Below are 55,402 nucleotides of genomic sequence, written 5' to 3' on the forward strand. Positions count from 1 at the left end.
GTGGGCCGTGCGTGAGCCGTCGGCCGACCGGATGGTCCAGCCGTCGGCGTCATAGACGATCTGGTCGGTCGTGCGGGCCAACCAGGGTTCGAGCGCGAGGGTCAGGCCCGGCCGGAGCTTCAGGCCGCGCCCTGCCCGGCCCGTGTTGGAAACGTGGGGGTCCTCGTGCATGGTGCGGCCGATGCCGTGACCACCGAACTCGGTGTTGACCGGGTAGCCGTAGTCGCGGGCTACCGCGCAGATCGCCGCGGAGATGTCACCCAGGCGGTTGCCCGGACGCGCCACCTCGATCGCCGCCTCCAACGCTTCCTCGGTGGCGCGGATTAGCCGCAGGTCCTCCTCGGCGGCAGAGCCGACGACGACCGTGCGCGCCGAGTCGGCGACCCAGCCGTCGATGCTGACTGCGAGGTCCGCGCTGAGTACGTCGCCGTCGCGCAGTGTGTAGTCGTGGGGTAGGCCGTGCAGGACGGCGTCGTTGAGTCTCGGTGCCTTGCTGCGCCAGGCGCGAGCGGGACGTGACCTTGCGGAGGTCGCGCGTGCGGCTGGCATCTCGCCGGAGACCCTACGCAAGATCGAGACCGGACGACTGCCCTCTCCCGGATTCGGCACGATCATCTGCCTAGGTGAGGCGTTCAACCTGCCGGTGCAGGAGTTGGCAGCCACCTGGCGCGGCAGCGACCTGGCGCTGGAAGCCGTCTTGTAGCCGCTGCTCCACCGTCCGAGCAAACCCTGCCGTCCAGCACCCCGCAGACGGCGCGGCCCGTCCTCGGCGACGGTGAGTGCGCAGCGCGGTGAGCGGTGAACGCGAGCACGCCGATGCCGTCGAAGTGCGGGGGCGACCTCAGGGAACTGTTTGGGTGGGCGGCACCGGAGCGGGCCTGCCAGTCCGTCGGGTTGACCCCGGACACAGCGACCCGGACGCGAACGTTGCCGGGGCCAGACGCGGGCACGCCAGCAGTTCGTCGGGGTTGGGCGGCGTGTCGCTCGCGGCCCACTTGTGACCGGCTCCGCGCCTCTACGGTGCTGAGTGTCAGCAGACGCACTCGAAGGACAAACCGCTACTCGCTGGGGTCGCGATCCAGACTGCCCGGACAGGGGCTCGCCGCTGCGCCGTCGCCCAGATATCCGCCAGTGCTGCGGCGCGCAGCGGTCCGGTGGGCGCGAACTTGAACCCCGTGTCGTGGAGGTCGAGCCTGTCAAGGCCGAACAAATCGACCTCGTTGTCGAAGGTCATCTCCAAGTCGAGCTGCCATAGTTCGGGCTGCCAGTAGGGATCTTCGTGGTCACCGATATCAGTGATGGCCAGTTGCCGGGTGAACGTCAGAATCAGGCGGTTATCGCTCCAGGTCCGTCGGCCCCACTGAATGATGAAGCCGTCGGCGTCGGAGCCCGGAGTTGGGTCGACGCCGTCAATGTCCAGTTGCAGGAACTCAGCGAACGCACCCCATGCCGCCTCGACATCGGTCACAGAGTCCTGCTCGACGCCGTGGCGCCGCAGGACCTGCGTGCACACGTCAAGACTGCTCCGCCAAGGGATGTGCATATGACCAGCATGCCTTGTAGGAACAGCCCGACTGCCGGCTGCCGGCGGTGTGTGAGGACTTTCTGTACGTCTACGAGGCGGCCCGACAAGCGGGCCGCACGCGCCGCGGCCAGGGCGCGCGGCCCGGCCCCTCTGCGTTGCGCCAGGGCCGGACCACGCCGAACGCCCGGCGGCTGGCGCGGAAGCGGGGAGCCCGAGCGGGCCGCGGCAGAACGACAGACCGTTGACTAGCGAGGGGGCCGGCAGCCGGCCGGGCCGCGCGGCCACAAACCCGCGCGGCGTAGGGGAGCGCACGCCGGCCACGTCGGCGAGCTGGCGGCGGTCGCGGGGTTGCGGGGTTGCGGCTAGTGCGCCTCCGGCGGGGCGCTCCGGCTCCAGGATGGCCGGGCTCCGTCGGCGAGTCGCGGTCCGTGGGTGGTTGCGGTAGGCCATGTCGAGTGGCCGTTGGCCATGCAACCTTTTCGGTCGACAGCCGGTACTACCTGGTGACTGGGAGGAAGGGCGGGACTTGATCACACCTGAGGGCTTCGACGAGTTCGTCGCGACCCGCTCGCCCCGGCTGTTGCGTACTGCGTTTCTGCTCACGCGCGATTGGGCGTTGGCCGAGGATCTCTTGCAGACGGCACTGGCGCGGGCGTGGGAGGCGTGGCGGCGTATCGAGGGTGATCCGGAGCCGTACGTGCGGCGCATCATCGTCAACGCGAACGCGTCGTGGTGGCGGCGCCGGTGGCGTGGTGAGGTTCCCACGGCCGACCTCCCTGAGGTGGCCGCCGAGGCGGACCGGTACTCGGGCCTCGACGACCGGGACCGCCTCTGGCGGGCGTTGGGACGCCTGCCTCGCCGGCAGTGCGCCGTGCTCGTGCTGCGGTACTTCGAGGACCTGTCGGATGCCGAGATCGCCGAAGTCCTCGGCTGTTCCGTCGGCACCGTCAAGAGCCAGGCCAGTCGGGCCGTGGCCAAGCTCCGCCTCGACGAGACCCTGGCACCGGAAGGGATGCTGCGATGAATCTGACCGATCTGACGCAGGTGCTCGACGAGCGTTCCGGTGAACGGATTAAGCACGTCAGGCATGACGCGAGACTGCGCGGCGTACGGGCGAAGGTGCTCGCGAGGCGCCGCCGCCGTATCGCCACCTGGACGGCCTGCGCTCTGGTCGCCCTGGGCGGCGTCGTCGGGGCCGCTGTCGTACCCGGGCTCCACACGGACCGCACCCCCGCCCCGGCAGACAGCTCGTCGCCAGGGCGCATCATCGAAGGATTTCCGGAGTACGCACACGGCGCCCGGCTCGTGGCCGTGAAGTCCGCAGCGCTGCCGCAGCGCCGCGTCGAGTTGACGATCGTGCCGAGCACCCTCGATCTCGTCGTGTCCACGCGATGCGACTATCCCCTGCTCCAGGAGCAGTTGAGCATCAATGGCCACGTTTATGAATCCCATGGCGACTGCGGGGCGGTCCAGATGGGGCCCGGATGGGACAGGTACGGCGTGGTTGTCGGCAAGCCCGCCACCTTTGTCCTGACGATCACTGGGACGCGGCCGTTGGACCAGTCCGGCGAGATCCGGACGCAGGTCCCGGCCAGCGGCACATTCGGGCTCGCGATCGGCGAGCGGACTCCGCTGGACCAGTACCCGCTGCCATCCCGGCCGTCAGGAGCACTCGGCCCACTGGCGCTTCCGGCCGGCTGCACCGAGGTGCCGTGCCAGGGCTTCGTCATAATCCGGTCCGACCCCGCTGATCCGTCACGCCCCGTCGAGCAGACCGTGACCTGGAAGACCATCGACTCGATCGCCATGGACGCCCAGACGCCCGGGCTCCTCCACCTCCGTGTCAACGGCACAGAAATCAAGACCGGGCGATGGTGGGACTACGCAGGGTACTCAGACGGCATGTACGGCGACCAGGACGGCCGCTGGAAGCGCGATTTCGGCCTCGATCTGCGTCCCGGCGACCCGGTGACCATCGAGATCGTGCCCGAGCGCATCACCGGAGCCTGGCAGGTCATCTTCGCAACCTGAACAACATCAACTGCCGCCCGGGAGGCGCCGAGATGCGGAGCCCAGCCCGGCTGAGTAGCCATTGAAGTAGGCAAGGCGGCGTCCCGGCCGAACTATCCCGTACATCGGCGGAGTCGCTGAGCAGTGCCGGGCGAGGCTGAGTACCTCTGCCCGTTCCTGGCAGTGTGGGCACACAGGGGTCACGTCCGCGCTGGTGGTGTAGGAGACGGCCATCGCGGGATCCGGTCTGATGCTATGCGGCGATCGGTGCCGCGTCGGTCTGGTCGGTGTCGTGTTTGCTGGTGTCGACGGTGGTCAGGCGGGCTTTGGCGAGTAGTTCCAGGCCCATGTAGCGGCGGCCTTCGGTCCATTCGTCGGTCTGTTCTGCGAGGACTGCGCCGACGAGTCGGATGATCGCTGCCCGGTTGGGGAAAGATACCGACGACATCGGTGCGGCGGCGGATCTCCTTGTTCGGCCGCTCTTGTGGGTTGTTGGATCAGATCTGGCGCCAGATCTCGCGCGGCCCAGCGGCCTGCCCAGACAGAGCAGCTCGCTCGTGCCGCAGCCAAGGCCTCCAATGGATCGGACTTGCCCTTGCGGCGGCGTGTCTTTCGGTCCGGCCGGTCGACCTCCACCACCGCAACGCCCTCGCTGGCTAGGAACCTCGCAAGACCGGCACCGTATGATCCAGTGCCTTCGACGCCGACCTTGATCACGGCCCCGAATCCGCGAAGCCAGCTCAGCAGCGCGCGATACCCCTGCCCGGTGGCCGGGAACTGGGCATCACCGAGCTCCCGCCCAGTGCTGTCCACCGCGGCCGCATGATGCGTGCGGCCATGCGTGTCCACACCGCCGATAACCTTTTCCGTTCCTGCCATGCTCGCCGGCATCCCTTGTCTTCCGAGCCTGCGTATGGCACGCGCCAGCGGGCAGACGGACAGGACAGTAGTGGGGCCGACGGCTCAAGCTCCTATAAGGTCACGACACCCATCCAGTCGCGTGCGAGGAGACCGGCCGGGTCCCGCCGACGAATCTGGCTGAGGACACCCAGGTCAGTCAGGGAATGGGTCAGACGCGACCCGGCCGACTCCCAACCAGAATTCTTACTGTCCGGAAGTAGCTACCCTGCCGCAGCTTCGGGATCGCCAGGTCGGTCGTGCCGGCGCGGGTGTCCCACTGTCTCGGCCGGTATCCGTTGCGGGAGTTGACCCGCTCGTCACTGCGCTGCCCATAGGCGGCGCCGCAGATCGTGTCCGCCTCGGCGGACATCACCGCTTGCGCGAACGTCTTGATCATCGCCTGCAACACATCAGGCGACGCGCCCGCGATCTGCTCGCACAGCAGGTCAGCAGGATTCACACTCTCAGATGCGGCCATCGCGCATCACTCTCCTTCGTTGGATTTAGCCGTCTCGAAGGATTGCGCGGTGGCCGTCTCCTATCTACGCAACACGCCCATCACGGGCAAGTCGTACACCACTCCCGTGGACGCAACCCACCGGCCGCCGGGATCGGGTGCTCGAGGTAGATGTAGGCCGCATCAGCGTCGCTGTCGTAGGTGCAGACCAAAGACGCCTCCGCCAGTCAGTCATGATCAGGTGTGGGGCGCGCGTCTTCGGTGAGGGTGTATCGGCGCAAACGGACGGGGCTGCCTCCTGGACCGGTCCAGGTGGCGGCGGTCGTGTGGGTGTGCCGCCAGCCGGTGCGTTCGTAGAGGGCGATGGCGGGGCCGGATTGCGGGTGGTCGACGATTTCCAGGACGAGTTGGAGCCGGCGTCTGGTGGCCCACCGGCGGGCGTTGTCCAGGAGCTGGCTCCCAACGTTGTGCCGCGGGCGCCCGGTGCGACGAACAGGCGGCTGACCTCGGCCGCAGGCATCGAGTCAGGCTCCGTAGCGGAACAGGCGCGGTGAACGGCGACATGGCCGAGGATGGAGCCTCGTCCCGCCTCCGCGACCCATGCGTGCAGCGCGTTGGTCGGCGACAGCCATCGTTCCGGGTCGGCCGGCCAGTTCAGCGGGTAGCCGTTGAGGCGATGCACCTCCGCCAGGATCGCGACGCATTGTGGCAGGTCAGCGGCCGTCCGGTCGCGGATCCTGATGTCTTTCATGGCCAGATTGTCACTCAGGCCGGAAACCAAACTGTCACGCAGGTCCCGAGACCGGACAGCCGCCTGGCGGCTTGCTGGGAATCTGCCGCACCGCCACCTCAGACCGCTCCACGATCTCCGCGTGGCTGTAACCGAGCACGTCGTGGAGCAGGATCAAACGCTCCCACCTCCAACATCGTCTCCGCCGCCGAGCACACCGCCGCCTCCAGCGGCGACAGCGTCTCCACCACCACCAGCATTGCCAACTCCACCGACTCGGCCACCTCGATCTCCTGCTCGGTGCTGCGCTGCCCCGCCGCGTCAAGACGCCGGCGGTTGGTGCGCCGGTCAGTAGCCGGCCACATCGAACAGCAGGCCACGGTGCTCGGTGAAGGCCGCATCGTCGTGCACGCCACCGAGGTTAGGTACAGCGATGGTGATCACGCCGGCTGCCGGCCGGGCCCGCCGGGGGCGTTCGCCGCCTGCGCCGATCGCGGGGCGGCGAGGGCGCGCAGGCCGTCGGCGACGGTGCGGAAGGTCGGCTGCCAGCCGAGTTCGGCGTGCGCGCGGTCGCTGGAGAGCCGCAGGCTACAGGTGACGGCCCGGCGTGCGTACGGCATGACCGCGGTCATCCACAGCGGCACGGTCATCGGTGGGCGCAGCCCGAACGAGCCCGCGACCATGCCGCCGAAGCCCAGCTGCGAGTCGTCGGCGATGTTGTACGCCTGGCCGGGTTTGCCCCGCTCGATCGCGGCGAGCACCGCGGTGGCCGCGGCGGGCGCCGATGAGGTCGGCGGCCTGCACGAGATGCCGTGCCCGCGATGCGCAGGTCGGCGGTGACCGCTCGACACCCTTCGCCGTGCCTGCGTCAGAAGCTGCACCGCGCTGACCTTGATCAGGGATCAATCATCCAGGGCGCGCTGAGCGATCATGTCGGCCGTGACCTCAACCGCTCCGGGTCACGAGTGGGGCGGTGTCAGGCGCGGGCCGCGATAGGGCAGGGTGGCGCTGTAGACCACGTTGGTGGTGGTGCTGCCGAACGCGGCGACGTCGTTGACGACCTGTTCGAGGTGCGCCATCGACGTCGCGGCCACCTTCAGCACGTAACAGTCGTCGCCGGTGGTACGCAGGCACTCCAGGATCTCCGACCGTCGCTCCAGCAGCCGGTGCAGCGGTTCGTGCCGGCTGCCGGGATACTTCAGCCGGACCACCGCGAGCACGGCGAAGCCCGCCTTGGCCAGGTCGACCTCGGCGCGGTAGCCGCTGATCACACCGGTCGTCTCCAGCCGCCGCACCCGTTCGCTGGTGGCCGACGCGCTCAGCTTGACCCGGCGGCTGAGCTCGGTGATGGGCAGGCGGCCGTCGTCCTGCAACTCGATCAGGATGGACCAATCGACAGCGTCAAGATTCTCGGCCATCGGGCGATTTTACCGGTGGATCCACGGCCAAAGCCAGCAAAGGCAGGGGACACGATGTTCCCACCCGGGGCCCGCCCTGGCTAGCGTAGAACCCGTGCAAATTGGCGTGAACGTACCGAACTTCGCCCCGGGTACCGACCCCGAGGTGCTGCGAAAGTGGGCGCAGACGGTCGAGGGGCTCGGCTTCGACCTGCTGATGGTCTCCGACCACATCGCGGTGACCCCGGACGTGGCCGAGAAGTACCCCGCCCCGTTCTACGAGCCGTTCACCACGCTGTCCTGGCTGGCCGGAGTGACCCACCGGGTCCGGCTGGGCACCACGGTGCTCATCGTCCCGTACCGGCATCCGCTGCTCACCGCCCGGATGGCGGCGAACCTCAACCGGCTCAGCGGCGGCCGGCTCGTCCTCGGCGTCGGCGTCGGCTGGGCCCGGCAGGAGTTCGAGGCGCTCGGCGTGCCGTTCCGGCGGCGCGGCGCGCTGACCGACGAGTACCTGCACACGATGCGCGACGCCTGGGGCAGCACCGACGACTACGACACGGCGGCGATCCCGATCTGGGTCGGCGGCAACAGCGACGCCGGCATGCGTCGCGCGGCGCTGCTCGGTGACGCCTGGCATCCGCTGGGGGTCACCCCCGGCTGGCTGGCGGACGCAGCCGGGCGACTGAAGGCCACCGCCGACGAACTGGGCCGCCCGGTGCCCGCGCTGACGCCACGCATCAAACTCCGGGCGACCCGAGAAGCGGTCACCGACCCCGACCGGCTCGCCGGAGTCGGCACCATCGACCAGATCATCGCCGACATCGACCAGATCCGCCTGCTCGGCGCGGAGACGGTGGTGCTCGACCCGTTCAACGGCGACCTGACCGAGATCCGCCAGCCCGAACGCGCCTGGCAGACCCTCGCGGCCGTGGCCGCGTACCGCAAATCCCAGGAGGACCGATGACCCCCGACGACGAGAAGTTTCTCCGCCGCGCCGTGGCAATCGCCAGCGAGGCCGGGGCATCCGGCGAACGACCCTTCGGCTCGTTGCTGGTCGATGCGGACGGCACCATCCTGATCGAGGACCACAACACCGTGGTCTCCGACTCGGACATCACCGCCCACCCGGAACTGAAGCTGGCCCGCTGGGCCGCCCGGGAACTCGCCCCCGACGTGGCGGCCGGCACCACCATGTTCACCAGCTGCCAGCCCTGCCCGATGTGCGCTACCGCGATCGCCCGGTCCGGCCTCGGCCGGGTGGTGTACGCCCTGTCCGCCGAGCAGTTCGAGGAGGTCAAGCCGGTCACCCCGCCGCCGCCCCCGGTACGGTACGAGGGGCCGGCACTGTTCGACGAGGCGCGCCAGCCGATCGACAACTATTACTAGATCGCACCTGACGGATCTTCTCGCGCTTGTGGTGGTCGCGCCGCAGAGCGGGGGGCAGCGGCTGGCCGATGACGGTACGGCCCACACCGCGCGACTGCCTGCGGTGCTCTCAACTCCCGACCCGACGCTCCAGCAGGCCCTCGACGGGTGGACGGGCGTAGCCCGGCCTGCCGAAGGGGCGTCCGGCTGCCGCGGTGTCCGGTGCGGCCCGAATCGGCCGTAACCGGAGCGGTTAGCATGGCCCGACCGCCCGGCCGGGAACCGAGGAGAGGACGGCACCAGTACCGATGCTCGCGAACGTCGACACCATGACTCTCGTCATCGCCGCCAGCATCGTGGGTGGCGGTGTCGTCCTCGGACTCGTCCTGCGGCTCGTCTTCGGGTGGCTGGCGCACCACGCCAACGGCACCGCGATCGCCTGGGACGACCTGGGGTGGGCGCTGCTGCGGGACGTGGCGCTGCCCAGCGGCCTCATCGGCGGCCTGTGGTGGGCGAGCCAGGTGCTGCGCCTTCCGCAACCCGCTCGGGGCTTCGCCGACCGGATCCTGCTGGCGGCTGCGGTGTTCGTGGTGGCGCTGGCCGCCGCGCGACTGGCCGGTGGGGTGGTCCGGACCGTGACGCTGAGCCGCTCCGGGGTGTCCCAGTCGGCCAGCATCTTCGTCAACATCACCCGGGTCGTGATCCTGGCGATCGGCGTCCTGGTGATCCTGCAGAGCATCGGGGTCTCCATCACGCCCCTGCTCACCGCGCTGGGTGTGGGTGGTCTGGCCGTCGCCCTCGCCCTGCAGGACACGCTCGCGAACCTCTTCGCCGGGATCCAGGTGCTCGCCTCGAAGAAGGTGCGCACGGGCGACTTCATCCAGCTCGACACCGGCGAAGCCGGGTACGTCGTCGACATCAACTGGCGCAACACCACCGTCCGGCAGCTCGCCGGCAACATCGTGGTGGTCCCCAACGCCAAGCTCGCCGACACGATCCTCACCAACTACCACCAGCCGCTGGAGGATCTTTCCGTCCTGGTCCAGGTCGGGGTGAGCTACGACAGCGACCTCGACCACGTGGAACGGGTCACGATCGAGGTGGGCCGGGACGTGATGACCACGGTCGACGGCGGCGTCCGGGACCATGAGCCGTTCATCCGCTACCACACGTTCGGCGACTCCAGCATCAACTTCTCCGTGATCCTGCGGGCCACCGAGTACTCCGCCCAGTACCTGATCACCCACGAGTTCATCAAGCGGCTGCACCGGCGCTACCGCGCCGAGGGCATCGAGATCCCCTTCCCCATCCGTACCCTCGTCATGCCCGGGTCGGCGGCGGACCCGGCTCGGCCGGCCGCCTCCGCGCCGGCCGTACCCGCGGCGCGGAACGGGGTCGGCGACCACCGCCAGCAGGACGCCTGACCAGCCGCCGCCCGGCACCGCCGGTAGCGGCCGTGGGCCGCCTGACCCGACGACGCGCGGTGGACTGACGTCAGCCGCGCCGCCGCCACCAGCGACGCTTCTCGACCGGCGCCGGGGCCGGCTCCTCCCGCTCCTCCTGCTCCTCGTCCTGCGCCGCGCGGGCCAGCGCCGCCGTCGCCACTGCCCGGTCGTCCGCCCGGCAGCCGGGCGTGACCAGCATCAGCTTCGCCAGCGACTCCTCGATCGTGACCAGCCGGTGCGCCGCCACGGCCGCGTCGAGTCGGGCCCGGACGAGCTGGCGGACCTCCGCCCGCAGCTCGGGTTCCCGGTACGCGGCGGTGACGAGCGCGAACAGTGCCGCGTCGGCGACCCAGTCCTCGACGCCGAAGGCGAGGTCCACCAGCACCTCGCGCCGGGTCGAGGTCGGCCACGGCTCGTCCTTGGCGTGGTGCAGGATGCCGAGGCACACCCACGGCTGCATGAGCCGGTACCAGTACGTCGGCGTCGAGCGGGCCAGGTGCTGCCAGCGCGGGGTGTCCGGCGCAGCGGGCAGGTGGGCGAGCAGCCCGAGCAGGTCGTCCAGCGCCAGCTCGCCGAGCGGGGCGGCCTTCACGTACCCGGAGAGCGGCGACTGCCACGGCTCCCCGGCGACCTCGTGCAGCAGCCGGCCCGCGACGTCCGAGGGCGCCGGCACGGCGGCCACCGGCTCGGTGCCGTCGTACCGCCAGACCGCGTACCGGCCGGGCCGGACGGGCGTGCGGATGTCGGGCGGCGGGAACTCGGCGATGCCGATGCTGACCGGGCCGGCGACCCGACGGAACGCCGCGACGGCGCTGGCCGGCTCCGCGGCCGACAGCCCGAGTTCGGTGACCTCGAGCTGCTCGCCCTGCGCCCGGCGGCCACCGATCTCGTTGGCGACGTTGGAGATCGCCTCGCTCGGCATCGGCACCCAGTTGAGCCACGGTCGCTTCGACCCGGCCAGGGCGAACACCACGTCGGTCGTCCCGCACGGGTGTGGATCGTCCTGCACGGCAACCAGGTCCGCCGCATCGCCGGACGTGCGGAACCGCAGCGCGTGCCGGGCGGCGTCACGGTGCGGGAAGGTGGGGTCGTCGGCCATCTGCCGCAGGTCGGCATCCGCATCGCCGGAAAACATGGCGCGGAGCGTAACAAGCCGGGCGGTCCGTGTGGGGCCCGCCGACGGGGCGCGGCGCCGGGCCGGCCGGACCGGTGCCGCCGTGCCGCCGCCCGGGCGGGCCGGGGGTCAGCGGCGGACGCCGAGGCCACCGTAGCCGTGCGACACCGCCGAGTGGGGCTCGCCGTCGGGTCGCCAGTCGGCGAGCCAGACCAGGCCGGGTTCGAGCAGGTCGTACCCGTCGAAGAAACGCGCGGCGGCGGCGTGCGTGCGGGGGACGAGCGGCGCGCTGCTGCGCCGGTAGACCTCCCGCCCCTGCTGGGTGGGGACCGGCGGGGCGCCGTCCATGGTCAGGTGGGACAGCGCGAGCATGCTGCCGGGCGCGGTGGCGTCCCGCAGCCGGGCGACCGCCGCGTACGGGTTGTCGCTGTCGGGCACGAAGTGCAGCACCGCCACCAGCAGCAGCGCCACCGGCTCGGTGAAGTCGATGTTGGCACGCACCTGCGGGTCGGCCAGCAGTTCGTCGGGGCGCCGCAGGTCACCGCGGACCACGACGGTGCGGCCGTCGACCGGCAGCAGCCGGCGGGCGTACGCGACGGCGACCTCGTCGTTGTCCACGTAGACCACCCGGGAGCCGGGCGCGACCGGGCGGACGATCTCGTGCACGTTGCCCTGCGTGGGCAGCCCCGCCCCGATGTCGAGGAACTGGCGTACGCCCTGCTCGGCGGCGTACCGGACGGCCCGGCGGAGGAAGGCACGGTTGGTCTGGGCGGCCACCCCGGTGTCCGGGAAGATCGTCAGGATCTGCTCGGCGGCGGCCCGGTCGGCGGCGAAGTTGTGGCAGCCACCCAGGTAGTAGTCGTACATCCGGGCGACGTTCGGCCGGGCCTCGGTCCCGCTCGGAGTGGTCGTCGGGTCACCGGTCACGCATGATGTGTAGCACTCTCGGCGACACACCGCTGACCCGTCGTGTCCTTGATCCGGCAGCGTCCGCCGCTCACCCTGGTACGACGGTGGGGAACGTCGACCCGAGGAGGTACCGATGACCGGTAGGCGGGAGACCGTGGAGGTCGACCCGGTGGTGTTCCGCGCCGTCTACGACTCGCCCGCCTCGCTGCCGGGCCGGCACCGGTGGACCACTCCCGAGTCGGACGTGCGCCGCCTGGAGAAGCTGCTCAACATGCCGGCGCGCAGCATCGGCGCGCCGCTGTGGGTCAGCGGCGACGAGCCGGACTGCCCGAAGTGCGGTCGCCGGGTGAACTGGTACGACATCGTCTCCTCCGCCCTGCACGGGGTGCACGACCGGACCATGATCGCCCGGGTCATCCTCGGCGAGCGCAAGTACGTCAACACCGAGGTGCCGGACGCCATCCCGGGTGTGCACTGCGCCGACTGCCGCACCCCGATCGACGGGCTGCGCAGCTTCAAGTGCCACAACTGGGCGTACGCCTTCGAGGCGCTGGAGGAGATCGTCGAGCGGATGTCCGGCGGGGTCACCCAGTCGGCGCAGGGCCAGCCCGCCTCCTCCTGACCGCCGGCCGAGCCCGGTCACCCCACTTCGTCGCCCGCCCGCTCGCCGCACTGCTCCGCCCTGTCCACCGCCCGACCGGTGCCCGCGCCCGGGCCGCGAACTCCGGCCTGCGGATCGGCCGGTTACCGTTGCCGGTGTGCGGGCGGAGGCAGGCGAGACGATCGCTTTCTCGGTGCTCGGCTCGGTCCGGGTCGTCCGCGCCGGCGCCGAGCTGCATCTGGGCGCCCGCCAGCAGCGCTTGGTGCTCGCGCTGCTGCTGGCCCGGGCCGGTTCACCGGTCTCCCTGGCCGAGCTGGTCGACCTGCTCTGGGATGGGGAGGCTCCGGCCAGCGCCGCGAACGTGGTGCACCGGCACGTCGGGGTGCTCCGGCGGCTGCTCGAGCCCGGCCTGCCCACCCGGTCGGCGGGCCGACACCTCCTCCGGGAACTCTCGGGTTATCGGCTGCGCGCCGACGAGGAGTCCCTTGACCTGCTGAAGTTCCGGTCGCTGAGCCGGCTGGCGGGCCGGAGCCTGCAGGACGGCGACCCGGAGTCGGCGCTGCGGCACTACCTCGACGGGCTACGGCTGTGGCGCGGCCGGTGCGCCGCGGGCCTGGAACCGGCCTCCCGCCAGCATCCCGCGTTCCTGGCCGTGGAGGCCGAACGGGTTCAGGCCGTGCGCGACGCCGCCGACGCCGCCGAGCGCTGCGGCCGACTGAGCGCGGTGCTGGCGCCGTTGCGGCAGGCCGCCGAGCAGCACCCGCTCGACGAGTCGCTGCAGAGCCGGTTGCTGCTGGCGCTCGCCGCCGACGGCCGCCAGGCGGAAGCCGTCGAGACGTACCGGGTGGTGCGCCGCCGGCTCGCCGACGACCTGGGCATCGATCCGAGCGAGGAGCTGCGGGAGGCGTACGACCGGCTGCTGCACCAGCGCACCCAGCCGGCGCGTACCGAGCCGTCGCCGCTCCCCCGGCCCGCGCAGCTGCCGCCGGACCTGCCCTTCTTCAGCGGCCGGGACGACCTGATCGCCGAGGCCCGCGCGGCGGTGGCGCGCCCGGGCGGGCCGACGGTGCTCGCGATCGACGGCATGCCGGGGATCGGCAAGACCTCGCTCGCCGTCCACCTCGCCCACGAGTTCGCCGCCGGCTACCCGGACGGACAGCTCTATGTCGACCTGCGCGGATACGACGGGCGGGAGCCGGCGATGAGCCCGGCCGAGGCGCTGCGCGGCTTCCTCGGCTCGCTCGGGGTGCCTCAGGAGGGCATTCCCGCCGAGCTGCACGCCCTGGCGGGCATGTACCGCAGCAGCCTTGCCGGCCGGCGCGTGCTGATCGTGCTCGACAACTGCCGGGACGCCGAGCAGATCCGGCACCTGCTGCCGAGCAGCCCCGACTGTCTGGTGATCGTCACCAGCCGCAGCCGGCTCAGCACCCTGCTGACCACGGCCGGCGCGCACCCGTTGCCGGTCGGCCTGCCGAGCCTCGACGAGGCCCGCGCGACGCTCCTGCGGCCGCTCGGCGCCAGCCACGTCGCGGCCGACCCGGCCGCGATCGACGCCATCATCGCCAGCTGCGGGCGGCTGCCGCTCGCGATGGCCGTGGTGGCCGCCCGCGCGGCGAGCCAGCCGCGGACGCCACCGGCGCAGATCGCCGCCGAGCTGGCCCAGGCGCCCGGGAGCCTGGACGGCTTCGACGGCGACGACCCGCAGACCGGCCTGCGTGCCATCTTCTCGTGGTCCTACCAGGCACTCTCCGCCCCGGCCGCCCGGCTCTTCCGGCTGCTGCCGATCCATCCCGGCCCCGACATCTCGGTCGCCGGGGCGGCGGGACTGGCCGGCGTCCCACCGCGGACCGGGCGGGCGCTGATCGGCGAGCTGAGCCGCGCGCGCCTGATCAGCGAGGACCAGCCGGGCCGCTACCGCACCCACGACCTGCTGCTGGCCTATGCCACCGAGCTCGGCGAGGAGCACGACAGCCCGGCCGAGCGCGCCGCTGCGGAGCTGCGCTGCCTGCAGTTCTACCGGGCCACCAGCTATCAGGCGGATCGGCGGCTGCTGACCTCCGAGTACCACCCGATGATCGAGCCGGGGCCGGGCGAGACGCCGCTGCGCTTCGCCGGCCACGGCGACGCCATGCGCTGGTTCGCCGCCGAGCGGCAGGTCCTGATCGCGCTGGTCGGCCGGGCCGCCCGGCGGGGCCGGCACACCGACGCCTGGCAGCTCGCCCTGGGCATGCAGCACTTCTTCGACCGCAGCGGCCGGTGGGCCGACTGGACGACGACCGGCGAGGTGGCCCTCGATGCCGCCCGGGCGGGCGGAGACCTGGTCGGGCAGGCCCGGATGCACCGCAGCCTGGCCGGGGCGGCCTATTTCCGGCACGAGCACGAGACCGCGGTCGGGCATCTCGACCAGGCGCTCGAGCTGCTCGCCCGGCTCGGCCTGCACGGCGAGCTGACCCGGGCCAGGATCAACCGGGCGATGGTCCTGGGCGCCCAGGGGCGACACGAGGAGGTCGTCCGGACGCTGTCCCCGGCGCTGGGGCCGGCCCGGGCGGTCGGGGACGACAAACTGCTCGCGGACGCCCTGGTGATCCTCGCGGCGAGCAACGCCGAGCTGGGCCGGGAGGAAGCGGCGGTGCGCTGCGCCGAGCAGGCGATGGCGCTGTCGCGCGAAGCGCAGTACAGGCTGGGCGTCGCCGAGGCGTGGGAGGTGCTCGGCCGGGTGCATTCCGCCCGCCGGGAGCCCGGCAAGGCGGTCCACTGCTGGCGCGAGGCCGCCGTCGCCTACCAGGAGGCCTCCGCGTCGGCGCCGGCCGCGGAGGTGTTGGCGCTGCTCGGCGACGCCCTCGCCGCCGCCGGCGACCAGGACGGTGCGGTGCGGGCGTGGCAGGAGGCGCTGGACCTGATCCCGTACGCGCAGACCCGGACCGGCCTGCGGCTGGCCGGCCTGCTCGCCGCGGTCACATCGCGTCCGTGACCGATTGCGATCGGCGACGGCACTCGATCCGCACTTGCGTGTCAGTCCATTCGCATCGGCCGTCCCTAGGCTCGTGCCTCAGTCACCGTTGCTCCTGCGTATGGGGGAGATATCGTGCTGCGGGCACCCGACGGATCACCGGCCGGCCGGGCCGAGCGCATGACCGCGCTGCACGCGGACCACGCCCCTGCCGTGCTGCGTCTCCTGCTCGTGCTGACCCGCCACCAGCGGCAGACCGCCGAGGATCTGCTCCAGGAGACGATGCTGCGGGCCTGGCGGCACCTCGACTCGGTGCCGGCCGAGCCCGATGCCGCCCGCCGGTGGCTCTTCGCCGTCGCCCGGCGGCTCGTCATCGACGGCGTCCGGCTGCGGCGGGGCCGCCCGGCCGAGGTCCATCTCGTCGACATGACCTGGATACCCGCCGGTGACGACACCACCGGCACCGCACTGGCGTCGCACGCGATTCGGCACGCGCTCGGCCGGCTGAGCCCGGCGCAGCGCAGTCTGCTCTCCGAGGTCTACCTGGTCGGGCGGTCGCCAAAAGAGGTCGCCGGCCGGCTGGGCGTGCCGATCGGCACGGTGAAGTCCCGGACCCACCACGCGCTGCGCGCTCTGCGCACCAACCTCCAAGCGGCCTGAGCAGGGACAACTCAGCCCGGCCGGCGATCCAACTGCTGAGCGGAAGCTCACATTGCCGCAACGCGCGCCCGGGGCCCTGGCATGCTGTGGCGATCGTGGCAACCAGCCCTGCACGGATCGCATCAAGATGACCAGCCCGCTCTCTTTCGCCGTTCTCGGCCCGGTACGGGCCTGGCGCGGCCAGTCCGAGATCGACCTGGGTACCCGGCAGCAGCGGCTGATCCTGGCGTTGCTGCTCGCCCGGGCCGGCGGTGCGGTCGGCGTCGCCGAGCTCGTCGACCTGCTCTGGGAGTCCGACCCCCCGCCCAGCGCGGTCAATGTGGTGCACCGGCACGTCGGGGTGCTCCGGCGGCGCTTCGAGCCGGGCCTGTCGACGCGGGCAGCCGGCTCGGTACTGATCCGCGACGGCGCCGCATACCGGCTGCGGATCGACGGGGAGTCGCTCGACCTGCTGCGCTTCCGGCGCCTGGTCGCCGAGGCGGGCAGCAGGTCCGGCGGGCCGGCCGTCGAGCTCTATCGGGAGGCGCTGGCGCTGTGGCGCGACCGGTGCGCCGCGGGCCTGCAGGCCGGCGGCCGGTCCCACCCGGAGTTCGTCGCTGTCGACCGTGAGCGGATCGCGGCCGTCCGGGCGGCGGCCGACGCCGCCTTGCGAGCCGGGTGCGTCCCCGCGGTGCTGCCCGTGATCCGGCTGGCCGCCGAACACGAGCCGCTGGACGAGGCGCTGCGGGTGCGGCTGCTGCTCGCGCTCGCCGCGGACGGCCGGCGGGCCGAGGCCCTCGCGGCTTACGCCGACATCGAGCACCGGCTCGGCGACGAGCTCGGCATCCAGCCGGGCGACGAGCTGCGCGCGGCCCGGGACAGCCTGCTCGACCACGACCGTCCGGTCGACGGCTCCAGGTCGCGGCGCGGCGTCGGACCGGCCTTCATCCGGCCCGGAGCGCCGCCCAGCGGCGCGGAGGCCGAATCATGGCCGCCAGCCGAGCTGGAGCTGTCGCAGCCGACCCGGGCCGGGCCGCCGGCGCAGTTGCCGGCCGACCACCCCTACTTCACCGGCCGCCGCGGCGTCGTGGCCGCCGCGGAGGAGCAACTCGCCGGGGACCGGCGGACCACCGCGCTGTTCATCGACGGAATGCCCGGCGTCGGGAAGAGCACCTTCGCGGTGCACCTGGCCCACCACCTGACCGCCCGCTACCCCGATGGGCAGTTGCACGCGGACCTGCGCGGTTTCGACTCCGGCGACTCGGTGATGACACCGGCGGAGGCGCTGCGCGGCTTCCTGTGTTCCCTCGGGGTCGCGCCGGCCACCATCCCGGCCGAGCTGCACGCCCGGTCCGGCCTCTACCGCAGCATCCTGGCCGAGCGCCGGATGCTGATCCTGCTCGACAACTGCCGCGACTGGGACCAGATCCGGGACCTGCTGCCCGGCACCGGCGGCAGTCTCGTCATCGCGACCAGCCGCCGCCGGATCACCGGCGCGGCCGCCCCTGCGGGCGCCCACCCGCTGCACCTCGACCTGCTGACCGACGCCGAGGCCCGCGAGCTGCTCACCCGCTGGCTCGGCGACGCGGCGTCCGCCGACCCGGCCGCCGTCGACGAGATCATCGTGCGGTGCGGCCGGCTGCCGCTGGCCCTGGCGCTGGTCGCTACCCGCAGCGTCGGCCGGCCCGGGCTCAGCCTGCCCGCGGTCGCCGGTGAGCTGGCCGGAACCGACGGCCGGCTGGCCGGCTTCGGGGACGCACACGCCGATCTGGAGGCGACCTTCTCCTGGTCCTACCGGGCCCTGACTCCCGAGGCGGCCCGGCTCTTCCGGCTGCTGCCCCTGCGCCCGGTCGGGGAGTTGAGCACGGAAGCGGCGGCCGCCCTGGGCGGCCTGTCCCTGCGCTCCGCCCGCGGCCTGCTCGCCGAGCTCGGGGCGCACTTGCTGGTCCAGCCCGTCGAGGGCCGGTGGCGGATGCATGGTCTGCTGCGCGCCTATGCGATGGAGCTCGGGGAGGAGTACGACGACGCGGCCGAGCGGGACGCTGCTGTCGAGCGGGTCTACGACTATTACCAGCTCAGCGCGTAGGCGGCAGATCTGCCCCTGCTGGCGCAGGTGACCGACATCGCCGTGCTGGCCAAGGAGCGCGACCGGCTGCGCTGGCACCGGTGACCCGGACGCGGCGCCGGTGGGCGCCGCGTCCGGGTCCCGCCCTCAGTACCGGTAGGCGCGGATGATGGTCTGCTTGACCGTGTTACCGCTGGTGTCCGTCGCGGCGGCCCGCAGCGAGACGAAGCCGGTGCCGGCCGGGTTGCGCACCCAGGCGACCGCCTTCTCGCCGGACCGCCGAACGGTCAGCTGCTGCCAGGTCTTGCCGTCGTCGAAGGACGCCTCGACGCTCAAGGTGCTGGTCTCGCCCGGCGCCGCGCCGACCTGACGATCGAGCGAGACCGGGATCGCGAACAGCCGGCCCGCCGGCGCCCGGTTGTCGATGTCGAGCTCCGGGGTGTACCGGATTGCCGTCATCGGCAGCTTGACCAGCTCGCCGTCGCTCACGTGCCCGGACTTGAAGGTCCACTCCGCGTCGACCAGCGTCGACAGGGTGAATGCCGGGTCGCTGCGGAAGGTCGCGGTCAGCCGGTAGTCACCCGTCTCCGCCGGCACCTGCCACGACCAGGGCGCCTGGTTCGCGTCGCCGACCTTGACCCCGTTGCGGTAGAGGTTCACCTGCACGCTGCCGCCACGAGCGAACCGGAAGCCCATGTGCCCGGTGCCGTCGCCGTGCAGCGGCCCCGGCCCGCCCATCGTGTCGCCCCAGTAGCGGGTGGCGAACTGCTGGCCGAAGTTCGGCTCCGGGAAGACCGGCCCGGCCACCGCGTTGGCCCACTTCACGTCGTACGTGCGCCCGGGCTGGAAGCTGGTCCACGCCGACTGGTAGTACGTGTACCCCGACTGGGCCGAGGTCGACTGCCACACCGCCTGCTTGTCCTGGTTGTAGTACTCGGTGATGGTGCTCGGCACGTCGTAGGTGAAGCTCGGCGGGGCCACGCGCTCGGTGCGGTAGACCGGCGAGTTGCCGGGTGCGTGCGCGACCGCGGTCCGCGAGACCGGCACCCCGGCCACGTCCGCGCTGATCTGGGAGCGGACCCTGGCGAAGTCGCCGACGCGCAGCGTGCGGGTCAACCCGGTCATCATCTTCTCGGGCTCGTAGAGGTAGACCCGGTAGACGTACGGGCTGTTGTGCAGGCTGCCGTCCTGGTCCACCTGACCCCAGATCCCGTTGACGTAGGAGACGAAGCCGGGCGTCGTACCGACCCCGATCTGCGCGGTCCGCAGGTGGTCGAGGGGGAAGTTCATCAGCGCGCTGAACGGGTCGTTGCTGCCCCAGATCTGCGGCTCCTCGGTCCGGATCGTCCAGCCGGACTCCTGCCAGACCGCGGTGGCATCCGGGTTCGGCACCGACACCGCGATCGGCTTGGCCAGGCGGGTGTCAACGGTCAGCGCCTGGTCCGCGGTCAGGTCGAGGCTCGGGCGCACCAGCGTGGTGATGTCCGACAGGTCGCCGCTCAGCATGTAGGTCTGGACCAGGTAGCGGCCCGCGCGGAGTCGGTAGCTGGTGACGGTGGGGTCGCCGAGCACCAGGACGGTCTGCCGGTCCAGGTCGGTCAGGACGGTCACCCAGCCCTGTTCGGGCGTGGGCGCTCCGCCGTCCGGCCCGACGAGCTTGAGAGTCAACTGGTGGCGGGCGACATCGAGCGCGACCGGGGTCTGCACCTGCGCGCCGCCGCCGGCGGCAATCACCTCACCGCCGAAGTAGCGGTCGGGCAGGTCGGTACCGGCCTGCACGTTGACGGTCACGGTGGCCGTGCCGCCGGCCGGGACGGTCACCGAGGAGGCGCTGAGGCTGAACAGGCCGGCCGGCGCCGGAGCGCCGTCGGCGTCCTTGGCGTCGAGGGTGACAGCCAGGGTGAGGGCGGAGGAGCTGTTGTTCGCGTACGTGACCGTGCGCTGCTGCGCAGCGGTGGTCCGCTCGAACGCGACGCTGACCGGGCTCGCGGTGACGGGCTGCTGGATCGCCCGGGCGACGTTGAGGAAGCCCGCGCCCTGCTCGTAGACGCCGATGGCGTCGCTCGGCTGCGCGGCCGCCATCAGCGTGGCCTTGATCCGCTCAGGCGTCCAGTCCGGGTGCTGCTGGCTCAGGATCGCCGCCGCGCCGGCCACGTGCGGAGTCGCCATCGAGGTGCCGGAGAGGCTGGTGTACTGCGGGTTCTCGGCGTTCGGCCACAGGTCGGAGGTCGAGCTGCGGGCGGCGACGATGCCCACGCCGGGCGCGGTGATGTCCGGCTTGATGCCGGCGTCGCCGGTGCGCGGTCCCCGGCTTGAGAACTCGGCCAGCTCACCCGTCTTGGTCACGGCGCCCACGGTCAGCGCCTCCTCCACGTCACCCGGCGAGTTCACCGTGGACTCGCCGGCCATGCCGTCGTTGCCGGCGGCGACGACGAAGAGCACGCCGTAGCGGTGGGTGAGGTCGGCCAGGGTCGCCTCGATCGGGTCGGTCTCCGGGGTGTCCGGGCCGCCGAGGCTCATGTTGGCGACCTTGACGCCCTGCTCCGCCGCCCAGGTCATGCCGGCCAGGATCGCCGACTCCGGGCAGCCCACTTCGGTGCAGACCTTGGCGCTGTAGAGGGTCGCGCCGGGTGCCATGCCCTTGTAACGGCCCTGCGAGGCGGCCGCGCTCCCGGCGATGGTGGAGGCGACGTGGGTGCCGTGGCCGACCCGGTCGAGGGTGTCCGGGTCGGCGGTGAAGTTCTCCGCGGCGGCGACGTGGCCGGCCAGGTCGGGGTGGGTCTGGTCGACGCCGGTGTCAATCACGCCGACCTTCACCCCCGTGCCCGTCCAGCCCGCCTGCCAGGCCTGCGGCGCGCCGGTCATCGGGACGCTGACGTCGAGGGTGGGGTGGCGCAGCCCGTCGAGCCAGACCTTGTCGAACCCGGCCTGCAGTTGCCGCTCGGTGCCGTTGCCGGCGGAAGTGAGGTTGTTCCAGAAGGACACCGCCTCCGCGCGGCTCTCCGCGACGGCACGCATCCCGGAGAGCTCCCGGGTGGTCCGGGCGCCGGCGAGGCCGGCGGGGGCGGCGCCGCTGTGCTGGACGATGAGCGGCAGGGTGGCCCGGGTGTCGTCGTAGCCGAAGTCGATCAGCATCGAGATGTCGAAGAGCCGCTCGTCGAGCTTGCCCTGGTTGAGCAGGCCGACGGCGTCGGCGGGGATGACCCGCACGTCCTCGCCGGCGCTGTCGGTGATGAACGGGATCCGCTCCCGTCCCTTGCCCGGTACGACGTCGACAGTCGTGTGGCCGTCCCTGGTGCCGACGTGAACGGTGTCGCCGGTGAGCAGAGTGACCGTCCGGGGCTTGGACGCGGCTGCGGGTATGGTCGCCGGCTCTGCGGCGCGGGGCTGCGCCGACGCCGGCGAACCGCCCGGTGCCACCGCCGAGACGCCCAGCACCAGCAGTGCCAGCGCCGATATCTTGCGAACTGGTCTCATCATTCTCCCTGGATGAACGCGAGAGGTATCCGGGTGCTCCGGACGTGACCGGCGGGTGAAAGTTCATCCCGAGTGACCTGGATCACTGCTGCCGAGCCGATGTGGGGCCCGGACGCCTGCCCGGCTGGACCGCGCCGGGCGGGGCTACGGGAACCTAGGGCCGGGCGAGGAGGAGGGTGAGGGCGGTGGCCAGGATGAGGAACGGGCCGAAGGGAAGGTGACTGGACCAGCGGACCCGGCGGGCCGCCAGCAGGGCCAGCCCGGCCGACGCGGCGAGGGCGAGGCTCAGCACCAGCCCGGTGACCAGCACCGGCCAGCCGTACCAGCCGAGCAGCGCACCGACGCCGAGCGCCAGCTTCGCGTCGCCGAGCCCGAACCCGCGCCGGCCGAGCAGCAGCGTGGTCGCCGCGAAGCCCGCGCCGAGCAGCAGCCCGGCGACGGTGGCGCGCACCCAGGGCGCCGGGCCGGCCCCGGTCAGCGCCGCCACGCCGAGCAGCGCCCAGGTGCCGGCCGCCGCCGGCCAGGTGAGGCGGTCCGGCAACCGGTGCACCGCCGCGTCGACCAGGGCCGACGGCACCGCCCAGGCCAACCACCAGGCCGCCGCCGCCTGCCCGGCGACCGGCCCGCCGGCCAGCAGCACCACCGCCACGGCGGCGACCAGCGCCGACTCGACCACGCCGGGCGCCGCGCCGACGCGGGCCCGGCAGGCCGGGCAGCGGGCCGCCGGCCCGAGCGCCGGCAGCGGCCGGTCCAGGCCGATCGGCGCGCCGCAGCGGTCGCACCCGGTCCGGTCCGGCGACCCCGGGGGTACGGCGTAGCGGGCGACCGCCAGCCGGACCGGGGGTACGACCGCCAGGGCGGCCAGCAGCCGGGCGAGGGGGCGGCCGGTGGTGATCTCCGGAGGAGTGCCGTGGACCCGTCCGGCGGTCACGTCGGCTCCCTCGGGCCGTCGCACACCGTTCCACTCTGGAGCACGGAGAGTGATGCTGGCTGGCTCGACGTGTGACGGATGGCGCGGAAAACGGCGCGCCGGGGGAAGTTGCCGAGGGGTCGGCAGCGGGGGTGCGACCCCTGTCGACCGGCACGGATCCCGAGGGGACGGATCGGACCAGAGGCATCGATGCCGCACATTCCGCCGCCGCCTGCGGTCCGCGCGGTGCGCCGGATCGCCCGGCAGGCCGCGAGCACTCCTGCCGCCGGTTCCGCCGGCTTTCTCACGCGGGTCGCCGTCCGGACACCCATCGGCCACCACCACCTGTCATCACCGAGCGTGTTCGGATGAATTGCCTCTGTTGCATCGGCGGGCGTCAGCCTATGCTCGCCCCTTGGGTACGACGCAACCCCCCATCAATTGGCGTCGGAGGCCATCCGGAGACAACAGGTTTCGAATCGGTTAAAGATCTGTACAGGTAAATGCAGCGGTAGCCAGACGGGGCCCGGCAGGACACTTCCGGGTGCGCTTCCGCCTGCCCGGAGCACGCCCACGCAGCCGCTCCGGGTCGCCACCGAGGAGGGCGCGGCGTTGCGAACACGGCATTCCCGCCGATGGACAATCTTCCTGCTCAGCCTGGCTCTGCTGGGCGTGGCCACCACCGGGTGCGGTGCCGACCCGGAGGCGGCGGCCGGCCCGTTGGCCGGGCACGACGTCGCGCCGGCCGCGCATTCCACAGCCAACGAAGACGCGGCCGGAAAGGCCGCCCTCGCCGCCTATTCCGGTTATCTCGAGGCGTCCCGGCAGGCGAGCGAGCGCAGCGATCCGGCACATCCCGCACTCGCCCGATTCCTGGCGGATCCACTGCTTACCCGGGTACGCGTGGCAATTCGCGACGCGAAGGAGCACGGCGCGATGCGTACCGGAAAACTGGTTTCCGACCCCGCTGTCGTGTCGGTCGACCTGTCCGCCGACCCGCCCGCCGTGCAGATCCAGGACTGCCTGGACGCCACCGGCTACCGCCTCGTCTACGCCAAGGACCGTCGGGTCGTCCCCGGCACCCACGGCGGCCGGTACCTGGCGACCGCCACCGCGACCCGCTACCCCGACGGCCGGTGGCTGGTCAACACCGGCGCCACACATCAGGACCAGCCGTGCTGACCTGGGGAGGAAGGGGTGTCCCGGCCCGACCGACCCGGGCCGGGACGCCCCGCCGGCTGCTGCTCGCCGCCGGTCTGGCGCTGCTGCTGCCCCTGACCGGGGCCCCGGCGCACGCGGCCGGACCGGGCGGGGACTGCCCGCCCGGGCAGAACGACTGCAACGTCTGGGACGACGAGCCCGGCCTCCCTGGGGGGCCCGGCGGCGGGGACACCGGCGGCGGGAACCCCGGTGGTGGTGGCGCCGCGAAGTGCCAGTGGAACGGCCGGGTCATCCCCTGCTACGACGACCTGCTCGGCTGGTTCGACAACGGCGACGGCTGCTACTACAAGCTGGCCGAGCCACAGCCGGAGGCCCCCGACGGCAAGCAGTGGTACGTCCGTACCTGCAACGGCGGTGACCTGGGTGACCAGACCGTGGTCCTGCTCGACGCGCCGCCACCCGGCTACGGCGATCCGCCCGACCTGGAGGAACTGGCCCGCCGCGCGCTCGCCTCGATCTCACTGTTGCCGCCCCGGATCGCGGTCGCGCCCCGGCGGAGCAACGGACCGGGCCTGGTTGGTCTACCGGTCTGGATGTGGGCCAGCTCGGGGCCCTCCTACTTCGGGCCGCTGACCGCGTCTGCCTCGGACCGCGGGCTGACCGTGCGGATCACCGCCCGGGTGCAGCGGATCGTCTGGACCATGGGCGACGGCGCGAAAGTCACCTGCACCGGGCCGGGCACGCCGTACGACGCCGACGGACCCCGCGCCGGGAGGCCCTCCCCCGACTGCGGCTACGACCAGGGCTACGCCCGGGCCGGCGCGTATCAGGTCAGCGCCACCACCCACTGGACCGTGCACTGGTCCGGTGGGGGCGAGAGCGGCGACATCGCACAGAGCCGGGTCAGTGGAACGGTGCCCGTAGAGATCAACGAACTCCAGGTGGTGACACGGTGAGCGCGAGGAGTGAGCCGGGCCTGCGAGCCCCGCAGTCGCGAACGGAGGTGGCGCCGTGAGTGTGGCGACGCGGAATGGGACCCCGTCGGACGCGCCGGTGGCGCCCCCGCGGGTGGTCCGGCAACGGCGGATACGTCCCGGCCTGCTGGGCCTGGCGGTGCTGCTCATCGCCGTCGGCGGTCTCGGCGCTGCCTTCGCGGTCACCTCGGTCCGGTCGACCGGGAGCTACCTGGCGGTGGCCCGGCCGGTCGACGTGGGCGAGCAGCTCACCACCGATGACCTGGTCACGGTCCGGCTCTCCGGCGGGCGGGAGCTGCGCCCGGTGCCGGCCGGCCGGCTGAAGGAGGTGCTGGGCCTGCGCGCCGCCGTCCGGCTGACCCCGGGCACGCTGCTGACCCGGGGCCAGCTCACCGACGCCCCGCTGCTCGGGCCCGGCCAGCAGCAGATCGCGCTCGGGCTCAAGCCGGCCCGGGTGCCCGCCCGTACGCTCCATCCGGGCGACCGGGTCCTGCTGGTCAGCACCCCGGACCGGCAGGCCGACGGCAGCGCCGCCACCGGCGGCGGTACCCGGTTCGAGGGCACCGTCATCGACAGCGCCGCGCCGGAGAACGACGACGTGGTGGTCTACCTGGCGCTGGCCGTCCGCGACGTGCCGGCGGTGGTGGCGCTGGCCGCGGACGACCGGGTCGCGCTCGTGCTCACCGGGGCGGCCTGATGGCGATCATCGCCCTGGTCTCCGCGAAGGGTTCCCCCGGTGTCACCACCGCCGCGCTGGCCGCCGCGCTGAGCTGGCACCGGCGGCTGGTGCTGGCCGAGTGCGACCCGGCGGGCGGCTCGATCCTCGCCGGCTACCTGGGCGGGGCGCTCGACGGCCCCCGGGGCATCGGTGAGCTGGCCGTCGGGGAGCTGCGTGACGGCAACCTGGAGACCGCCTTCTGGTCCCAGCTGGTCGACCTGGACGCGCCGAAGCGGGAGCGGCTGCTGCTGCCGGGCGTGGTCGACCCCGCCCAGGCCGGCAGCGTCACCCCGCTCTGGCAGCGGTTCGCCGACTTCTTCACCGGACTGGAGCGGGGCGTCCCCCCGTACGACGTGCTGGTCGACTGTGGCCGGCTGCCGGTGGGTGGTCCACCGTGGCCGGTGCTGCGGGCCGCCGCGGTGGTGCTGCTGGTCACCCGCGCCCACCTGCCCGACCTGTCGGCCACCCGGTCGACGATCCGGGCGATCGAGCGGGACTTCACCGAGCACCGGGTGCCCGCCGGCACGCTGCGGCTGCTGGTGGTCGGCGACGGTCACGCCAACAGCGAGATCAGCAGGGCGCTGCGGCTGCCGGTGATCGCCCGGCTGCCGCACGACCCGCGTGCCGCGGAGGTGCTCACCCTCGGCGGCACCGTGCGCTCCGGACGGCCGCTGATGCGCGCGGCCGGCGCCCTGGAGGTGCCGGTCCGCTCGCTGCTGGACCGGCGGCGGGCCCGGCTGGCCTGGCCGGCGGCCGGGCAGCCGCGGGCGGTGACCGCGCCGGCCGCGCCGGGGGTGGCCGGTGCGGTTTGAACCCGTCTTTCACGACCCGCGCGGGCAGCAGCCCGGCGCCACCTCCACCGTGCCGCCGCTGGCCCCGCCGAACGGCCGTCATCACCCGTCCGGGCCGGCCCCGCTGCCCGCCGCGCCGCCGACGCCCGCGCCGCCCCGGCCCCGGTTCGACTTCGCGGTGGTCCGCGAGCTGCGCCGGGAGCTGAGCGAGCGGCTGACCCACTGGCAGCGCGGCCGGGAGTTCGACGCGGACGCGGAGGAGGTCGAGCGGGCCCGGCTGGCCGTCACGATCGTCTCCGCGTACGCGGACTCGGTGCGCCGGGCCGGCACGCCGATGCCGGCCGACGAGGAACGGCTGCTGCTCGACCAGGTGACCGCCGAGCTGGTGGGCCTGGGTCGGCTCCAGACGCTGCTGGTCGACGACAGCATCGAGGAGGTGCACATCCTCGGCTGCGACCAGGTGCGCATCACCCGGCACGGCGGCGGCGTGGACTGGGCCGAGCCGATCGCCGACAGCGACGACGAGCTGGTGGAGATCCTCCAGGCGGCGGCCCGCCGGGCGGGGGCCACCGAGCGGTCGCTGTCCACCTCGAAGCCCACGCTGGACCTGCAACTGCCCGACGGCAGCCGGCTCGCCGCGGTGTTCCTGGTCAGCCGCCGCCCGTACGCGGTGATCCGCAAGCACAACACCCTGGCGGTGAGCCTGGAGGACATCGCCGGCGGCCGGCCCGACCTGGACGAGATGATCGACCCGCTGCTGCGCGACTTCCTCCGCGCGGCGCTGCGGGCCGGGCTGAACATCATGGTCGCCGGGCTGGCCGGGGCCGGGAAGACCACGGTCGTCCGGGCGCTGATGGACGAGATCCCGGCGGACGAGCCGTACGTGCTGCTGGAGGAGAGCCGGGAGCTGCTGCCCGCCCGCAACGGGCACAAGCACCGGGCGGTGATGAGCTTCGAGGCCCGCGAGGGGCACGGCGAACGCGGGCTGGACGGCCGCCCGGCCGGGGAGGTGAGCATCGCCGACCTGATCCCGGTCTCGCTGCGGATGGGCGTGCTGCGGATCATCGTCGGCGAGGTCCGGTCCCGGGAGATCGTGCCGATGCTCCAGGCGATGACCACCAGCCGCGGGTCGATGTGCACCATCCACGCCCGTACCCCGGCGGGGGTGAGCGAGCGGATCATCGAGCTGGCCCTCTCCCACGGCCGGGAGATGACGGTCGACCAGGCCCGCCGGATGGCGGGCAACGCGCTCGACCTGATCGTCTACGTCACGGTGGAGGACGAGACCGCGATCGGCGGGCGCAGGCACCGCTTCGTGTCGCACGTCGAGGAGGTCGTCGGCGTCGGCGAGGGCAACCGGATCACCACCACCACCGTCTTCGGGCCGGGCCCGGACGGCCGGGCCGTGCCCCGGCACCTGCCCGAGCGGATCCGGGAGCAACTGCTGCGGGTCGGCTACGACGCCCGGCTGCTGACCCGCTTCATCGAGGCCGGCACCGGCGCCTGGCGCCGGCCCCGGCACTCCCGGCTCGGACGGCGGTAGCTCATGGCCACCATCGAACTCGTCGCCCTGGCCTCGGGGGCGGCCTGCGTGGCCGGCCTGGTGCTGGCCGTGGTCGCGCTGGTCGGCACCCGCCGGCTGCCCGGCCGGGCCCCCGGTGCGGGGCCGGGCCTGCGCCGGCTGTGGACCGGGCCCGGGACGAGCGCCCGCGAGCAGCACCGGCACCAGCTGCTGCTGGGCGGCGCGGTGGTCGCCGGTGCGGTGGCCTTCCTGCTGACCGGGCTGCCGGTGGTCGGGGGGCTGGTGGCGCTGGCCGTGCCCGGGGTGCCGTGGCTGTTCGCGGTCGGCCGGGCCGAGCAGCGGGCCATCGCCCGGATCGAGGCGGTCGGCGAGTGGACCCGCCGGCTGAAGGACATCTGCGGCACCGGCCAGGGCCTCCAGCAGGCCATCATCGGCACCATCGCGACCGCGCCGGAGGAGATCCAGGAGGAGGTACGCACCCTGGCCGCCCGGTTGCAGGCCGGCTGGCTGGCGAAGTCCGCCCTGCTCGCGTTCGCCGACGAGATCGGCGACCCGGTCTGCGACCAGGTGGTGGCGGCGCTGATCCTGCACCTGACCGACCGGGGCGAGCGGTTGGGCGACGTGCTCGGCTCGATCGCCGCCGCCGCGTCCGCCGAGGTGGCGACCCGGCGGGAGGTCGAGGCGAAACGGACCCAGCCCCGGTTCGCGGTCCGCTTCCTCACCGGGATGACCCTGGCCGCGCTGGCGTACGGGCTGGTCAACCGCGAGTACGTGCGACCGTACGGGACGCCGTTCGGGCAGCTGGTGATGGCGGTGCTCGGGGCCGCGTTCGTCGGGCTGCTGGTCTGGGTGCGTTCGATGAGCCAGCCGCCCCGGCCGGCGCGTTTCCTGCCGGCCCCCGACCCGGAGGACGCGGCCGCGTGAGCGTGGTCGTCAACTGGCAGCTTGCCGTCGCCGTGCTCGGCGGTTCGGCCGTCGGCCTCGGTCTCTTCCTGGTGGTCCGCGAGGGGCTGCCGGCCACCCCGGCCCTCGGCCCGGCGCTGCGCCGGCTGCACCAGCCGCCCGGCCGGGTGGCCGGCACCGCCAGCGGACCGGACTGGCTGGCGGGCCTGTCCCGCTGGCTGCGCCCGCCGCACCGCCAGCTCGCCCTGCTCGACCGGACCCCCGAGCAGTACGCGCTGTCGGTGCTGCTCTCGGCGCTGATCGGGTTCGCCACCCCGGCCGTGCTGTCGGCCGTGCTGTTCGCCGGCGGGGTGTCGCTGCCGCTGGTCGTACCGGTGCTGGGGAGCCTGGGGCTGGCGTTCCTCGCCGGGCTGGTCGCGCACCGGGACGTGCTGGCCAGGGCCGACGCGGCGCGGGACGAGTTCCGCCAGGCCGTCTGCACCTACCTGGATCTGGTGGCGTTGCAGCTCTCCGCGGCGCACGGGCCGGTGCAGTCGCTGGAGCGCGCGGCAGCGGTCTGCGACGGCTGGGTCTTCGAGCGGATCCGCGAGGCGCTGCGGATCGCCCAGCTCCAGATGCACTCGCCCTGGGACGAGTTGCAGTTGCTGGCCGACCGGATCGGCATCCCGGAGCTGGGCGACGTGGGCGCGATCATGCGCTCCTCCGGCAGCGAGGGCGCCCAGGTGCACGAGACCCTGCGCAGCCGAGCCGACTCGCTGCGCGACCAGATCCGTACCGACAACCTGGCGCGGGCCGAGGGGGTCACCAGCCGGCTGGACATCCCCGGCTCGATGTTGGTGTTCGTCCTGCTCGGCTTCGCCGTCTATCCGTTCCTCGCCCGTCTGTGAACCCACCCCGAGAAGGAGCCGACATGCACCTGGTCACCTACCTGCACGCCGCGCTCGCCGCGCGCCTGACCGAACTGCGCCACGAGGCGGAACGCGGCGACAGCCCGGTCCCCACCGCCGTGATCATCTTCGGCCTGGTGGCCGCGGCGATCGCGGTCACCGGACTGGTCATGGCGCGGGCGACCAACTGGATGGAAAGCGTCCCGACCGCCCCCTGACGGCCGACGATGCGACGGGCACCGGGCAGCGGCGCGGGCCGGGCGGCGGTTGCTGGCCGGCCGTGCCGGCCTGCCCGCGGCCTCCGTCGGGCGGTCGCGGCCGTCCGGCGAAGGCTGACCGAGAGCGGTACGGAGCGGGGGGCGAATCCGGTGGAGCTGGCGGTGGTGATGCCGGCGATTCTGGTGCTGCTCTTCGGGTCGATCCAGCTCGCGGCGGTGTTCGTCGCCCGCTCCACGGCGCTGCACGCGGCGGAGAGCGGGGTCGACGCGCAGCGCGTCCTGGCAGCGCCGCCGGGCGCGGGCGAGGCGCGCGCCCGGCGTTTCCTCCGGGCTACCGGCGACTGGCTGGTCGGCTGGGACGAGCGCGGGCCCCGCTGCACGACCACCGCCACCGAGGTGACCTGCACGGTCACCGGCCGGTCCCTGTCGGTCGTCCCGGGGGTCAGCTTCCCGGTCCGGCAGACCGCGCACGGCACCGTCGAACGCTGGACGACGGGGTGAGGCCGGTGCGGGAGCGGGGATCCGTGTCGATCGAGGTGGCGGTGCTGGCCCCGGCCTTCATCGCGCTGATGGTGCTGGCCGGCGTGGTGGGGCGGACCGCGGTCGCCGACGAGGCGGTGGAGTCCGCCGCGCACGACGCCGCCCGGGCCGCCTCGATCGCCCGGGACGCGGCGACCGGCCGGGCGGCGGCGACGGACGCGGCCCGGCGGCGGTTCGACTGGCGGGGACTGAGCTGTGCGGGGGCACCGGCGCTCGCGTTCAGCGGCACCGTGCGGGGCGCGGAGACCAGCTTCGCGGCGGCGTACCGGAGCGCCCCGGGCGTGCCGGCGACGGTGACCGTCCGGGTGACCTGCCGGGTTTCCTTCGCCGACCTGCGGGCGCCGGGGCTGCCCGGGGTGCCTGGCTCGCACACCGTGTCGGCGACCTTCACCTCGCCGCTGGACAGCTACCGGAGCCGGCGATGAGCGGGTGGACGGGCCGGGAGAGCGGCCGGGTCAGCCTCTTCCTCGCCGCCGCGCTGGCGGGCGTCCTCATGATCATCGGAATGGCGTACGACACCGCCGGCCAGTTGCGGTCGGTGCAGCGCGCCGACGACCTCGCCGCCGAGGCGGCCCGCAGCGGTGGCCAGGTCATCGACCGCGCGCGGGCCATCGAGGGCGGCCCGAAGGTGATCGACGAGGCGGGCGCCCGGGTCGCCGTCGCGGACTACCTGCGCGCGGCCGGCGGGGTGCGCGGCCACGACGTCAGCTTCCCGGTGGTCGGCGGCGAGAAGCAGATCCGGGTACGCGTCCGCATCACCTACCGCCGGGAACTGCTCGGCCTGTTCGGCTTCCGGAACACCGTCACCGTCAGCGGTGAGGCCACCGCACGGGCCCTCACCGGGGCCCCGTAGGAAGGGAAGGCAGCCATGGCCGTGCCGCAACGCTCCGCCGTACGCCGGACCGGCCAGGTCCTCACCGGGCTGGGTGCGCTCGTCGTGCTCTGCGCGGTGCTGGCCGGCGGGCCGGTGGCGCTCCTCGCCTTCGCCGGCAACCCCCTCCCCGACCACCTGCCCACCTTGGCCGCGGTGGGTACGGCGCTGACCAGCCGCGACGACGGGCAGCTGTTCCTGCGGGCGTTGGCGGTGGTGGGCTGGTTCGGTTGGGCGACGTTCGCGTTCTCTGTACTCGTGGAGCTGCTGGCGGCGGCGCTGCGCCGGCCGGCGCCCCGGCTGCCCGGGCTGCGCCGGCAGCAGCGGGCGGCGGCCGGGCTGGTCGGCTCGGTGGCGTTGATCCTGGCGGCCACGCCGGCGGCAGCGAGCGCCGTGCCGGCCGCCCCGCCGCCCGCTGCCGCCGCCCCGGCGGTCGTCGCGTCGGCTGTCACCGCTCCGGCGGCGCAGGCCCGGTCCGCGTCGCCGGCCTCCGACCCGGCGGTGTACCGGGTGGCGAAGGGCGACTACCTGGGCGAGGTGGCCGAACGCTACCTGGACGACTTCGACCGCTACCGGGAGGTGGCCCGGCTGAACCGGCTCGCCGACCCGGACCGGATCCACCCCGGACAGTTGCTGAAGCTGCCCGAGGGTGCGATCGACGACGGGCCCCGGCCGCACGCCACCGGCCGGCTGGTGGTGCGGCCGGCGTCCCCGTCGAGGCCCGCGCCGAACCGCCCCGCCCCGACCACGGCCGGTCCGTCGTCGGCACGGACACCGGGCTCGACGGTCGCGGAGCCGGCGGGCCCGCCCCCGGCGATGGCGGCGGGTGCTTCCCGGGCCACCGCCGACGACGAGGGGATCAACCGGCCGCTGGCGATCTCGGCGGTACTGGCGGTGGCGAGCATCGTCGGCGCCCAGATCGGCGCGGTGCTCGGCCTGCGCCGCCGCACCACCCACCGACCCCCCGTCACCGCCCGCCACCGCAGAGACTGACCGACCCGCCGCGCCGGCGGATGTTGGAGGATTCCGGCCCCTCCGAGGGCCGTCTCCTTCCAAGATCTGCGATGGATTGGGGGGTCAGGGGAGGCGGGCCTCCAGGCGACCGTCGACGATGCGGGTGGGGAGGATGACCTGGTCGTTGCCGGACGGGCCGTGCACCACCTCGCCGCCGTTGAGGCGGAACGCGCTGCCGTGCCACGGGCAGACCACGCAGGCGTGGCCGTCGATCTCCTGCACCTCGCCCTCGCCGAGCGGGCCGCTCTGGTGCGGGCAGCGCTCCAGCATCACCGTGACGTCGTCACCGTGCCGGTAGAGGATCACCGAGACGTCGTCGATCTCGCGGGTGACGAGCTGCCGCTGCGGCAGTTCGGTGAGGTCGCCCACCGGGTGCCAGCCGTCGCTCATCCGGTGCAGCTCGGAGATGCTCTGGCTGACCTGCGCACCCTGCTTGTACGCGAGGTGCCCACCCAGGTAAGCCCCGGCGCTCGCCGCCGAGAGCCCCAGGAAGGCCAACCTCCGCCCGGTCCCGTGCCGGCCGGCCAGCCGGGCGGCCAGCGAGCCCGCGTAGAGGGCCACGCCGGCGAGGTTGGCGGCGGCGTGCACTAGGCCCACCCGGCGCTGGTCGCGGGAGAGGGCGGCCCAGTCGTTGAGCCCGGCCACGGCCGCCGGCAGCGCGCTGAGCGTACCGACGCCGACCAGGGCGGTGGCCGCCCGGCGCTGGCCGGGCAGCAGGTCGACGACCGCCGCCGAGATCCACGCACCCACCGGCACCTGCACCATCGCCGGGTGCAGCGGATGCCCCAGCCAGACGCCGTGCAGTAGGTCCTTGACCCGCTGGGAACGCAGGGTGTCCAGGACGGCCCGCTGCAACCGGTCACCCGCCCGGTCCAGCGCGGTCGCCTGCTCAAGTTTCGTCAACAGTTCGCGCACCCGTTCCGACTTCCCGGCAGGAGGGCCCCCAAACCGGGCGGCGGCACCGATTCACCCGTCCGAGGTCGGCACCGCCGGGATCGCGCTCGATCCTGGAAGTAGTGGCCTCCGAGCGGCGGCGCGGCCACTACTTCCAGGAAACAGTGGACCCGCCGTCAGCCCCGCCACCGGTCGGCGTGCACGGCGGCGGCCAGCGGTCGGGGTGCCCGCCAGCCGTGCCGGACCAGGTCGGGGACGGTCTGGAGGTGGCTGACCGGGCCCAGGCAGAGCCAGGCGACCGGGCGTACGCCGGACGGGATGCCGAGCAGGTCGGCCAGGAACGGCTCCCGGTAGAAGGAGACCCACCCGACGCCGAGCCCTTCGGCGGTGGCCGCCAGCCAGAGATTCTGGATGGCCAGGCAGACCGAGTAGAGGCCGGCGTCGGCGATGGCGTGCCGGCCGAGCACCGCCGGCCCGCCCCGGGCCGGGTCGTACGTGACCACGACGGAGAGCGTCGACTCCAGCACCCCGTCGATCTTGATCCGGGCGAATCGGGCCGCCGCCTCCCCGTCCAGGGTCGCCGCGAAGGTGTCCCGCTCGACCTGGACGTGAGCGTGGAACCGGCGGCGGGTCTCCGGGTCGCGGACCAGGACGAAGTCCCAGGGCTGGGAGTTGCCGACGCTCGGCGCGGCGTGGGCGGCGGTCAGGATCCGGTCGAGGACGTCGTCCGGCACCGGCTCCCCGGTGAACTCGGCGCGTACGTCGCGACGGCGGTGGATGACGTCGTACAGGTCCACAGGCAGGCTCCCGCTGCACTCGGCCCACCGCGAGGGTGGGCGACTGACGCGAGGCCGGTCTTCGGACTCCCGGATCGACGCCGGCCGTCCGCCTTCCCAGCCGTACGGCCAGTGGCTGCGCGTGACGCGCGTGGACGGTGGCTCCCCGGTCACCGCGGCGGGCCCGTGCCGGATTCACACCGGCTTCCCGATTCTCCCCGCGCCAGCGGGGCACCTCGCATGATCGTTGCCGCCGCCGATGCTAGCCGGGTGGCGGTGGCCGGGCGTAGCGTCGGTTCATGGCCCGCCGTATTCCGCGCTGGCTCGCCCGCGCGCCCATCCCGCTGTACCGCCACGGCTTCGGCCGGCTGCTCGGCCGTCGGCTGATGATGCTGGAGCACCGGGGCCGGCGCTCGGGGCTGGCCCGGTACGTGGTGCTGGAGGTCGTCGACCGGGAGCCGGGGGTGCTCTTCCTCGCCTCCGGGTACGGCCCCGGCTCCCAGTGGTTCCGCAATGTGCGGGCCGACCCGCGGGTCCGGGTGTGGAGCGGCCCGGACCGGGGCGTTGCGGCGCGGGCGACGGTCCTGGACGGGGACGAGACCCGCAGCCGCCTGGAGCGCTACCGGCAGCGCCACCGCCGGGCCGCCGCCGCGCTCGGCCGGATGCTGGACCTCCGGGAGTTGGGCGGCACCGACCCGCTCCCCGCCGACGTGGCGCAACGGCTGCCGCTGGTCCGGCTCGCCCTGACCGGCGACTGACCGACGCACCGGCCGGGCCGCGGCCGGGAAATCCTTCGCGTCCGGCACCGCCGCCCGGCACCGTGGTCGGCGTGTACGCGCACGCCTCCCGCACCCCGTCGCCCGCCGCCACGGCCCGGTTCGTCGCGGCGCTGGGCCGCCCCGAGGCCGTACCGCCACCGGTGCTGATGCTGCTCGGGATGGTCTCCACCCAGGTCGGCGCGGCGGTGGCCAAGCAGCTCTTCGCCGCCACCAGTCCCGGGGGTACGACCACCCTGCGGCTCGGCCTGGGCGCGCTCGTCCTGCTGGCCGCCACCCGCCCGACCCGCTGGCCCGGCTGGCGGGCGGCCGGCCTGATCGGGGCGTTCGGGGTGGCCATGGCGGCGATGAACCTCGCCTTCTACGCCGCTCTCCAGCGGGTGCCGCTCGGGGTGGCGGTCACCGTCGGCTTCGCCGGCCCGCTGCTGGTGTCGCTGCTGGGCAGCCGCCGGCTGGTCGACGTGCTCTGGGCGCTGGTCGCCGGCACCGGCGTTCTGCTCCTGGCCGGCCTGGGTGGGATCGGCGTCGACCCGCTCGGCCTGCTGCTCAGCGCGCTGATCGCGGTCGGCTGGGCCGGGTACGTGCTGCTCGGCAAGGCGATGAGCGGGCACGTGCCGGGCAGCCGGGGGCTGGCGTTGGGCATGGCGGTGGGGGCAGTCTGCGTACTCCCGTTCGGGGTGGTGTCCGGCGGGGCCGGGCTGCTGGACCCCCGGATCGTGGCGCTCGGGCTGGGGGTGGCGTTGCTGTCGTCGGTGTTGCCGTACTCGGCGGAGCTGGCCGCGCTGCGCCGGATGCCGGCGCGGGTCTTCGCGGTGCTGCTCAGCCTGGAACCGGCGGTCGCCGCGCTGGTCGGCGCGCTGCTACTCGGGGAGCTGCTGGCCTGGCCGCAGGTGGCCGGCGTGGCCTGCGTGGTGGGTGCCGCCCTCGGGGCCACCCTGGCCCGCCCGGACCGGCGGGTCACCGGGCGCGCGCCCAGGTGAGGAAGCGCTCGGTCAGGTCCTCGGCGACGGCGGAGCCGTTGAGCTGCGACAACTGCGCGCCCGCCTCGGCCATCAGGGTGCTCAGGTAGATCAGCAGGGCGGTCCGGTCCGCGCGGTACTCGACCAGCAGCGCGAGTCGCGCCGGCTGGCAGGGCCACGGCGCGCCGCAGCCCCGGCAGCGCCAGAGCGGGCGCATGGGCAGGTGGGGGCGGGTCGCCCGGCTCACCTGCGCCCGCCGTTCCGCCGCCACCCGCCGGCCCGCCACCGTTGGGCCGGGGTGAGGTTGCCGGCCCGCCCGGGCCCGTCGGTGGGGAAGACGCTGGTCGGTTGGCTCGCCCACGTCGGTCGCTCGTGCTGCGGGGTCCGCTGTCGGGGTAGGTGCGGCGCCGCCTGGGACCGGTGCCGCCAGAACCGGATACGCATGCCTGTCCTTTCCTCGTCGGGTGGGCAGGGGCCGCCCCGACGTCGTTGGCGGGGCGGCTCCCGGTGCTGACGCTGACCGCCGGGCTCCTCACCTCCACCGGCCGCGCCGTCCTGCACGACACGCTGCCGAAGGTGGTCGGACAGATACACCGCGTAGCGATATGGTCGGCAGATATTCGAGACGTCCGATGGAGGGGCCGTGAACGACGCGCTGCGGGTGGCGCTCGGCGAGACCGGGCACACCACCGAATCGCTCGCGGAGCGGGTGGGGGTGGATCCGAAGACGGTGGGGCGCTGGCTGAGCGAGGGCCGCATCCCGCATGCCCGCCACCGGGTGTCGGCGGCAGAGGTGCTCGGCCGGGACGTCTCGGACATCTGGCCGGACACTTCAAGACGTCGCGACCCGGTCTGGTTCCGCCCCTGGCAGGAGATCGAACGCGAAGCGGTCGCTCTACGGTGGTTCGAATCGCTCGTTCTGCCCGGTCTGCTCCAGACGGAGGCGTACGCCCGGGCGGTGCTCACCGGCGCCGGCCTGATTCCGCGGGGCGACATCGAGCGGCACCTGACCACGCGGCTGAACCGGCAGGGAGTCCTGCGCCAGGATGACCCGCCCCAGTTCACGGCGGTGATCGACGAAGCCGTGCTGCGTCGCCCCGTCGGCGGCCGGGGGACGATGCACGAGCAGTTGCGCGCCCTGATCGCCGCGTGCGCGGAGCCGCACATCCGGGTGCACGTCGTGCCGTCCTCGGTCGGCGCCTACGCCGGTTTGAACGGGCCGTTCGTGATCGCCCAGTGCCCGGACCACCGGCTCGCCGGCTACCTCGACAACCAGGTCCATGGACAAGTGGTTAGCGATGTCGATGACCTCGCGGCGATAATGGCCGCCTGGGAGAACGTGCGCGGCGAGGCGCTCTCCCACTGGCAGTCGGTCGATCTCATCACGGAAGTGGCGGAGACATGGAGCTGACGGGCGCGCGGTGGCGCAAGAGCAGTCGCAGCAGCGGCAACGGCGGTGCCTGCGTCGAGGTCGCCGACAACCTGCCCGGCGTGGTCGCCGTCCGCGACTCCAAGGACCCGGCCGGCGCCGCCCTCACCTTCACCCCCACCGCCTGGCGCGCCTTCGTCAGCCAGCCCCCCGCCCGCGCCTGACCCGGCCGTCGGCCTAGATGTCTTGGACGGGAGTGGCCCTCACCGGGGCCGCTTCCTACCAAGATTTTGAACTTCCTGCTCATAGCTGGCCTGATCCGTCCACGTCATCAAGTTCGCAGTCTCACAGCCGCAGGGACCGCCAGCGCAGAACCGGGAGCCGGGCCCGTGCATGACGACTACGACGAGGCAGCGCCGGGAGTCTGGCGCGCCGGCCACCGTCGAGGGCATGCTGACCGGATGGGGGTACGCGTCGAGCACGCCGGGCCGGTGACCACGGTGATCCTGGACCGGCCGGAGGCCCGCAACGCCGTCGACGGGCCGACCGCCCGGGCCCTGGCGGACGCCTTCCGCGCCTTCGAGGCCGACCCGGACGCGGCGGTCGCCGTGCTCTGGGGCGCCGGCCGCACGTTCTGCGCCGGTGCCGACCTCAAGGCCATCGGTACGCCGCGCGGCAACCGGGTCGAACCGGAGGGCGACGGCCCGATGGGCCCGACCCGGATGCGCCTGTCCAAGCCGGTCATCGCCGCGATCTCCGGGCACGCCGTGGCCGGCGGCCTGGAGCTGGCGCTCTGGTGCGACCTGCGGGTCGCCGAGTCGGACGCGGTGCTCGGGGTGTTCTGCCGGCGCTGGGGCGTACCGCTGATCGACGGCGGGACGGTGCGGCTGCCCCGGCTGATCGGGGAGAGCCGGGCGATGGACCTGGTCCTCACCGGCCGCCCGGTCTCCGCCGACGAGGCGTACGCGATGGGCCTGGTGAACCGGCTGGTCGCGCCGGGTGAGGCCCGCGCGGCGGCCGAGCGGCTGGCCGCCGAGATCGCCCGCTTCCCACAGACCTGCCTGCGCAACGACCGGGCCGCGCTGCTCGCCAACGCCGGCCTGCCCGAGCCGGAGGCGATGGCCACCGAACTGGCCTTCGGCATGGAGTCCCTGATCACCGACGCGGTGAAGGGCGCGGCCCGCTTCACGGCCGGCGCGGGCCGGCACGGCGCACCGGCGGACTAGCGCTACTTCAACGCCTTCAGCGCGTCCTCGATCGCCCGGTGGAAGGTCGGGTACGCGTAGATCATGTGCCGGAGTTGGCTGATCGGCACGGCCGCGTGCACCGCCACCACCAGCGCCGACAGCACCTCGCCGCCGGCCGGGCCGACGGAGGTGGCACCGATCAGCACGCCCTGGTCGGCGTCGGCGATCAGCTTGATGAAGCCCGCGTTGCCGGTCTTGTGGATCCAGCCACGGGCCGACGAGGTCAGGTCGGTGTATCCGACCTGGACGTTGATGCCGCGCTCGCGGGCCTGCCGCTCGGTGAGGCCGACCGCGCCCACCTCCGGGTCGGTGAAGGTGACCCGGGGCAGCGCCCGGTAGTCGGCGACCGGCACGCTGCCCGGCGCGGCCGCCGACGCGCCGGCACTCATCGCCCCGCCGACCGCGCTGACCACCCCGGCCGCGCCGCCCATCACGCTGGCGGTGCCGCTGGCGTCCGGGCCGCCCCTGGTCCGCCGCATGTGGTCGAGCACGTCGGCGACGACGATCGCCGCCTGGTACATGGCGATGTGGGTGAACGCGCCCTCCCCGGTGAGGTCGCCTACCGCCCAGATCCCGTCGGTGACGTGCATCCGCTCGTTTACCGGCAGGTACCGCTGGCCGGCGTCCACGTCGACGGTGTCCAGGCCCAGCTCCTCCAGGTGCGCCTTGCGCCCGGTCACCACGAGCAGCTGGTCGGCGGTGAAGCGGCGGTCGCCGGCGCGCACGCTGAAGGTGGCGCCGTCGTGGCCGACCCGCTCGGCCTTCACCCCGGTCTCGATGGTCACCCCGTCGGCGCGCAGCGCCTTCGCGGCGATCTCGGATGCCTCCGGCTCCTCGATGGCCAACACCCGGTCGGCCGCCTCGATCACGGTCACCCGGACACCGAAGCGGGCGAAGACCTGGGCCAGCTCCAGCCCGATCGCCCCGCCGCCGAGCACCAGCAGCGACGCCGGCAGCTCCTCGACCTCGATGGCCTGGTGGTTGGTCCAGAACGGGGTGCCCGCCAGCCCGTCGATGGGCGGGATCGACGGCCGGGTGCCGGTGCCGAGCACGATCCCGAAGCGGGCCTGGAACACCTGGTCGCCGACGCGTACCCGGCCGGGGCCGTCGAGCCGGCCGCTGCCCCGGACGAACCGGCCGCCCTTGCCGGTGAAGCGGTCCACCGCCACCTTGTCGTCCCAGGTGTCGGTGGCCTCCTCGCGGATCCGCCTGGCCACCGGCGCCCAGTCGGGCCGGACCTCGGCGCTGCCGGCCAGTTCGTTGACCCGGTGCGCCTCGGCCAGGGCGTTCGCCGCCCGGATCATCATCTTGCTGGGGATGCAGCCCCAGTAGGGGCATTCGCCGCCGACCAGGTCCCGCTCGATCCCGACGACGGTGAGGCCGGCCTCGGCGAGCCGCCCGGCCACCTCCTCGCCGCCGACGCCGAGCCCGACCACGATCACGTCCACCAGTTCCGGATCCGCCACCCCGCCAGCATTCCGCACCGGGACGGCCGTCGCGAGCGCTCCACGCCGGATTTCCCGCGACGGTAACCCGCCGGACCACTACCGTGGCCGGGTGCATGCGCGCTTCGCCCCGGTCCGGGACTGCTTCCACGACCTGTTCGCCGCCGGCCGGGAGACCGGCGCGGCGCTGGCCGTCTGGTACGACGGCACGCCCGTGGTCGACCTGGTCGGCGGCACCCGGGCGGCGGTCCCACCCGGCGCGGTCGTCCCGGCGGTCGGGGCGGACGACCCGTGGCGGCCGGACACGCTGGTCAACGTCTACTCGGTGGGCAAGCCGGTGGCCGCGCTCTGCCTGCTCACGCTGGTCGACCGAGGGCGGGTCGAGCTGGACGCGCCGGTGTCCGCCTACTGGCCGGGGTTCCGCACCCCGGCCACCGTGCGGCAGGTGCTCAGCCACACCGCCGGGCTGCCGGCGTTCCCGGTGCCCCGGCCCGCCGAGGCGGTCGCCGACTGGGCGCTGCTCTGCGCCGACCTGGCCGCCGCCGAACCCGAGTGGACGCCGGGCTCCGTCGCGGGCGAGCACGCCTGGACGTACGGGCACCTGGTGGGTGAGCTGGTCCGCCGGGTGGACGGGCGCCCGGTGGGGCGGTTCCTGGCCGAGGAGATCGCCGGCCCGTGGCGCCTCGATCTGGCCTTCGGGCTGGGTACGGTGGACCAGCGGCGCTGCGCCGACCTGTCGTACGCCGATCCGGGCTGGCCGGACGCGACGCGCGGCGAGCCGGGGTCGCTACGCGCCCGGGCGCTGGACAACCCGCCCGGCGGCCGGGACGTGGCGCTGGTGAACGGCCCGCTGTGGCGGTCGGCCGAGATCCCGGCGGTGAACCTGCACGCCACCGCGTCGGCCCTGGCCCGGCTCTACGCCGGGCTGCTCGCCGGCGGCATCCTCGACGGGGTCCGCCTCTTCAGCCGGGAGCTGGTCGCCGAGGCGACCCGGGTGCAGTACGACGGCCCGGACCTGGTGCTGGACCAGCCGGCATTCTGGACGCTGGGCATGGGCTGGGAGCCGGACGGGAGCTGGGGCATGGGCGGCATCGGCGGCAGCAGCGCCTGGGCGGACCCGGAGCGCGGTTACACCGTCGCCTACGCGACGTCCCGGCTGGCCAAGCACGACCGGGTGGACGAGCTGGTCGAGGCCCTGCACTCCTGCCTCTGACCGGACGGTGGTCAGCGCAGCCAGACGGGGTCGGTGCCGGGCACCTCAAGCGGCGGCGGGTAGTCGAGCTTTCGGCGTACCTCGTCGCGCAGCCGCCACGGCTGGTGCACCGCCTTTCCCTCGACCGCCGCCAGCTCGGGCACCCACCGGCGGACGTACGCGCCGTCGGGGTCGTAGCGTTCCGCCTGGCGCACCGGGTTGAAGCCCCGGTGCGGGCGGGGATCGTTGCCGGTCCCGGCGACCCACTGCCAGTTGCCGGAGTTGTTCGGCACGTCGCCGTCGAGCAGCCAGCGGGCGAAGACCTTCCGCCCGGCCCGCCAGTCCAGTCCCAGGTGCCTGGTGAGATAGCCGGCGGTGATCAGCCGCGCCCGGTTGTGCATCCACCCCTCGGCGCGGAGCTGCCGCATCCCGGCGTCCACCACCGGCATCCCGGTGCGCCCCTCGGTCCAGGCGTCGAGGGCCTGCGTGTCGTACCGCCAGTCCTCCCGGGCCCCGCGCCGGTACGCCTTCGTCGAGATCTCCGGGAACGCGCCGGTTACCTGGTGGTAGAAGTCCCGCCAACAGAGCTGCCGGACGAACGGGCCGGCCCGGTCGCCGGCCCGGTTCGCCACTGCGAGCGGGGACAGGCAGCCGAAGCGCAGGTACGGGCTGAGCCGGGAGGTCTCGTCCCCGGCCAGGTCGTCGTGGATGTCGTCGTAGCGGCCGAGGGTGGGCAGCCACTTTTTCAGCCGGTGCCGGGCGACGCTCTCCCCGCCCGGCACCGCGTCCGGGGAGTCCCCCTTCGGCGGGGCGGGCAGCCGCCCGGGGTCGACCCCCTCGGGCAGCCGTACCCGGCGTGGGGCGGCCAGCTCGTCCCGCCGCCGCGCCCCCTGCCAGGCCCGGTGGTAGGGGCTGAACACCTTGTAGTGGTCGCCGCCCGCCGGCTTCAGGCCGCCCGGCTCGACGATGGTGACGCCGGGGAACAGCCGCAGGAACATCCGGTGCCGCGCGCACTCCGCGCGCAGCCGCCGCTCCCGCTCCTGCGCGTAGCGGCTGACGTCGGCGGAGAGCCCGATCCCCTCGGCGTCGACCCGGCGGGCCAGCCTGATCGTCTCGGCCACCGGGTCGCCGCGCCGGACCACCAGGTCACCGCCGCGCTTCCGGAGCGACTCCCGCAGCTCGGCCAGGCCTTGGTTTAGGAACCGGCTGCGGTTCGCCGACAGCCCGGCCAGCGCCGGGTCGAGCACGTAGAGCGGCACCACCCGGTCGAACGCCGAGCACGCCGAGGCCAGCGCCGGGTGGTCGTGCACCCGCAGGTCGCGGGTGAGGAGCACGATCGCCGTGCGCTCGCTCACGCCCGTACCAGGGCCGGCCGGGGTGCCGGGCCGGGGACCGTCACCGGCGTGCCGGCCGGGGTGAGCAGGGCCCGCGCGGCCACCACCGTCCGCTTCCGCCCGGGTACGCGGGCCCGGCGCGCGAAGACGTCGTACCCCTGGGCGGCCACCTCGTCGAGGATCCCGCCGTAGAGCGCGTACGCGGTGCGCATGCACGCCTGCGAGGCGGGGCTGAGCAGCGGGATGCCCGGCGCGGCGGCCAGGTAGTGGGCCTGGGCGCGGGTCACCTCGTACTCGATCAGGTCGCGGATCCCCGGGGTGGTACGGCCGGCGGCCTTCGCCGCGAGCAGGTCCTCCCGGGTGACGTCGAACCTGGCCAGGTCCTCGTCGGGCAGGTAGGTCCGGCCGCGGTCGAGGTCCTCGGCGACGTCCCGGATGAAGTTGGTGAGCTGGAACGCCAGGCCGAGCTGGCGGGCGGGTTCGCGGGCGGCGGCCGGGTCCGAGCTGCCCAGGATCGGCAGCATCATGGTGCCGATGACGGCGGCCGAACCCTCCATGTAGTCGAGCAGGTCGTCGTAGGTCGGGTAGGACGGCACCGTCAGGTCCATCGCCATGCTGCGCAGGAACGACGCGAAGTCGCCGCGGTCCAGGTCGAAGACGGCGATGGTGTGCAGCACGGCGGGGAGCAGCGGATCGTCGACGGCCTCCCCGCGCAGGCCGGCGACGAACCGGTCCGACCACGCCGCCAGCCGGGCGGCCCGCTCGGCGGCGGGCAGGTCATCGGTGCGGTCGACGATCTCGTCGGCGTAGCGCGTGAAGCCGTACAACGCGTGCACGTGCCGCCGTTTCCAAGCGGGCAGCAGGCGGGTGGCGAGATAGTAGGTACGGCCGTGACGTCTGTGCAGCTCGCGGCAGCGGTCATAGGCAGCGGTGAGATCGGTGTCCACCGGCCCTCCTCCAATTCGACGCACCAATCGACGCAACACGCAACCCTAGGGTACGCTCCCCGACATGGCCAACGACGCAGTTGCGGCTAACCCGCTCCGCATCGTGCCGGCACAGCCGGGAGCGACGGGCGATCCGGTCCGCGGCGTACTGGCCGCTTTCACCAGTGAGCTGGTCGAGGGGGTCGACGAGACGCTGGCGGTGTTCCTCGCCGCCGAGGTCGACTCGCTCACCGGGATCGACGCGGCGATGGGCGGTTTCGCCGCGACGGCACGCGACTGCGTGCTGGCCGGCGGCAAGCGGGTCCGCCCGACGTTCGCGTACTGGGGATGGCGCGGGGTGGCCGGCGGCGACGAGCCGCTGTCCACGGTGCTACCCGCGCTGGCCGCGCTGGAGCTGCTGCACACCTTCGCGCTGGTGCACGACGACGTGATGGACTCCTCCGCCACCCGGCGAGGGCTGCCCACCGCGCACCGGGCCGCCGCCGCCCGGCACCGGACGGCCGGCCTCACCGGCGACCCGGAGCGGTACGGCGAGGCCGTCGCCGTGCTCATCGGCGACCTCTGCGTGGCCTGGGCCGACCGGTTGATGGCACACGCCACCGTGCCGCCGGACCGGCTGCTCGACGTCCGGCGCAACTACGACCAGATGCGGGTCGAGACCGTGGCCGGGCAGTTCCTCGACGTGCTCGGCGAGCACGACGCGGCGAACTGGTCGGTGGACCGGGCACTGCGGGTGGCCCGCTACAAGACCGCCAGCTACACCGTCCAGCGCCCGCTGCTCTTCGGCGCCGGCCTGGCCGGGGCCGACGCGGACTCGCCGCTGATCGCCGCGTACACCCGGTACGGGCTGGCCGTCGGCGAGGCGTTCCAGCTCCGCGACGACCTGCTGGGGATCTACGGGGACCCGGCCGACACCGGCAAGCCGGCCGGGGACGACCTGCGCACCGGCAAGCCGACCACGCTGCTCATGCTGGCCCGGCAGCTCGCCACCCCGGCCCAGCGCCGCCTGCTGGACCGGGCCGGCACGGTCACCGCGCCCCGGGAGGTGACCCGGCTGGCCGATCTGGTCCGGGACACCGGGGCGGTGACCCGGGTCGAACGGATGATCTCCGACCGGGTCGGTGCGGCGCTGGCCACGCTCGACACCGCGCCGATCGACGGGACCGCCCGTACCGCGCTGACGGGTCTCGCCACCGCCGCGACCACGCGGCGGGCATGATGGGCAACTTCGCGAGGGAGGTGGTCACGTGCGCAGCGTGAGCGGACGTACGGACCAGGTGGTGGTCGTCGGCGCCGGCCTGGGTGGGCTGGCCTGCGCGCTGCACCTGGCCGGGAGCGGCCGGCAGGTGACCGTCCTGGAACGCGAGCCGGTCCCGGGCGGGCGCGCCGGCCGGCTCAGCGTCGCCGGGTACGAGTTCGACACCGGCCCGACCGTGCTCACCATGCCCGACCTGATCGCCGAGGCGCTCGGCGCCGTCGGTGAGGAGCTGACCGACTGGCTCGACCTGACCCCGCTCGACCCGGCCTACCGGGCGTACTACCCGGACGGCTCGACGCTCGACGTCATCACCGACACCACCCGGATGGCCGCCGAGATCGCCCGGGTCTGCGGCCCCCGCGAGGCCGACGGCTACCTGCGGTTCGTCGACCACGCCCGGAACCTGTGGCGGTGGGAACGGGCCGACTTCATCGAGCGCAACCTGGACGCGCCGACCGACCTGCTCACCGGCAACCTGCTGAGGTTGCTGGCCAACGGGGCGTTCCGGCGACTCCAGACGAAGATCAACCAGTTCTTCCGGGACCCGCGTACCCAGCGGATCTTCTCCTTCCAGGCCATGTACGCCGGCCTCGCGCCGCACGACGCGCTGGCCATCTACGCGGTCATCGCGTACCTCGATTCGGTGGCCGGGGTGTGCTTCCCACGCGGCGGCATCCACGCGGTCTCCCGGGCGATGGCCGGCGCGGCGGAGAAGCACGGCGTGCAGATCCGGTACGGGACCACGGTGAGCCGGGTGGAGACGGCGCACGGCCGGGCCACCGGCGTGCTGACCACCGACGGCGAACTCGTCCCCGCGGACGTCGTGGTGCTCAACCCCGACCTGCCGGTCGCCTACCGTGACCTGCTTCCGCCGGCCCGGCAGCGCAAGCTCACCTACTCGCCCTCCTGCGTCGTGCTGCACGTCGGGTCGACCCAGGGCTATGGCAGGATCGCCCACCACAACATCCACTTCGGACGCTCCTGGAAGGGCACGTTCGACGAGGTGATCCGGCGAGGCGAGCTGATGACCGACCCGTCGCTACTGGTGACGAACCCGAGCCGGACCGACCCGTCGGTGGCCCCGGCCGGAAGACACACGTACTACCTGCTCGCCCCGGTACCGAATCTCGACCGGGCCCGGTTCGACTGGCGCGGCGACCTGACCCGCCGCTACACCGACCAGCTCGTCGGCACCCTGGAGGAGCGGGGCTACGTCGGCTTCGGCGACGGGATCGAGGTGCTGCGCGCGGTCACCCCGGCGGAGTGGGCGGAGCAGGGCATGGCCGCCGGCACCCCGTTCGCCGCCGCGCACAGCCTCTTCCAGACCGGGCCGTTCCGGCCCGCCAACCTGCACCCGACGCTCGGCAACGTGGTCTTCGTCGGCTCCGGCACGCAGCCCGGCGTCGGCGTGCCGATGGTGCTGATCAGCGGCAAGCTCGCCGCCGCCCGGGTCACCGGGAGCGGAGCATGAGTTCGCGCGAGGGGCACCTGGTCGAGCTGGTCGACGACACCGGGCACGTGCTCGGCGAGACGACCGTTGCCGCCGCCCACCAGCCGCCGGGCCGGCTGCACCGCGCGTTCTCGGTGCTGCTGGTCGACCCCGAGGGGCGGATCCTGCTCCAGCAGCGGGCCGCGGTGAAGACCCGCTTCCCGCTGCGCTGGGCCAACTCCTGCTGCGGCCACCCGATGCCCGGCCAGTCGCTGGCCGAAGCCGCCAACCGCCGCCTCGCCGAGGAACTCGGCATCGACCCGGTGGACCTCACCGAGGTCGGGGTGTACGTCTACTACGCCGAGGATCCGGCCACCGGTCGGGTCGAGTTCGAGTACGACCACGTGCTCCGCGCCGACGTACCCGCCGGGCTGTCCACCCGACCGGATCCCGACGAGGTGGCCACCCTGCGCTGGGTCGACCCGCACGACCTCGAGGCCGACCTCGACGTCGATCCCCGCGCGTACGCGCCGTGGCTGGGCGGGGTGGTGAACCGGCTGCTACGGCCGGCCCGGCCCGCCGCCGACGCGTCCCGCGCCGTGCCGTACGGCGCGCCGGTCGACGAGGCACCGGAGCGGTCGGGTGACCGATGAGGCGCTGAGCGCAGGCGCCGTCGCACGGCGGCTGGGGGTCGCGGTCACCACGTTGCGGACCTGGCACCAGCGCTACGGCCTCGGTCCCAGCGAGCACGTACCGGGACACCACCGGCGCTACACGCCGGCTGACCTCGCCCGCCTGGAGATCATGCGGCGGCTCACGGCGGAGGGGGTGACCCCGGCCGAGGCGGCCCGCTGGGCCCGGCAGGCACCCGCGACCGTCCCGCCCGACCAGGGCGCGACGCGCTGGCTCGGCGCGTCCGACGCCGCGCGCCGACCCGGCGGCGCCCGGGGCGGCGGCGGGGCGACCGTCCCGGTCGGCCGGGCCGGGCCGGTCGCCCGGGGGCTGGCCCGGGCCGCCATGCGGCTGGACTCGGCGGCCATCGGCGAGACGATCGCGCACGCCCTCGCCGTCGACGGTGTGGTCGCCACCTGGGACGGGCTGATCCGGCCGGTGCTCGCCGGCATCGGTGAGCGGCACGCCGCCACCGCCGGGCTGATCGAGGTGGAACACCTGATGTCCCGGTGCACCTCCGAGGCGCTCGCCGCGGTGGCCCGGTCCGCTCCGACCACCGGGCCGGCCCGCATCCTGCTCTCCTGCGCCGACGAGGAGCAGCACAGCCTGCCGCTGGAGGCGCTGGGCGCCGCCCTCGCCGAGGCCGGGTTGAGCTACCGGATGCTGGGCGCGCGGGTACCGGTGGCGGCCCTGGTCGAGGCGGTCGCCCGGACCGGGCCGGCCGCCGTGGTGCTCTGGTCGCACACCCGGGCCACCGCCGACCCGCATCAGCTCTCCGCGCTGCTCGCCGCCCCGCAGCGACCGCTGCTGGTGCTCGCCGCCGGGCCGGGGTGGCAGGCCGACACCCTGCCCGCCGGGGTGGTCCGCCCGGTGGATCTCGCCGAGACGATCTCGCTGGCCATGGCCGTACGCGACGCGCAGGACCCGTCACCGGCCGGCTGACCGCCCCTCCCGGATCGACGCTTTGTCCACTACCGTCGGAAAGTCCGCGTACCCCGACCCCCCTCCGGGAGCGACGATGCGTCCACGCGCCGCGCTGGCGCTCGCCGTCGGCTTGGTCCTGCTGCTGACCGGCTGTGGCGAACCTGGCAAGACCCCGTCCCGGGTCGCTGCCCCACCCGCGGCCTCGGCCACCCCGACGCCGAAGCCGAAGCCCCGCCCGAGCCGCACCACCCCGCCGAAGCCGCAGCTGCGCCCGCTGCCGAAGAACCTGCCGGCGGGGCTGCACCGGCACAGCGGCGACCGGGGCGTCGCGCTCACCTTCGACGACGGCCCGAACCCGCGCTGGACACCGCAGATCCTCGACCAGCTCCGGGCCGCGCACGTCACCGCGACGTTCTGCCTGATCGGCCAGCAGGCCCGGCGCTATCCGCAGCTGGTGGCGCGCATCGTCCGGGAGGGCCACCAGCTGTGCAACCACAGCTGGCGGCACGACATGAACCTCGGCCGGCGCCCGGTGGCGGACATCCGTGCCGACCTGGTCCGAACCAACCAGGCCATCCGGGCCGCCGCGCCGAACGCCAAGATCACCTGGTTCCGCCAGCCGGGCGGCCGGTGGACGGCCGAGGAGGTGGCGGTGGCCGGCCAGCTCGGCATGCGCCCGCTGCACTGGAGCGTCGACCCGCAGGACTGGGACCGGCCGCCGGCCAAGGCGATCATCAAGCGGGTGGAGTCGGCGTCCCGCCCGGGCTCGGTGGTGCTGATGCACGACGCCGGGGGCGACCGGAGCCAGACGATGGCTGCCTGCCGGACCCTGATTCCCGACCTCCGGCGGCGGTACGGGATCACCCAGCTCCGCTGAAACCCCACCTGAGCTGCCCATTCATCCGACGGTGTGCCAGCGGCCATACCGGTTTGGTCGTCCGAGGAGGCATGACATATGCTTCTCATGCCTCCGGCGGGGCCGGATGGGAGCAAGTCCGCTTGAAGTTGCGAGTGTGCAATGATGGCGGGGCCGCCCTCATCGTCTAGCGGCCCAGGACGCCGCCCTTTCAAGGCGGTAGCACGGGTTCGAATCCCGTTGGGGGCACGGTCCGGTTCCGACCGGATGCAACACCAGCCAGGTCCTGTGGAGCAGTCGGAGTGCTCGCCGCCCTGTCAAGGCGGAGGTCGCGGGTTCAAGTCCCGTCAGGACCGCCAGCGCTGACGCCGCGCCTATCATGCGCGGCGTTCTGCGTATCGGCCCATGCGGTAGCATGAGCCGAGCACCACGGCCAGGTAGCTCAGTTGGTACGAGCGTCCGACTGAAAATCGGAAGGTCGGCGGTTCGACCCCGCCCCTGGCCACATAGCCTTTCGCCGGGCTACCAGAGCGCCGACCAGCGGAAACGCCGGTCGGCGCTCTTGCGTTGTGCCCGGAATCCCGTCTGTCCGGTCTGACCCTCGTTGACCCCGGAATCCCGCTGACGGCCGCTCCTTGTTGCACGTGGATTGCACGGGCGGGCCTCGCTGCCCTCAGGGCGTCCAGCGCGGCGACCGAGGAATTATGAGATCAAACTGCCCGTCCCTCCGCCCTGGCCCGGGTGTGCGGGGCGACGCGGGCTTCTCCCTCGTCGTAGGTGTTGCCCTTCATTCACCGACCTCTTGCGGACCAGATGCGGACTGGGCCGGCCGGAGTCGTCAAGATCAGCGAGGCCCGGCGGCTGACGCCGCACCGGAGGGGGCACTGCTTCTTGCCTCGTTCGTTGCTGGCCGACAGTATGAGCCGACCACGAGTAAGGAGACCCCGGCATGCAGGTAGACCCACCGGAGCATCGGGGCTTGGCCGCACTCATGGTCACGTCCGGCCTTGGCGGACTGATACTGCTGGTTGCTGGCGACGGCGGACGCTCGCTGATCGTCGCCCTGGTCGCGTTCGCCTGCTTCATCGTCTGCCTCGCCCTGCTTGGCGTGAGTTCAGTGTTGCAGGAGCACGAGCGATGGCGCGTGGACCTCAAGCGGCAGCGGCTACGCGAGCAGGCTGAGGCCGAGAACTCGCGGCGATAAAAAGGACTCCCCGGCCGTCGCTGTCCGGTGCCTCCTCGGGGAACGCTGTGGCTCATCTTCGCGGGACGCTGGCTGCCCCGCCCGCTCCGCTCGTGGCCGCCTGCCACCCTTCTCCTTGATCGGCCCCGCGGTCCCCTCCCGGCCTGTCCGCTCGGGCTCGCACCTCGCTTCACGCCACCCCACCACTCTCGGAGTAGAAGTATCGTCATCTGTCGCTGCGAACCTCTGTCCCGCAGGTCAGTCGCCATCTAGCCCGGAGGTATCCCTGGTGCGTAACCAGCGACTGCATGGTGAGCTGTTGTGGACCGCCTTATTGTTCTTCTGGGGCATGGCCATGTTCTTCGGCGTCGGCCTGATCGGTGCCGCCAGCTCCCTCGGTTGTGAGGACGAATGTGTGAGGGGTGAGGACTGGGCCTGGTTGGGCCTCGCGACCAGCTGCGGTGCCGGCCTGCTCTCCATGCTGCTGTTCGTGCTTCTCGGCTGGGTGCTGAAGGGCCGCCGACGTCGCCTTCTCACCTTCGCGAGCGCCACCATGCTGGTGGCCAGCGTCGTCGGTGTGGTGGCGTTCGTATCGCTCGACGATGGCCGGGGGACGTCGCGGGCCAGTGCTGCGACGATCACCTGCGCCGTGTACCCGTCGCCCCCGGTTTCGGTTGTCGGCCAGGTGATTCAAGGGGCCGCCTGACGGGACTGTAGTGGCTCCCCTGTCCAAGCCTCGGGTACGCAGTCGGCGCGTAGGGCTCCCCCTCCACTTGCGGGTCTCGCTGCTCGGCGCCGGACAGACTGGGCCTTGTTGACCGTGCCAGTCAGGAAAGGTCGCTTCCAGAAATGATCGAGGTTCTGTACTTCGACGGGTGCCCGAACCACGAGGGCCTGGAGGAGCACCTGCGGTCGTTGCTGGCAGTAGCCGGCTTCGACACACCGATCACGTCGCGCCGGATCGACTCGGACGAGCAAGCTCAGCGCGAGCACTTCGTCGGCTCACCCACCATCCGAATCAACGGGGTTGATGTCGATCCAACCTTGTCCGGCCGTGAGGACTACGGGCTGATGTGCCGGGTGTACCAGACCGAACACGGGCTTCGGGGCACTCCACCCGACGCGTGGATCCTTGACGCTCTACGCCATCACGAGTAATCGCCGCCGACCCCGCACCCTCTGTGATCGCTGGAACTGGCGCGTGTGCCGTAGCGTCGATGGCATGACTGCGGTGGTGGTAACTCTCGTGGTGCTCCTGTTGCTGGCGGCCGCGGTGGTTGTCTTCGTGGTCTCGCGAGACCGCAATCGGCTCGCTTCGGATGAGGATTCCGCCGCGGTCCACCGGGCCGGCACCGACCAGGATCGGCACGAGGTGGAGCGTCACTTCGTGCAGGGCCAGGCAGCGGGCCAGCACATGCCCAACTCCTGAGCCGGCTGGGGGTGGGCAGCAGGGCCGGACCAGTCCGCCCGGATCCGGGGCGTGTCGTGAAGGTGCTTGCTGTGAGTGTCGGGGCCAGCGAGGCAATGACCATTGGCCAATCCGAAGGCTTGTAGCATCTCCCGATGGAACATGAAGGCCTTCCGACTCTTGAACTCGCTTTTCCCGGTCCAGAACGTGATCGTGGCGTGGCCGCGATCCTGAGCGGTCAGAAGACCGCGCTCACGGGCCTCCTGGAGATCTTCGAGCACGCTGGTGAGGCGGTGCCGCAGACCGGCCAGCAGTTCTCCGTGCTCGATTCCGAGGGCCGCCCGGCCGTCACGATCGAACTCGTCGACGTTCGGGTCGTTCCCATGAAGGAAATCGACGATGACTTCGCGCGAGCCGAGGGGCGCGGCTACTCCGACGTTGCGCAGTGGCGGGCAGCCCACGAAGAGTTCTTCCGGAGCGATGGCGTGAGCGAGTTCCTGGGGCGCACCCCCGTCATTGACGATGACACTCTCGTCGTTGCCGAACGCTTCCGAGTGGTCGAGCCCGTGTGATCGGTGACCGGCATCCGGCACGATGAGAGTCCTGGAGGATCAGCCGGCCGGGCTTTGAGCGGTGCCGGGTGCTTCCCGCGGTTGCGGACCTGGCCGGACTTCTCCGGGATCGTGCAGGGTTTTCTCGTCGGGCTAGGGGGCCCTGAAGGCGGCGGTCAGCCGGACGATGCCGAACTCGAACGCCTCGTTGAGATCGCCGCCGAGGTTGAAGGCGCCGGCGAACTCCATGCTGACGAAGCCGTTGGCCCAGGCGGTGAACATGCGGGCGGCCTCCAGGGCGTGCTCGGGCCCGGCGAGGTCGGCGGCGACGCGCAGGGCCGGGGCGCTGGCCTGGGTGAGGGCGTCGAGGCTGGGCCGGGTCTCCTCGGGGCCGGTGGCGAAGATCAAGTGGTAGCCGGCCGGGTGGGCGTGGGCGAACGCCCGGAAGGCGCGGGCCAGCTCGGCGAGGTCCGTGGCCGGGTCGCCGCTGCCGGCGACGGCGCTGAGCTGCTCGCCCAGGTCGCGGGCGGTGGCCTCGGCGACGAGCCGGATCAGCGCGTTGCGGTTGTGGACCCGCTTGTAGAGCGAAGGTGCGCGTACGCCGACCCGCTCGGCGACCGCCTGCATCGTCAGGCGTGGGAGTCCCCCTGACTCGAGGATGTCGCGGGCGGCCTCGACGATGTCGGCGAGCGAGGTCCGATCGGGGGTCGGCATGCAGATGCTCCTTCCGGGTAGGCCATCACCACGAGATAGCTATAGCCCTTAGCCATGATAGCTATGTACCGTAGCCATGAAGGCAGGACACCACCGCAGGAGGCAATCATGAAGCTCGGGCCACATCTGCACCGCATCGGCAACGACATCGTCGCCGCCTACCTGATCGAAACCGAGGAGGGCGTGACCGTCGTGGACGCCGGGCTCTCTGGCCACTGGCCGGAGCTGGTCGCGGAGTTGTCCGGCATGGGCCGTTCGCTCGCCGACGTCCGCGGCCTGATCCTCACCCACGGCGACACCGACCACATCGGCTTCGCCGAGCGACTCCGGCGCGATCACGGCGTGCCGGTCCACGTGCACAGCGCGGACGCCGCCCGCGCCCGCGGAGAGGTCAAGCCCGAGGCATCCTTCGGTAAGTTCAAGGTGGGTGCGACGGCGCGCTTCCTCTGGTACGCGAGCCGCAAGGGCGGTTTGCGCACGACCTACCTCAGCGAGGTGGCCACGGTGGAGGACGGTCAGGTGCTCGACCTGCCCGGCACCCCGCGCGTGATCGGGCTGCCCGGCCACTCGCCGGGCAGCATCGCCGTGCACGTGCCCGTCGCCGACGCCGTGTTCGTCGGGGACGCGCTCACCACCCGGCACGTCCTAACCGGTCGGCAGGATCCGCAGCCGGCCCCGTTCACCGACGACCCGGCGCTGGCCCTCGCCTCGCTCGCCCGCCTCGAGGACCTGCCGGCGACGTGGATCCTCCCCGGTCACGGCACCCCGTGGAACGGAGGCGCCCGCGAGGCGGTGCGCCGGATCAGGGCGGCGGCCCGGTGAGTGGAACCTGATTGGCCATCTTTCCCCCACGGGCACCTGACGGCCGGCCGTCTCGACCTGCTTTCCGGCGGCAGCTGCGGCGCGACCGGCGTGGTCTCGGGGTTCGACCTCCGGGGTGAGCCGGGGGATCGTCCCGATGGCGCCGGGTCGCGCCGCCGCGAAGACTGGCGGTATGAGCCCAGCCGGAAACCCACGCCAGCTCCTCCACCGAGTCCTCACGCCATGGCGGGTGGCCTACGGGGCGGAGACGCTCCGCCGGGTCGCCTGGTCCGTCGTCGCGGTACCGCGCGCCCTGGCCGCGCTGCCCGCCGCCCTGCGCCGCCGCGACCGGGTCCGCGCCTTGGCCCGTGCGGTGCTCGCCCTGCCGGTCGCGGTGGCAGCGTCGGCGCTCACCGGCGTACTCGCCTTCCTGGTGCTGATCAACGTGCTGGCGTACCCGTTCCGTCCCTGGCTCGGCCTCGGCGGGTCGACCCGGGACATCTGGGCCGACCGGTACGCCGACTCCTGGGGTGGTCCGACCCTGGCCGGCGCGTGGGCCACCCACGCCACCCTCATCCTGCTTCTGGCCCTCCCCGCGCTGGCCGGGGCCGTCCGGGGCCTCTTCGCCCTCCAGCGGCGGCTGACCGGGGCGACGTCGTCGACCGTCCGCCCGGTGCCCGCAGCCACCGGCCCGTCGGCGGGGCCGGCCGGCGGCGTCCGGGCCGTGGGATCGCGCGGACGCCTGCGCCGGACCGGTGCGGTGCTGGCGGCGCTGGGGCTGCTGGTCGCATCCTCGCTGACCGCGCACGCCAACGGGATCGGCGACAACCTGCTCTGGACGCCCCGGGACGCGGCGAGCAGCCTCGCCCTCGCGGTGACCCTCGCGCCCGTCGCGGGGTTGCTGCTGCTGCGGCGTACGGCCTGGTGGCGGTCCGCTCCCGCCCGGCACTGATCCGGCTCCCGCCCGACCGTCGGCCGCTCGAAGGGCCGCCACCTGTCGCGGTGATGCGGGTCGGGAACCGGTCTCCCGGGCCCGGCGGGCGGGCGCGCGCGAAGCTGCGCAGCGAGGCATCAGCCGGTATGGTCCGGGCCTATGGGACGGGAGACGGTCGATCCGGATGAGGTCCGCCAGGAGTTCGACCGCTTCTCCCTCCGCAGCCGCCTCCTCGCCCCCGCCCCCGCCGGACGCGCATTCGCCGTGTTCACTGGCTCACTGACCGACTGGTGGGTGCGCGAGTACACCTGGTCCGGCCCGGACGCCCTGGCCGAGCTGGGTGTCGAGCCCCGCCCCGGCGGCATGCTCTACGAGATCGGGCCGTACGGCTTCCGCAGCGACTGGGGCCGCGTGCTCACCTGGGACCCGCCCCGCCGGTTGGTGTTCACCTGGCAGATCGGGCCGGACCGGGTGCCGGTTCCCGACCCGGCGCGGGCCAGCGAGGTCGAGGTGCTCTTCCTGGCCGAGGGCCCGGACCGGACCCGGGTGGAGGTCGAGCACCGCAACTTCGACCGGCACGGTGCGGCCGCCGAGGGCTACCGCGAGGCGCTCACCGCCGGCTGGCACGAGCTGCTGCACCGCTACCTGGTCACGGTCGCCCGCAGCGCGGACTGACCGGCGGGGACCCGGCGGACCCGCGCCGTCACGGTGCGATGCCGCGGGTCGCGGCGGGTGCGGTCACGCCCGCACCACCCAGGTCGGCCCGGCGCCCCGCCTCGACCCCGGAGCCGAAGCCGGTGCCGGCGAGCCGGCGGGCCGGTGCGGTGCGCAGCCGCGGGTAGACCTCCGCGAGTCGCCGCTGAACCCGGTCCGAGCGGTCGGCCAGCACCAGCGCCATCGAGGGTGCGCCGGACCCGGCCACCGCGCCGGCCTCGGCCGCCCGCAACCGGTCCGCGACCACGTGGGCGAAGCCGGCCAGCCAGGTCCGCCGGAACGCGGCCGGATGCTCCCCGGCCGGCACGGCGGTGCCCGCCAGCCCGTGCGCGGCCTGCACCAGCAGCGAGGTGAAGAGCAGCTCGACCCGCTCCAGGTCGCTGGCGAAGCCGAAGAGATGCATCGCGAAACCGGTGCCCTGCCGGCGTCGTACGCAGCGGCAGCGCAGCGGGTCGGCGACGGCGGCGAGCAGGCCGGCCTTGTCCCGGGCGTACGGGGCGACCACCTCGACCACCCGGTCGCCGACCGGATCGGTGGCCGGTTCCCGGGCGGCGAGCAGCGCCCGGTCGACGCCGTAGCGGGCGATCAGCTCGGTCGCCTTGGCCATGAACGCCGCCGACTCGGCGGGCGTGCAGGCCGGGTCCTCGGCCTGGGCGAGCAGCTTGCGGACCTTGCTGAGCATCGCCTCGGACATGCACCAGAGCTACCACAGCCGTGCGGCCCCGGACGGGACAGGGCGGACACCGCCGGCGCGTCTGGCGCCGTGCCGCGACCGCGGGCGGTCGCCTGTGGACAGCCGGGCCGGGTCCGCTCAGCCCGCCCGGCTGCGCAGTGTGGCCACCGTCGACCCGGCGAGGGTGAGCAGGCAGTCCGGCAGCAACCCGTCGGCCATGGCCGCGCCGAAGAGCGCCTCGCCGGTGTCG

The 55,402-nt window shown here is 73.3% G+C and carries 58 protein-coding genes, 3 tRNA genes, 3 pseudogenes and 1 riboswitch (1 of these 65 cut by a window edge); of the genes and pseudogenes, 44 read left to right on the top strand and 20 right to left on the bottom strand.

Annotation, left to right across the window (positions count from 1 at the left end; translation table 11 throughout):
- Positions 1-480, bottom strand: a pseudogene (locus ACL02O_RS14210) (type I methionyl aminopeptidase); the annotation flags it as partial.
- On the opposite strand from ACL02O_RS14210, the gene ACL02O_RS14215 reads away from it, so the two are divergent.
- A complete protein-coding gene (locus tag ACL02O_RS14215; RefSeq protein ID WP_412818525.1) occupies positions 476-703 on the top strand; it encodes a helix-turn-helix transcriptional regulator in 228 nt (75 codons plus the stop codon). The pseudogene ACL02O_RS14210 and the gene ACL02O_RS14215 overlap by 5 nt on opposite strands.
- Before the next feature lie 327 nt (positions 704-1,030).
- Here ACL02O_RS14215 and ACL02O_RS14220 read toward each other — a convergent pair whose 3' ends face one another.
- Positions 1,031-1,468, bottom strand: coding sequence for a hypothetical protein (locus tag ACL02O_RS14220; RefSeq protein WP_412818526.1), 438 nt, complete (start codon positions 1,466-1,468; stop codon positions 1,031-1,033).
- 583 nt (positions 1,469-2,051) lie between these two features.
- On the opposite strand from ACL02O_RS14220, the gene ACL02O_RS14225 reads away from it, so the two are divergent.
- Both ACL02O_RS14225 and ACL02O_RS14230 read left to right on the top strand, forming a co-directional pair.
- Positions 2,052-2,549 (top strand): SigE family RNA polymerase sigma factor, encoded by a 498-nt coding sequence (locus ACL02O_RS14225; protein ID WP_412818527.1) that lies wholly within the window; start codon positions 2,052-2,054, stop codon positions 2,547-2,549.
- Entirely contained in the window at positions 2,546-3,556 is a 1,011-nt protein-coding gene (locus ACL02O_RS14230; protein WP_412818528.1) for a hypothetical protein, read from the top strand. Before ACL02O_RS14225 ends, ACL02O_RS14230 begins: the two co-directional genes overlap by 4 nt.
- Before the next feature lie 232 nt (positions 3,557-3,788).
- Here the strand turns inward: ACL02O_RS14230 and ACL02O_RS34525 are convergent.
- The 4 genes and pseudogenes from ACL02O_RS34525 to ACL02O_RS14260 form a co-directional block, all read right to left on the bottom strand.
- Positions 3,789-4,913 (bottom strand): annotated as a pseudogene (locus ACL02O_RS34525) (transposase).
- 206 nt (positions 4,914-5,119) lie between these two features.
- A pseudogene (locus ACL02O_RS14250) lies at positions 5,120-5,643 on the bottom strand (GNAT family N-acetyltransferase).
- A gap of 419 nt (positions 5,644-6,062) precedes the next feature.
- On the bottom strand, positions 6,063-6,383 hold the full coding sequence (locus ACL02O_RS14255) for an NAD-dependent epimerase/dehydratase family protein (protein ID WP_412818529.1): 321 nt from the start codon (positions 6,381-6,383) through the stop codon (positions 6,063-6,065).
- Between the two features lie 198 nt (positions 6,384-6,581).
- Positions 6,582-7,040, bottom strand: a complete 459-nt coding sequence (locus tag ACL02O_RS14260) for an Lrp/AsnC family transcriptional regulator (RefSeq protein ID WP_412818530.1) — start codon at positions 7,038-7,040, stop codon at positions 6,582-6,584.
- Positions 7,041-7,134: 94 nt separating this feature from the next.
- Here ACL02O_RS14260 and ACL02O_RS14265 point away from each other — a divergent pair, with 94 nt between their 5' ends.
- From ACL02O_RS14265 to ACL02O_RS14275, 3 genes are all read left to right on the top strand, one after another.
- Entirely contained in the window at positions 7,135-7,986 is an 852-nt protein-coding gene (locus ACL02O_RS14265) for an LLM class flavin-dependent oxidoreductase (RefSeq protein ID WP_412818531.1), read from the top strand.
- A complete protein-coding gene (locus ACL02O_RS14270; RefSeq protein ID WP_412818532.1) occupies positions 7,983-8,408 on the top strand; it encodes a nucleoside deaminase in 426 nt (141 codons plus the stop codon). The genes ACL02O_RS14265 and ACL02O_RS14270 overlap by 4 nt, the downstream gene beginning before the upstream one ends.
- Positions 8,409-8,716: 308 nt before the next feature.
- The gene (locus ACL02O_RS14275; protein WP_412818533.1) at positions 8,717-9,811 is read left to right on the top strand and encodes a mechanosensitive ion channel family protein; all 1,095 of its coding nucleotides are present in this window, start codon (positions 8,717-8,719) and stop codon (positions 9,809-9,811) included.
- Positions 9,812-9,881: 70 nt separating this feature from the next.
- Here the strand turns inward: ACL02O_RS14275 and ACL02O_RS14280 are convergent, their stop codons facing one another.
- Positions 9,882-10,967 carry a hypothetical protein gene (locus ACL02O_RS14280; protein WP_412818534.1) on the bottom strand — a complete coding sequence of 362 codons (1,086 nt, stop codon included), beginning with the start codon at positions 10,965-10,967 and terminating at the stop codon, positions 9,882-9,884.
- A gap of 108 nt (positions 10,968-11,075) precedes the next feature.
- On the bottom strand, positions 11,076-11,873 hold the full coding sequence (locus ACL02O_RS14285; protein WP_412818535.1) for an SAM-dependent methyltransferase: 798 nt from the start codon (positions 11,871-11,873) through the stop codon (positions 11,076-11,078).
- A 115-nt stretch (positions 11,874-11,988) separates the two neighbouring features.
- Here ACL02O_RS14285 and ACL02O_RS14290 point away from each other — a divergent pair, with 115 nt between their 5' ends.
- The 4 genes from ACL02O_RS14290 (at position 11,989) to ACL02O_RS14305 (ending at position 18,131) form a co-directional block, all read left to right on the top strand.
- The gene (locus ACL02O_RS14290) at positions 11,989-12,477 is read left to right on the top strand and encodes a hypothetical protein (protein ID WP_412818536.1); all 489 of its coding nucleotides are present in this window, start codon (positions 11,989-11,991) and stop codon (positions 12,475-12,477) included.
- Positions 12,478-12,613: 136 nt separating this feature from the next.
- Positions 12,614-15,427 (top strand): AfsR/SARP family transcriptional regulator, encoded by a 2,814-nt coding sequence (locus ACL02O_RS14295; RefSeq protein WP_412818537.1) that lies wholly within the window; start codon positions 12,614-12,616, stop codon positions 15,425-15,427.
- Positions 15,428-15,541: 114 nt separating this feature from the next.
- Positions 15,542-16,066 (top strand): sigma-70 family RNA polymerase sigma factor, encoded by a 525-nt coding sequence (locus tag ACL02O_RS14300; protein WP_412818538.1) that lies wholly within the window; start codon positions 15,542-15,544, stop codon positions 16,064-16,066.
- Positions 16,067-16,193: 127 nt separating this feature from the next.
- Positions 16,194-18,131, top strand: a complete 1,938-nt coding sequence (locus tag ACL02O_RS14305) for an AfsR/SARP family transcriptional regulator (RefSeq protein ID WP_412818539.1) — start codon at positions 16,194-16,196, stop codon at positions 18,129-18,131.
- 126 nt (positions 18,132-18,257) lie between these two features.
- Here ACL02O_RS14305 and ACL02O_RS14310 read toward each other — a convergent pair whose 3' ends face one another.
- On the bottom strand, positions 18,258-21,587 hold the full coding sequence (locus ACL02O_RS14310; protein ID WP_412818540.1) for a S8 family serine peptidase: 3,330 nt from the start codon (positions 21,585-21,587) through the stop codon (positions 18,258-18,260).
- A 154-nt stretch (positions 21,588-21,741) separates the two neighbouring features.
- Positions 21,742-22,482, bottom strand: a complete 741-nt coding sequence (locus ACL02O_RS14315) for a prepilin peptidase (protein ID WP_412818594.1) — start codon at positions 22,480-22,482, stop codon at positions 21,742-21,744.
- Between the two features lie 735 nt (positions 22,483-23,217).
- Here ACL02O_RS14315 and ACL02O_RS14320 point away from each other — a divergent pair.
- From ACL02O_RS14320 to ACL02O_RS14375, 12 genes are read left to right on the top strand one after another with little or no spacing between them, the layout of a single operon-like run.
- Positions 23,218-23,679 (top strand): hypothetical protein, encoded by a 462-nt coding sequence (locus tag ACL02O_RS14320; RefSeq protein WP_412818595.1) that lies wholly within the window; start codon positions 23,218-23,220, stop codon positions 23,677-23,679.
- Entirely contained in the window at positions 23,673-24,614 is a 942-nt protein-coding gene (locus tag ACL02O_RS14325) for a hypothetical protein (RefSeq protein WP_412818541.1), read from the top strand. The genes ACL02O_RS14320 and ACL02O_RS14325 overlap by 7 nt, the downstream gene beginning before the upstream one ends.
- 55 nt (positions 24,615-24,669) lie before the next feature.
- On the top strand, positions 24,670-25,329 hold the full coding sequence (locus ACL02O_RS14330; RefSeq protein ID WP_412818542.1) for an SAF domain-containing protein: 660 nt from the start codon (positions 24,670-24,672) through the stop codon (positions 25,327-25,329).
- Positions 25,329-26,162 carry a ParA family protein gene (locus tag ACL02O_RS14335; RefSeq protein WP_412818543.1) on the top strand — a complete coding sequence of 278 codons (834 nt, stop codon included), beginning with the start codon at positions 25,329-25,331 and terminating at the stop codon, positions 26,160-26,162. Before ACL02O_RS14330 ends, ACL02O_RS14335 begins: the two co-directional genes overlap by 1 nt.
- Complete coding sequence (locus ACL02O_RS14340) at positions 26,152-27,684, top strand: CpaF family protein (protein ID WP_412818544.1); 1,533 nt, start codon at positions 26,152-26,154, stop codon at positions 27,682-27,684. Before ACL02O_RS14335 ends, ACL02O_RS14340 begins: the two co-directional genes overlap by 11 nt.
- Before the next feature lie 3 nt (positions 27,685-27,687).
- Positions 27,688-28,587, top strand: coding sequence for a type II secretion system F family protein (locus ACL02O_RS14345; protein WP_412818545.1), 900 nt, complete (start codon positions 27,688-27,690; stop codon positions 28,585-28,587).
- A 2-nt stretch (positions 28,588-28,589) separates the two neighbouring features.
- The gene (locus ACL02O_RS14350; protein WP_412818596.1) at positions 28,590-29,453 is read left to right on the top strand and encodes a type II secretion system F family protein; all 864 of its coding nucleotides are present in this window, start codon (positions 28,590-28,592) and stop codon (positions 29,451-29,453) included.
- Positions 29,454-29,476: 23 nt separating this feature from the next.
- A complete protein-coding gene (locus tag ACL02O_RS14355; RefSeq protein ID WP_412818546.1) occupies positions 29,477-29,671 on the top strand; it encodes a hypothetical protein in 195 nt (64 codons plus the stop codon).
- 9 nt (positions 29,672-29,680) lie between these two features.
- Positions 29,681-30,172 carry a TadE family protein gene (locus tag ACL02O_RS14360; protein ID WP_412818547.1) on the top strand — a complete coding sequence of 164 codons (492 nt, stop codon included), beginning with the start codon at positions 29,681-29,683 and terminating at the stop codon, positions 30,170-30,172.
- A complete protein-coding gene (locus tag ACL02O_RS14365; protein WP_412818548.1) occupies positions 30,169-30,636 on the top strand; it encodes a TadE/TadG family type IV pilus assembly protein in 468 nt (155 codons plus the stop codon). The genes ACL02O_RS14360 and ACL02O_RS14365 overlap by 4 nt, the downstream gene beginning before the upstream one ends.
- Complete coding sequence (locus ACL02O_RS14370) at positions 30,633-31,064, top strand: hypothetical protein (protein ID WP_412818549.1); 432 nt, start codon at positions 30,633-30,635, stop codon at positions 31,062-31,064. Before ACL02O_RS14365 ends, ACL02O_RS14370 begins: the two co-directional genes overlap by 4 nt.
- Before the next feature lie 15 nt (positions 31,065-31,079).
- Positions 31,080-32,075 carry a LysM peptidoglycan-binding domain-containing protein gene (locus ACL02O_RS14375; protein WP_412818550.1) on the top strand — a complete coding sequence of 332 codons (996 nt, stop codon included), beginning with the start codon at positions 31,080-31,082 and terminating at the stop codon, positions 32,073-32,075.
- Between the two features lie 84 nt (positions 32,076-32,159).
- On the opposite strand, the gene ACL02O_RS14380 is transcribed toward ACL02O_RS14375, so the two are convergent.
- Positions 32,160-33,011, bottom strand: a complete 852-nt coding sequence (locus tag ACL02O_RS14380; RefSeq protein ID WP_412818551.1) for a Rieske (2Fe-2S) protein — start codon at positions 33,009-33,011, stop codon at positions 32,160-32,162.
- Between the two features lie 155 nt (positions 33,012-33,166).
- Entirely contained in the window at positions 33,167-33,787 is a 621-nt protein-coding gene (bluB, locus tag ACL02O_RS14385) for a 5,6-dimethylbenzimidazole synthase (protein WP_412818552.1), read from the bottom strand.
- Between the two features lie 35 nt (positions 33,788-33,822).
- A riboswitch (cobalamin riboswitch) is annotated at positions 33,823-34,020 on the bottom strand.
- A 45-nt stretch (positions 34,021-34,065) separates the two neighbouring features.
- Here bluB and ACL02O_RS14390 point away from each other — a divergent pair.
- A complete protein-coding gene (locus ACL02O_RS14390; RefSeq protein WP_412818553.1) occupies positions 34,066-34,524 on the top strand; it encodes a nitroreductase family deazaflavin-dependent oxidoreductase in 459 nt (152 codons plus the stop codon).
- A gap of 71 nt (positions 34,525-34,595) precedes the next feature.
- Complete coding sequence (locus ACL02O_RS14395; RefSeq protein ID WP_412818554.1) at positions 34,596-35,522, top strand: EamA family transporter; 927 nt, start codon at positions 34,596-34,598, stop codon at positions 35,520-35,522.
- Here the strand turns inward: ACL02O_RS14395 and ACL02O_RS14400 are convergent.
- Positions 35,500-35,748, bottom strand: coding sequence for a flavin reductase (locus ACL02O_RS14400; RefSeq protein WP_412818555.1), 249 nt, complete (start codon positions 35,746-35,748; stop codon positions 35,500-35,502). The genes ACL02O_RS14395 and ACL02O_RS14400 overlap by 23 nt on opposite strands.
- Positions 35,745-35,945 carry a hypothetical protein gene (locus ACL02O_RS14405; protein ID WP_412818556.1) on the bottom strand — a complete coding sequence of 67 codons (201 nt, stop codon included), beginning with the start codon at positions 35,943-35,945 and terminating at the stop codon, positions 35,745-35,747. The genes ACL02O_RS14400 and ACL02O_RS14405 overlap by 4 nt, the downstream gene beginning before the upstream one ends.
- Before the next feature lie 199 nt (positions 35,946-36,144).
- On the opposite strand from ACL02O_RS14405, the gene ACL02O_RS14410 reads away from it, so the two are divergent.
- The 3 genes from ACL02O_RS14410 to ACL02O_RS14420 all read left to right on the top strand — a co-directional run bounded on the left by ACL02O_RS14410 (position 36,145) and on the right by ACL02O_RS14420 (position 38,096).
- Positions 36,145-36,912 carry a helix-turn-helix domain-containing protein gene (locus tag ACL02O_RS14410; RefSeq protein ID WP_412818557.1) on the top strand — a complete coding sequence of 256 codons (768 nt, stop codon included), beginning with the start codon at positions 36,145-36,147 and terminating at the stop codon, positions 36,910-36,912.
- Positions 36,903-37,094, top strand: a complete 192-nt coding sequence (locus tag ACL02O_RS14415; RefSeq protein ID WP_412818558.1) for a DUF397 domain-containing protein — start codon at positions 36,903-36,905, stop codon at positions 37,092-37,094. The genes ACL02O_RS14410 and ACL02O_RS14415 overlap by 10 nt, the downstream gene beginning before the upstream one ends.
- 237 nt (positions 37,095-37,331) lie before the next feature.
- Positions 37,332-38,096, top strand: a complete 765-nt coding sequence (locus ACL02O_RS14420; RefSeq protein ID WP_412818559.1) for a crotonase/enoyl-CoA hydratase family protein — start codon at positions 37,332-37,334, stop codon at positions 38,094-38,096.
- Between the two features lie 2 nt (positions 38,097-38,098).
- Here the strand turns inward: ACL02O_RS14420 and ACL02O_RS14425 are convergent, their stop codons facing one another.
- On the bottom strand, positions 38,099-39,583 hold the full coding sequence (locus tag ACL02O_RS14425) for a dihydrolipoyl dehydrogenase family protein (protein ID WP_412818560.1): 1,485 nt from the start codon (positions 39,581-39,583) through the stop codon (positions 38,099-38,101).
- A 91-nt stretch (positions 39,584-39,674) separates the two neighbouring features.
- On the opposite strand from ACL02O_RS14425, the gene ACL02O_RS14430 reads away from it, so the two are divergent.
- Positions 39,675-40,775: a serine hydrolase domain-containing protein gene (locus ACL02O_RS14430; RefSeq protein ID WP_412818561.1), complete on the top strand. Its 1,101-nt coding sequence runs from the start codon at positions 39,675-39,677 to the stop codon at positions 40,773-40,775.
- An 11-nt stretch (positions 40,776-40,786) separates the two neighbouring features.
- On the opposite strand, the gene ACL02O_RS14435 is transcribed toward ACL02O_RS14430, so the two are convergent.
- Positions 40,787-42,109, bottom strand: coding sequence for a cryptochrome/photolyase family protein (locus ACL02O_RS14435; RefSeq protein WP_412818562.1), 1,323 nt, complete (start codon positions 42,107-42,109; stop codon positions 40,787-40,789).
- On the bottom strand, positions 42,106-43,035 hold the full coding sequence (locus ACL02O_RS14440) for a phytoene/squalene synthase family protein (RefSeq protein WP_412818563.1): 930 nt from the start codon (positions 43,033-43,035) through the stop codon (positions 42,106-42,108). The genes ACL02O_RS14435 and ACL02O_RS14440 overlap by 4 nt, the downstream gene beginning before the upstream one ends.
- Positions 43,036-43,099: 64 nt before the next feature.
- Between ACL02O_RS14440 and ACL02O_RS14445 the strand changes: the two genes are divergently transcribed.
- The 13 genes from ACL02O_RS14445 to ACL02O_RS14505 all read left to right on the top strand — a co-directional run bounded on the left by ACL02O_RS14445 (position 43,100) and on the right by ACL02O_RS14505 (position 51,337).
- Positions 43,100-44,254 carry a polyprenyl synthetase family protein gene (locus ACL02O_RS14445; RefSeq protein ID WP_412818564.1) on the top strand — a complete coding sequence of 385 codons (1,155 nt, stop codon included), beginning with the start codon at positions 43,100-43,102 and terminating at the stop codon, positions 44,252-44,254.
- Positions 44,255-44,282: 28 nt separating this feature from the next.
- Positions 44,283-45,764, top strand: coding sequence for a phytoene desaturase family protein (crtI, locus tag ACL02O_RS14450; protein WP_412818565.1), 1,482 nt, complete (start codon positions 44,283-44,285; stop codon positions 45,762-45,764).
- A complete protein-coding gene (gene idi / locus ACL02O_RS14455; protein WP_412818566.1) occupies positions 45,761-46,375 on the top strand; it encodes an isopentenyl-diphosphate Delta-isomerase in 615 nt (204 codons plus the stop codon). Before crtI ends, idi begins: the two co-directional genes overlap by 4 nt.
- Positions 46,365-47,336: a MerR family transcriptional regulator gene (locus ACL02O_RS14460; protein WP_412818567.1), complete on the top strand. Its 972-nt coding sequence runs from the start codon at positions 46,365-46,367 to the stop codon at positions 47,334-47,336. The genes idi and ACL02O_RS14460 overlap by 11 nt, the downstream gene beginning before the upstream one ends.
- Positions 47,337-47,412: 76 nt before the next feature.
- Positions 47,413-48,195 carry a polysaccharide deacetylase family protein gene (locus tag ACL02O_RS14465; RefSeq protein ID WP_412818568.1) on the top strand — a complete coding sequence of 261 codons (783 nt, stop codon included), beginning with the start codon at positions 47,413-47,415 and terminating at the stop codon, positions 48,193-48,195.
- 155 nt (positions 48,196-48,350) lie between these two features.
- Positions 48,351-48,423, top strand: a tRNA-Glu gene (locus tag ACL02O_RS14470).
- A 33-nt stretch (positions 48,424-48,456) separates the two neighbouring features.
- Positions 48,457-48,533, top strand: a tRNA-Asp gene (locus ACL02O_RS14475).
- 72 nt (positions 48,534-48,605) lie between these two features.
- Positions 48,606-48,679 (top strand) — tRNA-Phe (locus tag ACL02O_RS14480).
- Between the two features lie 474 nt (positions 48,680-49,153).
- A complete protein-coding gene (locus ACL02O_RS14485; protein ID WP_412818569.1) occupies positions 49,154-49,378 on the top strand; it encodes a hypothetical protein in 225 nt (74 codons plus the stop codon).
- A gap of 268 nt (positions 49,379-49,646) precedes the next feature.
- Complete coding sequence (locus tag ACL02O_RS14490) at positions 49,647-50,063, top strand: hypothetical protein (protein ID WP_412818570.1); 417 nt, start codon at positions 49,647-49,649, stop codon at positions 50,061-50,063.
- Positions 50,064-50,206: 143 nt separating this feature from the next.
- Positions 50,207-50,515, top strand: a complete 309-nt coding sequence (locus ACL02O_RS14495; protein WP_412818571.1) for a DF family (seleno)protein — start codon at positions 50,207-50,209, stop codon at positions 50,513-50,515.
- Positions 50,516-50,579: 64 nt separating this feature from the next.
- A complete protein-coding gene (locus ACL02O_RS14500) occupies positions 50,580-50,786 on the top strand; it encodes a hypothetical protein (RefSeq protein ID WP_412818572.1) in 207 nt (68 codons plus the stop codon).
- Between the two features lie 134 nt (positions 50,787-50,920).
- Positions 50,921-51,337 (top strand): ASCH domain-containing protein, encoded by a 417-nt coding sequence (locus ACL02O_RS14505; protein WP_412818573.1) that lies wholly within the window; start codon positions 50,921-50,923, stop codon positions 51,335-51,337.
- Between the two features lie 132 nt (positions 51,338-51,469).
- Here the strand turns inward: ACL02O_RS14505 and ACL02O_RS14510 are convergent, their stop codons facing one another.
- Complete coding sequence (locus tag ACL02O_RS14510; RefSeq protein ID WP_412818574.1) at positions 51,470-52,030, bottom strand: TetR/AcrR family transcriptional regulator; 561 nt, start codon at positions 52,028-52,030, stop codon at positions 51,470-51,472.
- A 108-nt stretch (positions 52,031-52,138) separates the two neighbouring features.
- On the opposite strand from ACL02O_RS14510, the gene ACL02O_RS14515 reads away from it, so the two are divergent.
- The 3 genes from ACL02O_RS14515 to ACL02O_RS14525 all read left to right on the top strand — a co-directional run bounded on the left by ACL02O_RS14515 (position 52,139) and on the right by ACL02O_RS14525 (position 54,440).
- The gene (locus ACL02O_RS14515; protein WP_412818575.1) at positions 52,139-52,852 is read left to right on the top strand and encodes an MBL fold metallo-hydrolase; all 714 of its coding nucleotides are present in this window, start codon (positions 52,139-52,141) and stop codon (positions 52,850-52,852) included.
- A gap of 229 nt (positions 52,853-53,081) precedes the next feature.
- A complete protein-coding gene (locus tag ACL02O_RS14520; RefSeq protein ID WP_412818576.1) occupies positions 53,082-53,783 on the top strand; it encodes a hypothetical protein in 702 nt (233 codons plus the stop codon).
- Between the two features lie 141 nt (positions 53,784-53,924).
- The gene (locus tag ACL02O_RS14525) at positions 53,925-54,440 is read left to right on the top strand and encodes an SRPBCC family protein (protein WP_412818577.1); all 516 of its coding nucleotides are present in this window, start codon (positions 53,925-53,927) and stop codon (positions 54,438-54,440) included.
- Positions 54,441-54,468: 28 nt separating this feature from the next.
- On the opposite strand, the gene ACL02O_RS14530 is transcribed toward ACL02O_RS14525, so the two are convergent.
- Together ACL02O_RS14530 and ACL02O_RS14535 are read right to left on the bottom strand one after the other, a co-directional pair.
- Positions 54,469-55,173, bottom strand: a complete 705-nt coding sequence (locus tag ACL02O_RS14530; protein ID WP_412818578.1) for a DUF2786 domain-containing protein — start codon at positions 55,171-55,173, stop codon at positions 54,469-54,471.
- Positions 55,174-55,290: 117 nt separating this feature from the next.
- Positions 55,291-55,402, bottom strand: partial view of a hypothetical protein gene (locus ACL02O_RS14535; RefSeq protein ID WP_412818579.1) — the 3' end only. Its footprint extends 278 nt past the window's final position; 112 of the gene's 390 nt are visible here — the last part of the coding sequence; the start codon falls outside the window, past its right edge; its stop codon occupies positions 55,291-55,293.

It is taken from the genome of Micromonospora mangrovicola, assembly GCF_047200535.1.
Lineage (GTDB): Bacteria > Actinomycetota > Actinomycetes > Mycobacteriales > Micromonosporaceae > Micromonospora.

Bases quoted from the DNA above. Each gene is read 5' to 3' on its own strand.
- ACL02O_RS14230 (WP_412818528.1), top strand. From the start codon at position 2,546: ATGAATCTGACCGATCTGACGCAGGTGCTCGACGAGCGTTCCGGTGAA.
- ACL02O_RS14270 (WP_412818532.1), top strand. From the start codon at position 7,983: ATGACCCCCGACGACGAGAAGTTTCTCCGCCGCGCCGTGGCAATCGCC.
- ACL02O_RS14530 (WP_412818578.1), bottom strand. From the start codon at position 55,173: ATGTCCGAGGCGATGCTCAGCAAGGTCCGCAAGCTGCTCGCCCAGGCC.
- ACL02O_RS14505 (WP_412818573.1), top strand. From the start codon at position 50,921: ATGGAACATGAAGGCCTTCCGACTCTTGAACTCGCTTTTCCCGGTCCA.
- ACL02O_RS14415 (WP_412818558.1), top strand. From the start codon at position 36,903: ATGGAGCTGACGGGCGCGCGGTGGCGCAAGAGCAGTCGCAGCAGCGGC.
- ACL02O_RS14345 (WP_412818545.1), top strand. From the start codon at position 27,688: ATGGCCACCATCGAACTCGTCGCCCTGGCCTCGGGGGCGGCCTGCGTG.
- ACL02O_RS14525 (WP_412818577.1), top strand. From the start codon at position 53,925: ATGGGACGGGAGACGGTCGATCCGGATGAGGTCCGCCAGGAGTTCGAC.
- ACL02O_RS14355 (WP_412818546.1), top strand. From the start codon at position 29,477: ATGCACCTGGTCACCTACCTGCACGCCGCGCTCGCCGCGCGCCTGACC.
- ACL02O_RS14465 (WP_412818568.1), top strand. From the start codon at position 47,413: ATGCGTCCACGCGCCGCGCTGGCGCTCGCCGTCGGCTTGGTCCTGCTG.
- ACL02O_RS14405 (WP_412818556.1), bottom strand. From the start codon at position 35,945: ATGCGTATCCGGTTCTGGCGGCACCGGTCCCAGGCGGCGCCGCACCTA.
- ACL02O_RS14275 (WP_412818533.1), top strand. From the start codon at position 8,717: ATGACTCTCGTCATCGCCGCCAGCATCGTGGGTGGCGGTGTCGTCCTC.
- ACL02O_RS14260 (WP_412818530.1), bottom strand. From the start codon at position 7,040: ATGGCCGAGAATCTTGACGCTGTCGATTGGTCCATCCTGATCGAGTTG.
- ACL02O_RS14310 (WP_412818540.1), bottom strand. From the start codon at position 21,587: ATGAGACCAGTTCGCAAGATATCGGCGCTGGCACTGCTGGTGCTGGGC.
- ACL02O_RS14420 (WP_412818559.1), top strand. From the start codon at position 37,332: ATGGGGGTACGCGTCGAGCACGCCGGGCCGGTGACCACGGTGATCCTG.
- idi (WP_412818566.1), top strand. From the start codon at position 45,761: ATGAGTTCGCGCGAGGGGCACCTGGTCGAGCTGGTCGACGACACCGGG.
- ACL02O_RS14305 (WP_412818539.1), top strand. From the start codon at position 16,194: ATGACCAGCCCGCTCTCTTTCGCCGTTCTCGGCCCGGTACGGGCCTGG.
- ACL02O_RS14445 (WP_412818564.1), top strand. From the start codon at position 43,100: ATGGCCAACGACGCAGTTGCGGCTAACCCGCTCCGCATCGTGCCGGCA.
- ACL02O_RS14510 (WP_412818574.1), bottom strand. From the start codon at position 52,030: ATGCCGACCCCCGATCGGACCTCGCTCGCCGACATCGTCGAGGCCGCC.
- ACL02O_RS14495 (WP_412818571.1), top strand. From the start codon at position 50,207: ATGATCGAGGTTCTGTACTTCGACGGGTGCCCGAACCACGAGGGCCTG.
- ACL02O_RS14370 (WP_412818549.1), top strand. From the start codon at position 30,633: ATGAGCGGGTGGACGGGCCGGGAGAGCGGCCGGGTCAGCCTCTTCCTC.
- ACL02O_RS14515 (WP_412818575.1), top strand. From the start codon at position 52,139: ATGAAGCTCGGGCCACATCTGCACCGCATCGGCAACGACATCGTCGCC.
- ACL02O_RS14500 (WP_412818572.1), top strand. From the start codon at position 50,580: ATGACTGCGGTGGTGGTAACTCTCGTGGTGCTCCTGTTGCTGGCGGCC.
- ACL02O_RS14360 (WP_412818547.1), top strand. From the start codon at position 29,681: ATGCGACGGGCACCGGGCAGCGGCGCGGGCCGGGCGGCGGTTGCTGGC.
- ACL02O_RS14280 (WP_412818534.1), bottom strand. From the start codon at position 10,967: ATGTTTTCCGGCGATGCGGATGCCGACCTGCGGCAGATGGCCGACGAC.
- ACL02O_RS14335 (WP_412818543.1), top strand. From the start codon at position 25,329: ATGGCGATCATCGCCCTGGTCTCCGCGAAGGGTTCCCCCGGTGTCACC.
- ACL02O_RS14375 (WP_412818550.1), top strand. From the start codon at position 31,080: ATGGCCGTGCCGCAACGCTCCGCCGTACGCCGGACCGGCCAGGTCCTC.
- ACL02O_RS14390 (WP_412818553.1), top strand. From the start codon at position 34,066: ATGGCCCGCCGTATTCCGCGCTGGCTCGCCCGCGCGCCCATCCCGCTG.
- ACL02O_RS14290 (WP_412818536.1), top strand. From the start codon at position 11,989: ATGACCGGTAGGCGGGAGACCGTGGAGGTCGACCCGGTGGTGTTCCGC.